The following is a 55,417-nucleotide window of genomic DNA, read 5'->3' as shown; positions in this document are numbered from 1 at the left end:
CAGCGGGATGATCTACGAGACGCTGGAGTTCTTCAACCGGCTCAAACCCGGCGAGGTCACCCCCTGGCTGGCGCTCAAGCACGAGTGGTCCGAGGACGGCAAGTCGCTCACGTTCACTCTGCGGCAGGGCGTCAAGTGGAGCGACGGCAAGCCGTTCACCGCCGAGGACGTCGCCTACACGTTCGAGATCATCAGGAAGCACCCCGAGCTGAACAAGAGCGCGCTGGAGCTGGAGGGCGCCGAGGTGCTGGCGACGGACAAGGTCCGCGTCGACTTCGCCGGCACCTCCTACGCCAAGCTGTTCAACATCGCCGGGAACACGCCCATCGTGCCCAAGCACGTGTTCGAGAAGCAGAACCCGGTCACGTTCACCAACCCCAAGCCCGTCGGGACCGGCCCGTACACGCTGTCGTCGTTCAACGCCCAGCTGTACGAGATGGCGAAGAACCCGGGCTACTGGCAGCCCGGCAAGCCCGAGGTGCCGGTGCTGAAGTTCCCCGCCTACACGGCCAACGGCGTGCAGACGGCGCTGCGGCAGGGCGAGGTCGACTGGGCGGGCGCGTTCGTGCCCGACATCGAGAAGATCTACGTGCAGGGCAAGCCGGAGACGAACAAGTACTTCTTCCCCGCCGAGGGCGTCGTCGCGCTGCTGCCCAACCTGACCCACCCGGTGCTGTCCAAGCCCGAGGTGCGCAAGGCCATCAGCCTGGCCATCGACCGGGAGAAGATCGTCCGGGTGGCCGAGCGCGGCTACACCAAGGTCGCGCACCCGACCGGCATCCCGATGCCCGGCGGCGAGGCGTACCTGCCGCCCGAGCACAAGGACGCCGCGTTCACCGTCGACCTGGCCGAGGCCAAGGAGCTGCTGAAGGGCTTCGACCCGGGCGAGCTGAAGTTCGAGCTGCTGGTGCCGTCGCCGTTCACCGACTGGGTCAACGCCGCCCAGCTCATCCGCGAGGACCTGGCCAAGGTCGGCATCACCGTCGAGACCCGGGGCGTGGCCTTCCAGGACTGGGTGTCGAAGGTCGGCAAGGGCACCTTCGACCTGTCGATCCGCGCCACCCCGGCCGGGGCCGAGCCGTACTTCCAGATGCGCTCGATGCTCTACGGCAAGCTGGCCACGCCCGTCGGCAAGTCGGCCACCGGCAACTACCAGCGATGGAAGGACGCCGAGACCGACCGGCTGATCGACGCCTACGCCGCCACCGAGGACGAGGCCGAGCACCACAAGGCCACCCAGGCGCTCGGCCGGATCATGGTGGAGAAGCTGCCGACGCTGCCGCTGTTCTACAGCCCGAGCTGGGCCCAGTACCGCACCGACAAGTACGTCGGCTGGCCGACCGAGCAGGACCCGTACGCGATGCCGTCGCCCTACACCTCACCCGACGCGGCCGTGGTGCTGCTGCGGCTGAAGCCGGCGGGCACGTGAGGTTTCTCGCCAGGCGGCTCGGGTTCTACCTGCTCACGGCCTGGGCCGCCGTCACGCTCAACTTCCTCATCCCGCGCCTCATGCCGGGCGACCCGGTCGACCTGCTCGTGGCGCGGCTGAAGGGGAACGTGGACCCGGCCGCGATCGACGCGATGAAGCGCGCGTTCGGCATCAGCGACGCCAACCTGTGGCAGCAGTACGTGGACTACCTGGGCAACCTGTCGCGGGGCGAGCTCGGCCGGTCGATCACGTTCTTCCCCACCGAGGTGTCCACGGTGATCGCCGACAGCCTGCCGTGGACGATCGGGGTGGTCGGCGTCGCCACGCTGATCAGCTACGTGGTCGGCACCGCGCTCGGCGTGCTCATGGCGTGGCGGCGCGGCACCTGGCTCGACGGGGTGCTGCCTGCGGCCACGTTCATGCACGCGGTGCCGTACTTCTGGGTCGCGCTGGCGCTGGTGTTCGTCTTCGGGGTGACGCTGGAGTGGTTCCCCGTCAGCCGGGCGTACGCGCTGGACGTGGTGCCGGGGCTGACCGGGGAGTTCGCCGGCAGCGTCGTCTACCACGCGGCGCTGCCCGCGATCACGATCGTGCTCGCCTCGATGGCCGACCGCATCCTCGGCATGCGCAACGTCATGGTGACCACGCTGGGCGAGGACTACGTGGTGATGGCCGAGGCCAAGGGGCTGACGTCGCGCCGGGTCATGTGGGCGTACGCGGCTCGCAACGCGATCCTGCCCAACATCACCAGCTTCGCGCTGTCGCTCGGCTTCGTGGTGGGCGGCTCGGTGCTGACCGAGATCGTCTTCTCCTATCCGGGCATCGGGTCGATGCTGCTCAAGGGCGTGGAGAACGAGGACTTCCCGCTCATGCAGGGCATCTTCCTGGTGATCTCGCTGGCCGTGCTGGTCGCCAACTTCCTGGCCGATCTGGCGTACGTGATCCTTGACCCCAGGACCAGGCAATGAAGATCAAGATCGGGGCGGGCATCCTCGCCTTCTTCGCGCTGGCCGCGATCCTCGGGCCGCTGCTCATCGACGCCGACCCGGCCGCCACCAGCGACGCCGGCCTCCAGGGGCCGTCGGCGGCGCACTGGCTCGGCACCACCCAGACCGGGCAGGACGTGCTCGTCCAGCTCGTCTACGGGGCCCGCGTGTCGCTCGGCGTCGGCGTGCTCTCGGCGGTGATCGCCACCGTGCTCGCCGTCGCCGTCGGGCTCGTCGGCGGCTACTTCGGCGGCGCGGTCGACGAGGTGCTGTCCGTGCTCACCAACATCTTCCTGGTGCTGCCCGCGCTGCCGCTGATCATCGTGCTGGCGGGCTACCTGCCGCAGCGCGGCGTCGCCTCCGTCGCCGTGGTGATCGCCGTCACCGGCTGGGCGTGGGGGGCGCGCGTGCTGCGCGCCCAGACCCTGTCGGTACGCCGCCGCGACTTCGTGGAGGCGGCCAGGGCCGGTGGCGAGGGGGCGTTCCGGGTGGTGTTCTTCGAGATCCTGCCCGTGCTGCTCCCGGTGATCGCCACCAGCTTCCTGGCCACGGTCGTCGCGGCGATCCTGGCCGAGGCCGGGCTGTCGTTCCTCGGCCTGGCCGACCTGTCCACGGTGAGCTGGGGCAGCATGCTCTACTTCGCGCAGAACGGCCAGGCGCTGCTCATCGGCGCGTGGTGGTGGTTCATCCCGCCTGGGCTGTGCATCGCGCTCATCGGCACCGGGCTGGCGCTGGTCAACTTCGGCATCGACGAGATCGCCAACCCGCGCCTGCGCACCATAAAGCCCGCGCGCCGCAGGCCCGCGCGTGAAGGGAAGGTGAAGGCGTGAACGTCCTGGAAGTACGCGGCCTCGGCGTCGACTACCAGTCGGCCACGGGCGCCGTGCACGCGGTCGCCGACGTGACGCTCGACCTGCGGCGCGGCGAGATCCTCGGGCTCGCGGGGGAGAGCGGCAGCGGCAAGTCCACGCTGGCCAACGCCGTCGCCCGGCTGCTGCGCCCGCCCGCCGCGATCACCTCCGGCTCGGTGCTCTACCGGCGGCGCGACGGCACCGAGGCCGACGTGCTCGCGCTCGGGCCGAAACAGTTGCGCGCCTTCCGCTGGAAGGAGCTCGCCGTCGTCTTCCAGAGCGCCATGAACTCCCTCAACCCGGTCGCCACGATCGGCTCCCAGATCGACGACGTGCTGCGCATCCACGCGCCGGACCTGTCGCGCAAGGCCCGCGCCGCCCGGGCCGCCGAGCTGCTCCAGCGCGTCGGCATCAACGCCGACCGGCTGCGCGGCTACCCGCACGAGCTGTCCGGCGGCATGCGCCAGCGGGCCGCGATCGCCATCGCGCTCGCGCTCAACCCCGAGATCATCATCATGGACGAGCCGACGACCGCGCTCGACGTGGTCGTCCAGCGCGACATCCTGCACGAGATCGGCGCGCTGCGCGAGGAGTACGGGTTCGCCGTCGTGTTCATCACCCACGACCTGTCGCTGCTCATGGAGATCTCCGACCGCATCGCCGTCATGTACGCCGGCCGCGTCGTCGAGGTCGGCACCGCCAGGGCGCTGCGCACCGCGCCCCGCCATCCGTACACCGAGGGGCTGCTGCGGTCCTTCCCCCGGCTGCGCGGGCCGCGCGAGGAGCTGCTCGGCATCCCCGGCACCCCGCCCGACCTGCGCTCGCCGCCGCCCGGGTGCGCCTTCCACCCACGCTGCCGCCACGCCTTCGACGGCTGCGCCGACGAGCGCCCGGCGCTGCTGCCGGTGCCGGGCGGCGAGGTGGCCTGCCGCCTCAACGAGGGCGCCGGAGCTGACACTGCCGCACGGGAGGCGTCGTGATCGTCCTGGAAGGGCGCAACCTCACCAAGCACTTCACCGCCGCGCGCGGCCGGTGGGGGCGGCGGCCGCCGGTGCGGGCCGTGGAGGACGTGTCACTGGCGCTGCGGGCCGGGCGGGTGAGCGCGCTGGTCGGCGAGAGCGGCTGCGGCAAGAGCACGGTCGCCCGGCTGCTCGCCCAGGTCTACCCGGCCACCTCCGGCGACGTGCTGCTGCGCGGCGAGGTCGTGCGGGCGCACCGGGGAGCGGCGTTCCGCTCCTACCGGCGGCAGGTGCAGCTCATCTTCCAGGACCCGTTCGCCTCGCTGAACCCCTTCCACCGGGTCCGCTACCACCTGGCCAGGCCGCTGCGCGTGCACGGCCACGCCAAGTCCGACGCGCACGAGCGGGAACTGGTCGCCGAGCTGCTCGAACGCGTCAGCCTGACGCCCGTCGACCAGTTCATGGACAAGCTGCCGCACGAGCTGTCCGGCGGGCAGCGGCAGCGCGTCGCGATCGCCCGCGCGCTGGCGGTGCGGCCCGTGGCGCTGATCGCGGACGAGCCCGTGTCCATGCTCGACGTGTCGATCCGGCTCGGCGTGCTGCGGCTGCTGGAGAAGCTGGCCGACGAGAGCGGGCTGGCACTGCTCTACATCACGCACGACATCGCCAGCGCGCGTTACTTCGCCGAGGACATCACGGTCATGTACGCGGGCCGGCTGGTGGAGAGCGGGCCCGCCGAGGCGCTCACCCAGGCGGCGCGGCACCCGTACACGCGGCTGCTGCTGGAGTCGGCGCCGGACCCGGACCGGGTGACGCCGCGCGAGCGGCAGCGGCACGGCGAGCCGCCCAGCCTCGCCGACCCGCCCGGCGGGTGCCGCTTCCACCCTCGCTGCCCGGTGGCGCTGCCAGTCTGCTCGACCACGGTGCCGGGGCGCACCGAGCTGGGCGACGGCCGCTGGACGCACTGCTGGGAGGCCGCCGGGGACTGATCAGAACGAGCCGCCGCCCCCGCCGCCGCCCTCACCGGGGCTGTGGCTCGGCGTCCCGCCGGGCTGGCCCGCGTGATAGCCGTGGTCGCTGTAGGAACGGCCGGCACGGCCGCGCGCGGGACCGGACCGGCGGCTGAGCGGGCGGCGGGCGCGGCGTTCGACGATCACCAGGACGCCGGTCACCAGCACCGCCATCCCGGCGAACACCCACCAGGTGCCGTCGTAGGTCTCCGTGCCGACCGGGCCGCAGGCGGCGCCGCCGGCCGAGGTCACCGGCTGACGCCCGGCGCGCAGCTCCGCCAGCGTGGCCGAGCCGTCGCCCTCGCCGCGCAGCACCTTGCCGCCGGTGCTCGGCAGGTCGAGCCGGGCGGGCGGGAAGGCCAGGTCGAGCGCGAGCGCCTGGGCGCCGGGCACGGCCCGCGCGCTCGCCCTGGTCACCTGCCCGGCGGGCCCGGCGGCCAGCCTGCTCGCGGGCTGCCCGAACGCCTGGTGCCCGCCGCTCCCGGGCGGTCCGGGCAGGCGGACCGTGACCTCCAGCAGGTCCACGCCGCCCCGCCAGTGGGCGCCGCGCACCGGCAGGTGCAGGAAGGCGTGCCCGCCGAACACGGTGACCGCGTTCTTCAGCGTGTAGCCGAGCCGGAACGTCCGGGTGCTGCCGGGCGTGGCGGCCAGGTGCCACACCACGCGGTGCGGCCCGTCGGTCCCGCACGCCCGCTCGCTGTAGGTCCCGGCGCGTCCCGAGGAGTCCGGCTCCGCCGGGGCCACCTGCTCGTAGGCCGCGGACTCGCGTACCGACACGTCCTCCACCACGACGCCGGGAGCGCGCGGGATGTCCACGTACGCGCCTTTGCCCGGGCTCCGGTACGTCAGCGTGTGCTCCTCGACCACGGCCACCGTGCCGTCGGCGCGGACCGTGGCCGTGATCTCCGCTCTGGGCTGCGTGACGTGAGGCCCGGCGACCGGCTGCGGCAGCAGCCCGGCGGCCAGCACCATCAGCAGCATGCGCAATGTCGCCCCCGAAGCGCTGGTTGATCCTTTTGCGGCATTCTGTCCGGAGGCGCTTGCAGCTCGCTTAACCGGCGCGGTAGAGGCCGACCATCCGCTCGGCGACGGCGAGCAGCCGTTCGCGCAGCTCGGGCGGGCTGATCACCTCGGCGTCCGCGCCCAGCCTGAGGAACTCGCCCGTCGCGTGCTCGACCGACTCGATCGGCACCCTCACCCGGGTCCAGCCGTCCGCCTCCGGCTCGGCGCTCTCCCGCGCCGCCGCCGCCACGCCGGGCGTCATCAGGCCCGGCAGCCGTTCGAGCCCGCCCGGCGACAGCCGCAGCACCGCCTCGCCGCGCCGTAGCCGAGCCTCGAACTCCACCAGGTACGCCTGCCAGTGCGCCGCCAGGTCGAACCCCGCCGGCCTGGCGAACCGGCCCGGCAGCGGATGCAGGTCGAGGATCTGCGACACCCGGTAGGTGCGCACCTGCTCGTCGCAGCGGGCCACCAGATACCAGCTCCCGGCCTTGACGACCAGGCCGTACGGCTCCAGCCGCCGCTCCACCTCCTGCGGGGCGCGCCAGCGGCGGTAGCGGACCCGGACCGGGCGCTCGTTCCACACCGCCTCCGCCACGGCGGGCAGGTGGGCCACCGGCTCCCGGTCGCGGTACCAGCCCGGGGCGTCGAGGTGGAAGCGCTCCCTGATGCGCCCGGCCCGGTCACGCAGCTCCACGGGCAGCGCCGCCATCAGCTTGAGCTGCGCCGCCGTCACCACCGCGCCCAGCCCCAGCTCGGCGGCCGGACCGGGCAGCCCGGCCAGCGGCAGCGACTCGGCCTCCTCCGTCGTCAGCCCGGTCAGCTTGGTCCGGTAGCCGTCGAGCAGCCGGTAGCCGCCCCTCGGCCCGGCGTCGCCGTAGAGCGGGATGCCGGCCGCGTGCAGCGACTCCACGTCGCGGTAGATCGTGCGCACCGACACCTCCAGCCGGTCGGCCAGCTCCCCGGCGGTCATCCGGCCGCGCGTCTGCAGGAGCAGGAGGATCGACATCAGGCGGGAAGCACGCACATCGCTGACACTACCTGTCAGTGACCCGGCCGTACGGTGCCGGGCATGAACGATTTCGACTTCCTCGAAGGCACCTGGAACGTCCACAACAGGCGCCTGGTCAAGCCGCTCACCGGCAGCGACACCTGGGACGAGTTCCCCGGCCGGATCACCGCCACCCGGCACTTCGGCGGCGCCGCCAGCTTCGACGAGATCACCTTCCCCACCAAGGGCTTCAACGGGCTGACCCTGCGGCTGTACAACCCCGAGACGCGGCAGTGGTCGATCTACTGGGCCAACAGCTCCCGGGGCGTGCTCGACCTGCCGCCCATGGTCGGCGGCTTCGACGGCGACCAGGGCCTGTTCTACGCCGACGACCAGCACGAGGGGACGCCGGTGCGGTGCCGGTTCCTCTGGACGCTCCAGGGGCCGGACGCCTGCCGGTGGGAGCAGGCGTTCTCCGTCGACGGGGAGCGGACCTGGGAGACGAACTGGACGATGGACAGCGTCCGGGCGTGACCCGGGGCTACGCGCCGCCGTTCACCCAGAACAGGAAGCCGGCGGTGAGCGCCGCCGCCAGCAGGGCGACCCCGCACACCAGGATCATCCACCACCACCCGGACTTGGCCGCCTTGGCCTCGTACACGGGCACGTCGGGGAGCATGTCCGGGGTGTAGGGCAGGCGGCGGGTGAACGAGCCCGGCGGGTCGTCCTGCCGGTGCGGGGGCACGGGCCCGCCCCCGTACGGCTGCGGACCGGGGTGCGGACCGGGGTTCGGCCTCGGTGGGGGCCCGGCCGGGGGTGCGGGGTACGGGCCGGACGGGGGCGCGGGGTGCGGCCCGGTCGGCTGCTGGGGCCAGCGGCGCCGGATCGTCACGTCGGGGTCGGGCTGGCCGGGCTGCTCTGGATTCATGGTTCCCTCGACGCGCGCGCGGAGCCGGATTTTCCCACCATTGTCACATCTCCTGTGGCTGCCCGAGGACGGCTCAGGCGAGCCCGTCGGCAGGCGGCTGCCACCCCGGCTGCGGCCCCTGCGGCCCCTGCGGCCCGCTCGGCGGCTGCTGCTGCCAACCGGGCTGCGGCCCCTGCGGCTGGCCGTACGGGCCCTGCGGTCCTTGCTGCTGCCAGCCCTGCTGCGGGCCCTGCTGCTGCCAGGGCTGGGGCTGCTGCGGGGCCTGGGGGCCGGGCTGCTGGGGCGGGGTGCGGCGGGCGATCACGCCGGCGATCAGCAACGAGACGCCCGTCACCATGAGCACGAAGGAGACCAGGTTCACCAGCAGGAAGACGACGTCGATGCCGCCCGGGCCGAACGACTCCAACAGGACGCCGATCATCAGCAACTGCGCGAGCCGCACCAGCGAGTCGAGGAACAGCGCGAGGCAGCCGAACATGCCGAGGGTCGCCCCGCGGCCGTGGTTGCGCCGGTTCATGCCCAGCAGCACGGTGCCCGCCAGCAGCAGCACGCTGATCAGGGCGGTGGTGCCGATCCCGACGTAGTTTCCGATGTTGAACATGCGGTTCAGGTCTCCAGCCCGTTGAGGGGACGTCCGCGTAGAGACGTTACGGGGTGGGACGCGCGAGATCCACCGCCTTGCTCAGGGACTCCAGGTCGAAGTCGCCCTGATGGCGCAGGCCGTTGACGAAGAGGGTGGGGGTGCCCCGGACGCCGCTGGCGTGGCCGGACGCCTCGTCGCGGGCGACGCGGGCGGTCTGGGCGGGCACGTCGGGCCACGGTTCGACGCCGAGCCCGGCGGCGTAGCGGGCGAGGTCCTGGTCGGTGAGGTGGCGCTGGTTGCGGAACAGCAGGTCGTGCATCTCCCAGAACCGGCCGCCGAGGGCCGCGCCCTCCGAGGCCAGCGCGGCGGCCACGGCGCGCGGGTGCACGGTGCGCAGCGGGTAGTGCCGGAAGACGATCCGCAGGTCGGGATGGCGGCGGCGCAGTTCCTGGAGCACCGGGTGGAGGCGGCCGCAGTAGGGGCATTCGAAGTCGCCGTATTCGACGATCGTCACCGGCGCGTCCGGGGGGCCGAGCACGTGATCGTCCGGCCCGACGGGCTCGCCGAGCAGCACCGGCAGCTCTTCCTCCGGCTCCGTCTGCGGCGGGGCGCACACGCCGCCCCGGTCCCAGGCCAGCTTGAAAATCACCCAGCCGAGCAGCGCCGACAGCAGCGATCCGGCCAGGATGCCGATCTTCGCCTCGCTGTGCACGAGCGGGTCCTCGAAGGCCAGGTCGACGATGAACAGGGCGACGGTGAACCCGATGCCCGACACCGCCGCCCCGCCGAGGATCTGGCCCCACACCAGGTTGCCCGGCAGCACGCCCCAGTTGAGCCGCAGCGGCAGCCAGGTGCCGAGGGTGATGCCGGTGATCTTGCCGAGGAGCAGGCCGAGCGCGACGCCGAGCGCGATGGGCGAGGTCGCGGCGGCCCGCAGCGTGTCGCCGTCGAGCCGGACCCCGGCGTTGGCCAGGGCGAAGATCGGCACGATGACGTAGCTGCTCCACGGGTGCAGGCGGAGCTGGAGGCGTTCGTTGACCGAGACCGCCCGGCGCACCAGCCGGGTGGCCCGCTCGGCCGCGCGCGGGCTGGGGGAGGTGGTGAACTCCTGCACGGCCTCCCCGGCGCGCAGCAGCTTGTGGTCGCTGGGCGCGTACACGAACACGAGGACGCCGAGCGCGATGCCGACCAGGGTGGGATGCACGCCGCTCTCCAGCGTGGCCACCCACAGCGCGAAGCCGAGCAGGATGTAGGCGGGCGCCCGCCAGATGCGCAGCCAGCGCAGGGTCACGATCGCGGCCAGCAGCAGGATCGCGGTGACCAGCGCGGGGACCACCAGCGTCGCGGTGTAGAAGATCGCGATGATCATGATGGCCAGGATGTCGTCCACGATGGCCAGCGTGAGCAGGAAGGCCCGCAGCGGGTACGGGCACCGGGCCCCCACGACGGCGAGCAGCCCGAGCACGAACGCGGTGTCGGTGGCGATCGGCACGCCCCACCCGGCGGCCCCGGGCCCGCCCGCGTTGAAGACGAGGTAGACGGCCGCGGGCACGATCATGCCGCCGAACGCGGCGATCGCGGGCACGGCGATCAGCCGCCGGTCGGCGAGCTGGCCCAGCCGCGCCTCGTACGAGATCTCGAGGCCGATGACGAAGAAGAAGATCGTCATGAGCCCGTCGTTCACCCAGTGGCGCAGGTCGAGGGAGAACGTGGCGTCGCCGAAGGACAGGCCCATCGGGGTGTGCCAGAACGCCTCGTAGGTGTCGCCCCAGGGCGAGTTCGCCCACAGCAGGGCCAGCACCGTGGCCGCGAGCAGCACGCTGGTGCTGCCCGCCTCGGTCTTCAGAAACGCCCGCAGCATGCCCCGACCCCCTGAGGCCATGATCCCCGGCGGGCCTTCCGGGTTGGGTGAGGCGATGCGAGCCGAAAGGGTAAAGACCTGGAGAGCAGCAAACCAGTGAAATGACCCCCATTTATGGGTCTTCTCAGGAGGCGGCGGGCTCGTTACGTTCCAACAGCGTGCAAGAAATCGGGGGACACCGAAACACTCACCCTCTTCGCGGAGGAGCCATATGCGCTTCCACCTCCCCAAGGGAGTGGCCCGAGCCGGCACCCTGGCCGTGGCCCTCACCCTTCCGCTCGCGCTGGTCACCCCGGCCCAGGCGGACCCGAGCCCCTCGTCGCTCGCCAGGTCCGTCAAGGCGCAACTCGTCACCCGGCACCTGGAGGCGTTCCAGCGGATCGCCGACGCCAACGGCGGCACCCGGGCCTCCGGCACCCCCGGCTACGACGCCTCCCGCGACTACGTGGCCGGGCAGCTGCGCCGTGCCGGTTACCGGGTGACGCTGCAGCCGTTCGAGTTCCCGTTCTTCCAGGAGAACGCCACGGCGGCCATGCAGCGCGTCTCGCCGAACCCGCGCACGTTCACCCCGACGCCGCCGGACGGCAGCTTGGTCGGCGAGTTCGCGACCATGACCTACTCGGGCTCCGGCGACGTCACCGCCACCCTCCAGAACGTCGACCTGCAGCTCCCGCCGCCGCCCACCCCCGGCTCCACCTCCGGCTGCGAGGCCGCCGACTTCGCCGGGTTCACGCCGGGCAACATCGCGCTCGTCCAGCGCGGCTCCTGCGACTTCCGGGTCAAGGCGGAGAACGCCCAGGCGGCAGGCGCCGTCGCCGTGATCATCTTCAACGAGGGCCAGCCCGGCCGCACCGACACCCTCCAGGGCACGCTGGGCGTGCCCGTGACGATCCCGGTCGTCGGTACGAGCTTCGCCGTCGGCCAGGAGCTGGCCGCCACCGCGGGCACCGTGATGCGCGTGGCGACCGACACCGAGAGCGAGATCCGCGTCACCCACAACGTGATCGCCGAGTCGCGCGGCGGCAACCCGGACAACGTCGTCATGCTCGGCGCCCACCTCGACAGCGTGGTGCCCGGCCCCGGCATCAACGACAACGGCACCGGCAGCGCGGGCATCCTGGAGACCGCCCTGCTCATGTCGCGGCTGCCGACGGTCAACAAGATGCGTTTCGCCTGGTGGGGCGCCGAGGAGCTGAACCTGCTCGGCTCGGAGCACTACGTGGCGAACCTGACGCCCGACGAGCTGGCCAGGATCAAGCTGTACCTGAACTTCGACATGATCGGCTCGCCGAACTTCGCGTACAAGATCTACGACGGTGACGACTCCGACGCGACGGGCGCGCCGGCCGGGCCGCCCGGATCCGCCGAGATCGAGCAGACGTTCGCGCGCTACTTCGACACGCTGCGCCTGGGCCACGTCGGCACCGACTTCGACGGCCGCTCCGACTACGGGCCGTTCATCGCGGCGGGCATCCCGGCGGGCGGCCTGTTCACCGGCGCCGAGGGCGTCAAGACGCCGGAGGAGCAGGCGCTGTTCGGCGGCACCGCCGGCGAGCCGTACGACCCGTGCTATCACAAGGCGTGCGACACGATCGCCAACGTCAGCACCAAGGCGCTGCTGGTGAACACCGGCGCGATCGTGCACTCGGCCGTCACCTACGCCTACGACCGGAGCCTGCCGGGAGCGGGCGGCGCGCGCACGACAGCGGCCAAGGCGGGTGCCGCCGCCGTGACCGCGCAGGTGCAGGCCACCCGCTGACCGGGTGAGGGGAGCGGCGCGGGCCGCTCCCCTCCAGGTCACAGCCCGCGCAGGTAGGCCAGCGACGGCATGAAGAAGTACTCGCCGCCCTTCATCGTGACCGTCTGGGGCACCTGCCGGTGCGGCGGCGACTGCTCCGGCTCGCCCCACACCTTCGGGAAGGTGACCTTGACGTCACGCGCCCCCTGGCCGATCACCGGGTCGTGGCCGGTGGCCGGGCGCTCGAAGTCCGGGTTGTCGGCCCAGCTCTGCTGGGTGAACTCGAACTGGTCGAGCAGGCTGCTGTTGAAGGCCATGAACAGCAGGCCCACCTCGCCGCTCGGGCGCGTGTGCGGGGGCGCGTCGTCCCACGGGTCGTCGGCGCGCTCCCCGTAGGTCTGGCCCCGCCTGGCCATGAGCACCTCACGGCCGAACGAGCGCGGGTTCGTCTTCCTGATGTGCCCGCTGAACGGGCACTTCGTGCCGTCCGGGTCGGTGTCGAAGGTGAAGTCGTTGACCACCGGGCCGCCGCCCGCCTTCGGCTTGAGCGTGAGCGGGGTGCCGTCCTTGAACCGGCCGACGAGCATCGCGCCCGCCCGGTCGCGGTCGGCGCCCGTCAGGCCCAGGCTGTCGGCCAGCTCCTGCTCGATCTCCTTGAACGCGCGGACGTTCTGCTCCAGCTTGCGGAAGACGAAGTAGCTGCCGAAGTGGCGCTCCGGGTCCGGCGCCAGCGGGTCCGGCACCAGGACGCCGCTCAGCGGGAACGCCGGGTTCCAGTGCTTCCCGGGCTCCTTGTCCACCTCGTCCTTGAGGAACAGCGGCTGGCTGCGGCCGTCGACGTAGCCGAAGTGCTCGATGCCGTCGCCCGCCGGGTTGCGCATGCCCTGGCCGCTCTCCTCGCCCAGCAGCCGGGCGCTCTCGGGCAGGTCGCGCAGGAACCGCTCGCGCAGCGCCGCCACCGGCTCCGGCTCGGCGTCGCCGATGAGGATGACGGCGTGGATCTCCCGCTGGTAGCAGTTCTCCCACTCCTCCACCGGCGGGTCGTTCACCTCGGCGACGCGCCGCTTCATCCCGTCGCGGAACACCACGTCGCCGAACCTGCGCATGTCCTCGACCGAGTGGCCGAGGTCGCGGTAGCCGGCCTTGCTCAGGCCGACGCCCACGTACGGGGTGCCGTGCCGCCCGTCGCGGGCGTGGTCGCGCACCTCCTTCAGGTGCTCGCGGGCCGACTTCATGCTGGTCACCGCGATCTTCCTCAGGTAACGCCTGCCCTCCGCGACGTCGTTGAAGCGGACGAACAGCACCGTCAGGTGCTCGCGGACGTGCGCGCGCAGGATGTTCGGCTGGAGGTTGTCCAGCATCGCCCTGGTGTCGGCGTCGAGCGTGGCCGAATCCCAGGCCAAGGGCTGTTCGTTGGTCAGGTCGACTGGCATGGCCGAGTCCTCTCCCCGTTGGCGAATCGTGTTCGTGCCCGGGCCCCTGCCTCTAAGGACTCCCGGGAGAGGCAGAAGGTTTCCGCGAAGGGGACTTTCTGATTTCCCGATCCCCGGGCTACCCCGGCGGTCGTATCCGGCGGCCACCCTCAGGGAGGATTCGCCGCCCCCGCGCGGGTGGCAGCGTGGGGGCATGGACGTGTTGCGGACGGCGCTGGGCGCCGCATGCCTGGTGTACGGGGTGGTCTTCGCCGTGGCGGCGCTGCTGCACGCCGGGATCGCGGTGGTGCCGCTGAGCCAGCCGGTGATCGTCCCGGCCGCGATCGTGGAGACGGCCTGCGCGTGCGCGCTCGCCGTGGCAGGCTACGGCGCGCTGGCCCGGCGGCCGTGGGCGTGGGACGGGATCGTCTACGCGCACGCCGCCGCGCTGTCGGGGGTGCTGCTGGGCATCCTGGCCGTCGCGTTCGGCGCGACCGACCCCGACCCGCTGCTCGACTGGTATCACCGCTCGGTCGCCGTGCTGCTCGGGATCGGGCTGGGCGGCGCCTTCTACGTCTCCAGGGTGCGCAGGTAGGCGGCGGCCTCGGTGACCTGCTCCTCGGTGAAGACCCGGATGCCGTGCTCCTCCAGCAGCGCCGTCGTCACGCCCTGTCCGGCGACCCGGCGGCCGGCGAACGTGCCGTCGTAGATCGTCAGCGCGCCGCACGACGGGCTGCCCTCCTTGAGCACGGCCAGCCGCGCCCCGGCGTCACGGGCGGCGGCCAGCGCGGCCCGCGCGCCGGCCACGAACTCGGCGGTGACGTCGGAGCCGTCGGCCGCCAGCACCCGGGCCGTCCCGGCCAGCACCGCCGCGCCGCCCGCGCCGCCCTCGATCTCGGCGGCCGGGCGCGGGATCGCCAGCCCGCCCTCGACCTCCGGGCAGAACGGCACCAGCCGGCCCTCCCGCCACCAGGCGGCCAGCCGCTCGTCGGAGCTGGTCTTGGCGCCGCCGTCGTAGCGCACCCGACGGCCCATCAGGCACGCGCTGACCAGGATGCTTTCCACGCCTTCGATCCTATGAGCGCGATCGGGGCGAGCGGGACGGCGGCCAGCGCCAGCACGCAGCCGAAGACCCACGCGTACGGCCGGTCCGCGCCCGCCCGGGTGAACACCTGGAGCAGCACGGCCGCCAGCGCGACGCCCACCGGGGACGCGACCCGTACGGCGATGGTGCTGAGCGTGGTCGCGGCCGGGAGCGCGGCCCGGTCCAGGGTGCGGAACGCGGCGGCCATCAGCGACGGCGACACCAGCCCGTGCCCGAGCCCCAGCACGAGCACCGGCAGCACCCCGCCCCACGCCGCGTAGCCGGCGATGCCCGCCACCACCAGCGCCACCCCGGCGGTCGCGACGCCGCGCGGGCCCCGGCTGTCGGTGAGCCTGCCCGCGAGGGGCATGGTGAGCGCCGCGCCGACGCCCAGGGGGGCCAGCAGCAGGCCGGCCTCCAGGGCGCTGCCGCCCTGGGCGAGCTGGCTGTGCAGCGGGATGAGCACGGTCACGCCGAACGCCGCCGCCGAGTAGCAGGCCAGCGCCGCCACCGCCGCCGCGAACGCGCGGTCGCCGAACAGCCGCAGGTCCACGAGCGCCGCCGGGGTCCGCAGGCCGCGTGCGACGAAGGCCGCCAGCAGGGCCGCGCCGATCCACAGCGCCGGATGCGCGGGCGAGGCGCCGTCGCCGACCTCCGACAGGCCGAACACCAGCGCGGCCAGCCCGGGGGACAGCAGGGCCAGCCCGGCGACGTCCAGCCCGGCCGCCCCGGCGGGCTCGTCGCGCGGCAGCAGCAGCGCCGCCGCGACCAGCGCGGCGGCGCAGACGGGCAGGTTGACCAGGAACAGCCAGCGCCAGCCCGGCCCGTCGAGGAGCACGCCGCCGAGGACCGGCCCCGCCACGGGCGCCAGCATCGCCGGGACGGAGATCAGCGCCATCGCCCGGCCCATCCGCTCCGGGCCCGCCGCCCGCGCGAGCATCGCCTGCCCGACGGGGAGCAGCAGCCCGCCGCCGAGCCCCTGGACCGCGCGGAAGGCCACCAGCGAGCCCACCGACCAGGCGGCGGCGCACAGGGCCGACCCGGCGCCGAACAGCAGCAGGGAGACCAGCCACACCTTCCGGGCGCCGAACCGGCCGACCGCCCAGCCCGAGAGGGGCACGGTCATCACCAGGGCGAGCAGGTAGCCGGTCGCCACCCACTGCGTGTCGGCCAGGCTCGCGCCGAACCCGCCCGCCAGGGGGCCGAGCGCCACGTTGACGATCGTCGTGTCGAGCATCGTCATGACCACGCCGAGCAGCACGACCGGCCCGGTGGTTCGTACGTTGTCTCGCATGCCGTACAGCGTATCACTTCCGTACACTGTAGCGGCTGGCTTAGGATGGCGGTGTGAGTTCCGTCTGGTCACGCCCCGCGCCGCAGCGGCGCCCCGCGCTGACCCGGGAGGCGATCGTCGCCGTGGCCGTGGCCGTCGCCGACGCCGAAGGGCTGGCCGCGGTCTCCATCCGCCGCGTCGCCGCCGAGCTCGGCGCCCGCGCGATGAGCCTCTACACCTACATCGAGCGCAAGGAGGACCTGCTCGCGCTCATGCTCGACGAGATCAGCGCCGAGCTCGACACCGGCGAGCCGCTGCCCGCCGACTGGCGCGAGGCGCTGGTCCAGCTCGCCAGGGCCGAGCGCGACCTGGTGCGCCGCCACCCCTGGCGGGTCGAGCTGATCTCCCAGCCCGTCGCCGTCGGCCCCAACGGGCTGCGCCACGTCGAGCGCAGGCTGTCCGCGTTCGACGGGCTCGGCCTGGACCGGCTCCAGACCTGGCGCGCGATGGCGGCGGTCGTCGACTACGTGACCGGCTTCGTCGTCCGCGAGGCCGCCGAGCGCGCCCGGCCCCGCGCCGACGGCGTCAACGACGCCGAGCGCGCCGCGCTCGCCGAGCCCTACATCCGCGACCTCGTCGCCACGGGAGAGTTCCCCCGGCTCGCCCCCATGATCGAGCAGGGCGTGCGGGGCGCCGACGACACCTTCGAGCGCGGCCTGCGCTGGGTCCTGGACGGAATCGAGGGCGACCTGCCCGGGCGATAGCCTTGCCCCCGATGAACACCACCGTCGCCACGATCGTCATCGCCGGCTCGCTGCTGCTCGCGCTGGCGAGCCTGATCACCGCCATCCGCGACCGGCCCATGGGCATGGTCCTGCTGGGCGGCTTCGCCGTCCTCGAAGTGGCCGTGCTCGTGCAGCTCGGCATCGTGATCGCGGCGGTGGCCGGCGGCGCCGGGCCGGACGACACCGTCACGCTCTTCGGCTACCTCGGCGGCATGGTGCTCATCCCGCCCGCCGCGGTGTTCCTCGCCCTGGCCGAGCGCAGCCGGTGGGGCCCGGCGATCCTGGTCGTGGCCGGGTTCGCGATCGCGGTGATGACCGGGCGGGTGCTGCAGATCTGGCAGGGCGTCGCATGAGCCACGCCCCCATCGGCGCCGGTCCCGGCCGCGCGCTGATCGCCCTGTACGGGCTGTTCGCGCTGGCCGCCGGCGCGCGGGCCGGCGTGCAGATCGCCACCCGGTTCGGCGAGGCGCCGCTGGCCTACTCGCTGTCGGCGTTCGCCGCGCTCGTCTACGTGCTGCTCACCGTCGCCCTCGTGCGCGGCGCCCGGCGGCTCGCGCTGGCCGCGCTCGGCATCGAGCTGGCCGGGGTCCTCGTCATCGGCACCGCGAGCCTGCTCGACCCGGCCGCCTTCCCCGACGCCACCGTGTGGTCCGGTTACGGCCGCGGCTATCTGTACATTCCGCTGGTGTTGCCGCTGGTGGGCCTCTACTGGCTGCTGCGCAGGCGTTAGCGAGTCGTCTGCGCGGGCAGCAACGTCACCCATGAGTACGATCGAACACTCCGTAGACGTCAATGTTCCCGTCAGGGTCGCGTACGACCAGTGGACCCAGTTCGAGAGCTTCCCCGAGTTCATGGAGGGCGTCGAGTCCATCAAACAGCTCACCGACACGCGCACGCACTGGATCACCGAGATCGCGGGCGTCAAGCGCGAGTTCGAGGCCGAGATCACGGAGCAGCACCCGGACGAGCGCATCGCCTGGCGGTCGATCGACAAGCCGAGCCAGTCCGGCGTGGTCACCTTCCACCGGCTCGACGCCGACACGACCCGGGTCAAGCTCCAGATGGAGTACGACCCCCAGGGGTTCGTGGAGACCGCCGGTGACTGGCTGCAGATCGTCAAGCTCCGCGTCCGCGGCGACATGGAGCGGTTCAAGACGTTCATCGAGTCGCGCGGCGGCGAGACCGGCGCCTGGCGCGGCGACGTGCCCGGCCCGCACCAGACCGGCTCCAGCCTCGGCGGGAGCGACCGGCCGATGCCGCCCGGCACCGTAGGCGGCGGCGACCCGTACTCCGACGGTCCTCCGCTGCCCCCGCCCGGCCCGCTGGGCGGCACCCACGACGACCCCCCGCAGGGACCGCGCCCGGTCCTGTAGGCGCTCAGGAACGGTCCCGCTGGCAACCGAAGGCCCCCGGCTCAGCCGGGGGCTTTGCCATGTCCGCGCCCCGGTTGAGCGGGGAGTTTGTCAGGTTGCGGAATAGATGCGCGTTTTGGTCCTGTTAAGATGGTGATTCATCCCATGATTAGATGAGTGGAGGACCAGACCCGGCATGACTGTGCTCGCCGCCCCCGAGTCCCGAGGAAGAACCAACTCCCTCGCCTGGCTCCTCGTGCTGGGAATCGTCCTCGCGGCCCTCAACCTGCGCACCGCCGTGACCAGCGTCGGCCCCCTGCTCGACCAGCTCGCCGCCGGACTCGGCATGACCAGCGTCGGGACCGGCCTGCTCACCACGCTGCCCGTGCTGGCCTTCGCCACCGTCGGCGCGATCACGCCCACGCTGGCCCACCGCGTCGGGCAGCACCGCCTGCTGCTGCTCGCGCTCGTCACGCTCGGCGCCGGCATGCTCGTCCGGGCGCTCGTCGACTCCGCGCCGGTCTTCCTGCTCAGCAGCGCGGTCGCGCTCTCGGGCGGCGCGGTCGGCAACGTGCTCATCCCGTCGCTGATCAAGCGCCACTTCCCGGCCCGCACCGGGGTCATGACGACCGTCTACACCACCGCCCTGGCCACCGGCACCATGCTCGCCGCCGCGGCCACCGTGCCGATCGAGCGCGCCTCCGGCGACTGGCACGTCGCGCTCGGCGTGTGGGCCGCGTTCGCCGCGATCGCCGCCGTGCCGTGGCTGGCGCTGCTGCGCAGCGAGCCGGAGCGCGCCAAGGCCCGCGCCGGCGCCGGCATGCGCAGCCTGGCCAGGAGCAAGCTGGCCTGGACGGTCGCCGTCTACTTCGGCACCCAGTCGATGATCGCCTACATCATGTTCGGCTGGCTGGCCACGATCCTCACCGACTCCGGCTACACCACCGCGCAGGCCGGGATGGTCCTCGGCGTGTTCACCGCGCTGAACATCCCCGTCTCCATCCTGATCCCGGTCGTCGCCTCGCGCTTCCGCGACCAGCGGCCCATCGTGGTCGGCCTGGTCGTCGCCTACGTCATCGGCTTCTTCGGGCTGTGGTTCGCGCCCGCCTCGACCGCGCCGGTCTGGGTGGTGTTCGTGGCGATCGGCATGGGCTCGTTCCCGCTCGCGCTGACCATGCTGGCACTGCGCACCCGCACGCCCGAGGCCACCGGCGCGCTGTCGGCGTTCGGGCAGAGCGTCGGCTATCTCATCTCCGGCGCCGGTCCGCTCCTCGTCGGGGTGCTGCGCGAGGCCGGCGGCGGCTGGGCGCTGCCGTACACGATGATGCTGGCCGTGATCGTCGTCCAGCTCGTGAGCGGCCTGTACGCGGGGCGCAACCGATACCTGGAGGACGAGCGCTCTGCCAGGATGACGGGGTGAACTCGACAGTCGTCACCTTCCCGCACGGTCATGTCAACGGCCGTTCCACGATCGTCGGGGCCGTGCCGGTGGGGGAGCGGCACGGCCTCGTCACCGCCGAGACGCCCTTCCACCCGCTCGACCACACCTGGCCCGACCAGCCCGCCGACCGGGGGACCATCGGCGGGCTGACCGTCGTGGACTGCGTGACCGGCGCGCTGCCCGGCTCCGGCGGCGAGATCGCGCTCGGCTCCGGCATCCCGGTGCGGCGCGGCTCCGACGGCTGGCGGTGGCTGGTCGTGCACGTGACCGACGAGCCGCTGCCGCTCGGCGCCGAGGTCGACCTGGTGGTCGACGCCGGTCACCGGGCCGCGCTCTCGGCCGGGCACACCGCCTGCCACCTGGCCGCGCTCGCGCTCAACGCCGCGCTGGCCGGGCGCTGGCGCAAGGAGACCGCCGCCGACGGGCTCGGCCACCCCGACTTCGACCAGAGCGCGATCACCTCCTCGCGGATCGTCCCGTACGGGAGCGTGGACGTCTACCGGCTGGGCAAGTCGCTGCGCAAGAAGGGGTTCACCGCCGAGGGGCTGGACCCGGCCCAGGTCGCGGCCGAGGTGAACGAGCGGCTCAAGGGCTGGGTGGCGTCCGGCGCGCCGGTGCGGCTGGACGTGCCGGGGCCGGAGCTCACCGCCCGCCGCACCTGGTCCTGCGCGCTGCCCGAGGGTGAGGCGTCGATCCCGTGCGGCGGCACGCACGTCGGCTCGGCCGCCGAGCTGGGCGAGGTCACGGTGGAGCTGGCCCTGGAGGAGCAGGCGCTCACCATGCGCACGACCGTGACGCCGTGAACCGTCAGCACGCGCTGACAGCCGTAAGCGTGTCAGCACGTGTTGACAAGCGGGTGCTTGTCAGCGCATGCTGACAGCATGAGCGTCACCGAACTCGCCGAAGCGGCGGCCGATCGCGACCCGGGCACCGGCCTGGCCGCCGTCGCCGCGCTCCGGGTCCTGCTGGAGGAGCTGGAGGCCATGCACGTCTCCAACGCCCGCGCCCAGGGCTGGTCCTGGGAGCAGGTGGCCGACGCGCTCGGCGTCAAACGGCAGTCCGCCCACCGCAAGCACGCCCGCCGGATCGGGAGGTAACACGATGCTGACGAGATTCACCGACGGCGCCCGCCGCACGATGATCAGGGCCGGCACGCTCGCCCTCGACGCCGGCCGTCCCGTCCTCGACACCGACCTGCTCCTGCTCGCGCTGGCCGAGATCCGGCCCTTCACGCTCGACGCCTTCACCGCCACCCCCGAGGCCGTGCGCGAGCACGTCGACACCGGCGACGCCCGCGCGCTGCTGGCCACGCTCGGCATCGACCTCGCCGAGGTGCACCGCCGCACCCGTGCCGGGGCCGACCGGCCCCACCTGTGGCGGCTGCGCCGCACGCCGCTGCGCCCGCTGCGCGTCGTGCTGTACGGGCCGCTCGGCGCGATCCCGCTGGCCATGCACGCCCGCAAGGCCGTCGAGGTGGCCCAGTGGAAGCCCGGCCCCGTCACCGGAGAGCGCCTGCTGTGGGGCCTGCTCGCCGACGGCGCCAACGGGGCCGGCCGCATCCTCCACGCGACCGGCGTCGACCTGCCCCGGCTCGTCGACGAGGCCGGCATCCCGCGGGCCGTTCACGCCTGATCGGCGGCCAAGCGGGTCAGCTTGTCCGGGTTGGCGATCAGGTAGATCGTCGCGATCCGCCCGTCCATGACGACGAGGGACGCCACGGTCACCACGCGTCCCGCCGCCCGGATCACCGCCGCCGGGCCGCCGTTCACCTCCGCGACCTCGAACGACAGCTCCGCGTCCGGCGGGGTCCCCACCGACGCCAGGAACCGGGCGATCCCCTCCTCCGAGCCGATCGACACCAGCCAGCGGGAGATCGGGTCCGCGCCCGTCATCACCCGCAGCGGCGCCCTGGCCTTGCCGCCGCTGTCGCTGATCAGCGTGACCTCGTCGGCCAGCAGCTTGATCAGGGCGCCGAGGTCGCCGTTCGCCGAGGCGCCGATGAAGCGCTCGGTGATGCGCCGCCGGGCCGCCCGGTCCGCCTCGTAGCGCGGCCGCTTCTCCCGCACGTGCTCGCGCGCCCGCCTGGCGAGCTGCCGGGTGGCCGCCTCGCCCCGCCCGATCACCTCCGCGATCTCCCCGAACGGCAGGTCGAACGCCTCCCTGAGCACGAACACGGCCCGCTCCAGCGGCGACAGCGTCTCCAGCACCACCAGCAGCGCCAGCTCCACGCTGTCGGCCAGCTCGGCGTGCTCGGCCACGTCCGGCGTCGTGCCCACCGGCTCCGGCAGCCACGGACCCACGTACGACTCCCGCCGCGAGCGCGCCCACCGCAGCCGGTCCAGCGCCAGCCTCGACGTCACCCGCACCAGGAACGCCTTCGGATCGGCGATCTCGTTCTCGTCCACCCCGGACCAGCGCAGCCACGCCTCCTGCACGACGTCCTCGGCGTCGGCCATGCTGCCCACGATCCGGTAGGCCACCCCGATCAGCAGGCGGCGATGTTCTTCGAAGGTAGACATGAATTCATAGACGTATCACGGCCATCCGGGCGTGACACGGGGGTGCCGAGATTCCGATACACTGGCGTCGCATCGCAAGGGGCTATGGCGCAGTTGGTAGCGCGCCTCCATGGCATGGAGGAGGTCTGGGGTTCGAATCCCCATAGCTCCACCCACGATCGGCGAAGGCCCCGGGGACGTCCCCGGGGCCTTCGCCGTGCTGCCCGTCAGTAGCGGTAGTGCCGGTGGTGGCGCCGCTTGCCGAAGGACTTGCTCACGTGGAAGCCGCCGGGCAGGCGCACGGTGACGTGGCGGCGGCCGTCGGGCGTCGTCGACACGTGGAAGCGGCGGTTGCCGAAGCTGTGGCCGACGCCGTGCCGTGAGAGGTTGACCCGGAACGGGCCCACCTTGATCGACTTTCTGTAGTGCCAGCCCACTGCCCCTCCTCCGGAGTACGCGTCGTTCTCCTGGTGAAACGATCGGCGTCCGCGCGAGGTTCCCTGCCCCATTGCACGCATGTCATCGAATGGGCTGATTGCCCAATGAAAGGTTCATTCTGATCTGCGGAAGAATGTCGCGCTCGCTATGCTCCGAACGCATTCGACGCCGATCGACGAGGTGGCTCATGGGCGAGGGAACCCCCAGCTGGACGCATCAGGACCCGGATTACCTGCCGCCTGAGATAGACGCGAGCAAACCCAGCATCGCCCGCGTCTATGACGCTTTCCTGGGCGGCAAGGACAATTTCGCGGTCGACCGCGCGATAGCGCTGGAGGGCATGAAGCATTTCCCCGACGGCGGCGAAGGCGCGCGGCAGAATCGCGCGATGCTTTTCCGCGGCGTGCGCTACATGACCGAGCAGGGCATCGACCAGTTCCTCGACCTCGGCTCCGGGCTGCCGACGATGGACAACACCCACTCGGTCGCCCAGCGGATCAACCCGCGCGCCAAGGTCGTCTACGTCGACAACGACCCGATCGTGCTCGCCCATGCCCGCGCGATCCTGCAGACCAACGACAACACCCGGGTCATCACCGCCGACCTGCGCGAGCCGGAGGCGATCTTCGAGCATCCGAAGGTGGCCGGCTTCCTGGACTTCTCCCGGCCGATCGGCCTGCTGCTGGTGGCCGTCGTGCACCATCTGAGCGACGAGGAGGGCCCGGAGGAGCTGGTCGGCACGTACAAGGCGAAGCTGGCGCCGGGCAGCTTCATGCAGCTCACGCACTTCTGCTCGTGCGCGCCGGAGGTGCGGGCGCTGGAGGGCGTCCTGCTGGCGATGCTGGGCACCGGGCGGGCCCGCGACCTGAAGGAGATCGTGCGCTTCTTCGACGGGCTGGAGCCGGTCGAGCCCGGCGTGGTGCACGTGCCGCTGTGGCGGCCGGAGCAGCCGGTCGAGCTTCCCCTCACGCTGGGCGGCGTCTGCATCGCGGGCGGCGTGGCCCGCAAACCCTGACCGCGCCGCCGGTGACGCGGCCGTAATCGAAACGACGCTTGACGAGACTGGTTGTTAACGTTCACAGTCTTCCCAAGCCCGGAAAGGAGCACGGCTGTGGCATCCATCCAGGGGCGCCGCCCGCCTGTCATGGCCGACGTGGCCAGGGAGGCGGGAGTGTCCCACCAGACGGTCTCCCGCGTGCTGAACGAGCATCCCAACGTGCGCGGCGAGACCCGCACCAGGGTTCTGGAGGCGATCGACAAGCTGGGCTACCGCCGCAACCTCGTCGCCCGCGCGCTGGTCACCAGGCACTCGCGCACGCTCGGCGTGGTCAGCTTCGACACCACCCTGTACGGCCCCGCCAGCACGGTCTACGGCATCGAGCAGGCGGCCCGGGCGGCCGGTTACTTCGTCAGCATCGTCAGCCTCAAGTCCATCGACAGGAGCGGCGTCCGCGACGCCCTCGACTACCTGGCTGACCAGGGCGTCGACGGGATCGTGGTGGTCGCCCCACAGCGGTCGGCCGCCCAGGCGCTGGCCGACCTGCCGCTCGACATCCCGGCCGTCGCGGTCGAGGGCGGCGAGGCCGGCGACGTGCCGGTGGTCTGCGTGGACCAGGTCGAAGGGGGCAGGCTCGCCACCGAGCACCTGCTCTCGCTGGGACACGAGACGGTCTGGCACGTCAGCGGGCCGTCCGACTGGCTGGAGGCCGAGGGCCGGGTCGCCGGGTGGCGGGCCGCGCTGGAGGCGGCCGGCCGGGAGACGCCGGAGCCGCTGGCCGGTGACTGGAGCCCGCGTTCCGGTTACGAGGCCGGTCGCCGCCTGGCGGCCATGCGCGACGTGAGCGCGGTCTTCGTCGCCAACGACCAGATGGCGCTCGGCGTGCTGCGCGCCTTCACCGAGCAGGGGGTGAGGGTGCCCGGTCAGGTGAGCGTCGTCGGCTTCGACGACATCCCCGAGTCGGAGTTCTTCTCGCCGCCGCTCACCACTGTCAGGCAGGACTTCGGCGCGGTCGGCAGGCACAGCATCGGCATGCTGCTGCGCCAGATCGAGGGCGGCGGCGAGCATGAGCGGCTCGTCGTGCCCCCGGCCTTCGTCCGGCGCGCGAGCACCGCTCCGCGCTGACGGGCGGAGCGGCCGGACGTGAACGCCGTCCACAGAATGTTAACGCTCACAAATTTCAGAAAGGACACCCCCCACGTGTTGAAGAAGATCTCTGTGCTGGTGGCGGCCGTCGTCGCCCTGGCCGGATGCGGTTCGAACAGCGGCTCGACCGGCAGTGACCCGGCGGGCGGCGCGGGCGACTCGATCACCATGGGCTTCTCCCAGGTCGGCGCCGAGAGCGGCTGGCGCACCGCGAACACCAAGTCCGTGCAGGAGTCGGCCAAGAGCGCCGGCATCGAGCTGAAGTTCTCCGACGCCCAGCAGAAGCAGGAGAACCAGATCAAGGCGCTCCGCTCGTTCATCCAGCAGAAGGTGGACGTGATCGCGTTCTCGCCGGTGGTGGAGTCGGGCTGGGACACCGTGCTCAAGGAGGCGCAGAACGCCAAGATCCCGGTCATCCTGACCGACCGCGCCGTCGACTCCAAGGACACCTCGCTCTACAAGACCTTCCTCGGCTCCGACTTCGTCGAGGAGGGCAAGAAGGCCGGCCAGTGGCTGGTGGAGGAGTACAAGGACGAGTCCGGCCCGGTCAACATCGTCGAGCTGCAGGGCACCACCGGCTCGGCCCCGGCCAACGACCGCAAGGCCGGTTTCGCCGAGGTCATCGGGGCCGACCCCAAGTTCAAGATCATCGCCTCGCAGACCGGCGACTTCACCCGGGCCAAGGGCAAGGAGGTCATGGAGGCGTTCCTGAAGTCCAACCCGGACATCGACGTGCTGTACGCGCACAACGACGACATGGGTCTGGGCGCGATCGAGGCCATCGAGGGCGCGGGCAAGACGCCCGGCGCCGACATCAAGATCATCACGGTGGACGCCGTCAAGGACGGCATGCAGGCCCTGGCCGACGGGAAGATCAACTACATCGTCGAGTGCTCCCCGCTGCTCGGCCCGCAGCTCATGGACCTGGCCAAGAAGGTCGTCGCGGGCGAGCAGGTGCCGCCCCGCGTGGTGACCGAGGAGACCACGTTCACCCAGGAGCAGGCCAAGCAGGCCCTGCCCAGCCGCCAGTACTGATCCCAAGGGGCCGGGCCGCGGCCCGGCCCCGCCACCGGAAGGGGATGGCGATGGCCACACCCGCGCCGGTCCTGCGGATGAGCGGGATCGGCAAACAGTTCCCTGGCGTGCGCGCGCTGGACGGCGTGGACCTGAGGCTGCTGCCCGGCGAGGTGCACGCGCTCATGGGCGAGAACGGCGCCGGGAAGTCCACCCTGATCAAGGTGCTGACCGGCGTCCACCAGGCCGACGAGGGCGCGATCGAGCTGGCCGGCCGGTCTGTCGCGTTCGGCAGCCCGCTGGAGGCCCGCCAGGCCGGCATCAGCACCGTCTACCAGGAGGTCAACCTCTGCACCAACCTGTCGGTCGCGGAGAACATCCTCATCGGCCGCGAGCCCCGCAGGTGGGGCCGCATCGACTGGAAGCGGATGCGGGCCCGCGCCCGCGAGCTGCTCGCCCGGCTGGAGCTGGACCTGGACGTGTCGGCGCCGCTGTCGGCCTACTCGCTGGCGATCCAGCAGATGGTGGCGATCGCCCGCGCCCTCGACGTCGAGGCCCGGGTGCTCATCCTGGACGAGCCCACCTCCAGCCTGGACGCCGACGAGGTGGGCCAGCTCTTCCGGGTGATGCGCAGGCTCAAGGACGACGGCATCGCGATCCTGTTCGTGTCGCACTTCCTGGACCAGGTGTACGAGATCTCCGACCGGATGACGATCCTGCGCAACGGCCGGCTCGTCGGCGAGTACCCGACGCGCGAGCTCAGCCAGGTCGACCTCGTCGCCAAGATGATCGGCCAGGAGCTGGCCGCGCTCGACCGGCTGCACGGCGAGGCCGCGGCCTTCGACCGGCCCCTGGTGGAGGCCCGCGAGCTGGGCCGCGCCGGGGCGATCGAGCCGTTCACGCTCACGATCCACGAAGGCGAGGTCGTCGGGCTCGCCGGGCTGCTCGGCTCGGGCCGCACGGAGGTGGCCCGGCTGCTGTTCGGCGCCGACCACGCGGGCGGCGGCCGGGTGGCGGTCGGCGGCGCGCCCGCGTCGCTGCGCACCCCGCGCGCCGCGATGGGCCACGGGATCGCGTTCTGCTCGGAGAACCGCAAGGCCGACGGCCTCATCCCGGACCTGACCGTCCGCGAGAACATCATCCTCGCGCTCCAGGCGACGCGGGGCTGGACCAGGCCGGTGCCGCGCGAGCAGCAGGACGAGCTGGTCGAGCGCTACGTCAAGGCGCTGCGCATCAGCCCGCCCAACCCCGAGCACCTGGTACGCGACCTGAGCGGCGGCAACCAGCAGAAGGTGCTGCTGGCCCGCTGGCTGATCCTGGAGCCGCGGCTGCTCATCCTTGACGAGCCCACCCGTGGCATCGACGTGGGCGCCAAGACCGAGATCCAGCGCCTGGTCGCCGAGCTGTCCGGCGGCGGCATGGCGGTGCTGTTCATCTCCGCCGAGCTGGAGGAGGTGCTGCGGCTCAGCCACAAGGTCGCCGTGCTGCGCGACCGGCGGCTGGTCGCCGAGCTGCCCAACGGGCCAGAGCTCACCACGGACGTGCTGATGGAGACGATCGCGAGCGGAGGCCGTACGTGATGGCGGCGATGCGGCGGCTGATCTGGCCGCTCCTGATCCTGGCCGCGCTGTTGCTGGTCAACGTGGCCTTCATCCCCGGCTTCCTGTCGGTGGAGGTGCGTGAGGGGCACCTGTACGGGAGCCTGATCGACATCCTGCGCTTCGGCGCGCCGCTCATCCTGGTCTCGCTCGGCATGACGCTCGTCATCGCGACCGGCGGCATCGACCTGTCGGTGGGCTCGGTGGTGGCGATCTCCGGCGCGCTGGCGTGCCTGCAGCTCAGCCAGGACCAGGGCGTGTTCACCGCGATCGTGCTGGCGCTCGGGCTGAGCACGCTGCTGGGCGCCTGGAACGGGTTCCTGGTGGCCGGGATCGGCATCCAGCCGATCATCGCGACGCTGATCCTCATGGTCGCCGGGCGCGGCCTGGCCCAGCTCATCACCGACGGGCAGATCATCACCGTCAACGACCCGGCCTACAAGCTGATCGGCGGCGGCTACTGGCTGACCGTGCCGTTCGGCGTCCTCGTGGTGCTGGCGGTGCTGGCGATCACCGCGTTCCTGACGCGGCGGCTGGCGCTGGGCCTGCTCATCGAGTCGGTCGGCGGCAACGCCGAGGCCAGCCGCCTGGCCGGCATCCGCGCGCGCGGGATCATCGTCATGGTGTACGCGTTCGCGGCCCTGTGCGCGGGCGTCGCCGGGCTCATGATCAGCTCGAACGTGTCGAGCGCCGACGGCAACAACGCCGGGCTCTGGATCGAGCTGGACGCCATCCTGGCCGTGGTCATCGGCGGCACGTCGCTGGCCGGCGGCCGGTTCTCGCTCGGCGGGACCGTGCTCGGCGCGCTCATCATCCAGACGCTGACCACGACGATCTACTCCGTCGGCGTGCCGCCCGAGACCACGCTGCTGTTCAAGGCGCTCGTGGTGGCGGCGGTCTGCCTCGTGCAGTCGCCGGCGTTCCGCGAGAAGGTGTTCCACCGCCGGCGGCGGCCGTCCTCCGCCCGTCCGGCCGAGGAGAAGGTGCGGGTGACGGCATGACGACGCTCTCCCTGGGCGGCGGGCGGGCCGTCCCCGCCAGGTATGTCCCGGTCCTGGTGACGGGGTGCCTGTTCGTGGCCATGTTCGTGGTGGGCGGGATCCGCTACGAGGGGTTCGCCAGCGGGCAGGTGGTGCTCAACGTCTTCATCGACAACGCGTTCCTGCTGGTCGTGGCCGTCGGGATGACGTTCGTGATCCTGACGGGCGGCATCGACCTGTCGGTGGGCTCGGTGGTGGCGCTGTCGACGATGATCTCGGCGAGCCTGATGGCCGGGCCGGGCTGGCCGCCGTACGTGGTGGTGCCGCTGGTGCTGCTCGTGGGGTCGGGCCTGGGCCTGCTCATGGGCTGGCTGGTGCACGCCTTCGACATCCAGCCGTTCATCGTCACGCTGGCCGGGATGTTCCTGGCCAGGGGGCTGTGCTACACGATCGGCACGGAGTCGATCCCGATCGAGGACGCCACGTTCACGGCGTTCGCGCAGACCAGGATCGACCTGTTCGCCGATCTGTGGATCTCGCCGAGCGTGGTGATCGCGGCCGTGGTGGTGCTGGCGGCGGCGTACGTGCTGCACTACACGCGGCTGGGCCGGGCCGTCTACGCCACCGGGGGCAGCGAGCAGTCGGCGCTGCTCATGGGGCTGCCGGTGGGCCGGACGAAGGTCGCCGTCTACACGATCTCCGGCTTCTGCTCGGCGCTCGGCGGGGTCCTGCTGTCGTTCTACATGCTCTCCGGGTACGGCCTGCACGCGGTGGGCATGGAGCTGGACGCCATCGCGGCGGTCGTCATCGGCGGCACGCTGCTGACCGGGGGCACCGGGTTCCTGTTCGGCACCGTGCTGGGCGTGCTCGTGCTGGGGCTGATCCAGACGATCCTCAGCTTCGAGGGGACGCTCAGCTCGTGGTGGACGAAGATCTTCATCGGCCTCCTGCTGTTCGCCTTCATCCTGCTGCAGCGGCTGTTCTCGGCCCGGAGACGCCCCTGACCTGGCCACCTGTGGTTACCGGACCGTTTCCGGGAGGTTACCGTCGTCCATTGACACCAGCGTTGTTAGCGATAACAATCAGCCCAGACGTAATGCGAACTTTGTTCCGGTTTATCACGGTTTAGCACCGCAACCCCCATACGAGGAGAGTCAAGGATGAGGTTGGGACGAATCGGGGGCGTGGTGTCCGCCATCGCGCTCGCCGCGACCATGACGGCCTGCGGCTCCGCCCAGAAGACCATCGACGCCGAGGCGTCCGAGGCCGCCGCGGGCGGCAACGCCGGCGCCCTCGTCGGCGTCACCATGCCGACCAAGTCGTCCGAGCGGTGGATCCACGACGGCGACAACGTCAAGAAGCAGCTCGAAGCCCTCGGCTACAAGGTCGACCTGCAGTACGCCGAGAACGACATCCCCACCCAGGCCAACCAGATCGAGAACCAGATCACCAAGGGCGCCAAGCTCCTGATCGTCGCCTCGATCGACGGCACCGCGCTGACCTCCCAGCTCCAGCAGGCGGCCGACAACAAGATCCCGGTCATCGCCTACGACCGGCTCATCCGCAACAGCCCCAACGTCGACTACTACGCCACCTTCGACAACTTCAAGGTCGGCGTCCAGCAGGCGACCTCGCTGCTGCAGGGCCTCGGCGTCGACAAGGGCGAGAAGGGCCCGTTCAACGTCGAGCTGTTCGGCGGTTCGCCCGACGACAACAACGCCACGTTCTTCTGGAACGGCGCCATGTCGGTGCTCCAGCCGAAGATCGACGACGGCACGCTGAAGGTCAAGAGCGGCCAGACCGACTTCAAGACCGCCGCCATCCTCCGCTGGGACCCGGCCACCGCGCAGAAGCGCATGGAGGACATCCTCACCAAGACCTACACCGGCGGCGCCGAGGTCGACGGGGTTCTGTCGCCCTACGACGGCCTGTCCATCGGCATCCTGTCGGCGCTCAAGAGCAGCGGCTACGGCACCAGCGGCCAGCCCTACCCGGTCGTGACCGGCCAGGACGCCGAGCTCGCCTCGGTCAAGTCGATCGTCGCCGGCGAGCAGTACTCCACCATCTTCAAGGACACCCGCAAGCTCGCGGAGGTCACGGTCAAGATGGCCGACGCCGTGCTCAAGGGCGGCAAGCCCGAGGTGAACAACACCAAGGACTACGACAACGGCACCAAGGTCGTCCCCTCGTACCTGCTCGACCCGGTGATCGTGGACGAGAGCAACTACAAGGACGTCATCATCGGCGGCGACTACTACACCGAGGACCAGCTCAAGTAGGAGCGCGCTCCGGGGGCGGCACGCCCCCGGGGCCCTCCCGGGCGAGGGGCTTGAGACATGACCGACCACATCTTGCGGATGAGCGGGATCACCAAGACGTTCCCCGGCGTGAAGGCGCTGCAGGACGTCACCCTGTCGGTGCGACGGGGCGAGATCCACGCCATCTGCGGCGAGAACGGCGCCGGGAAGTCGACGCTGATGAAGGTGCTGTCCGGCGTCTATCCGCACGGCACGTACGAGGGCGAGATCCACTTCGACGGCGAGCGTGGCGAGTTCGGCGGCATCCGCGACAGCGAGCGCGCCGGCATCGTCATCATCCACCAGGAGCTCGCGCTCAGCCCGCAGCTCTCGATCGCCGAGAACATCTTCCTCGGCAACGAGCGGGCCAGGCGCGGCTTCATCGACTGGAACCGCACCAACTACGAGGCCGCCCAGCTCATGGCGCGCGTCGGCCTGCGCGAGAACCCGACAACCGTCGTCTCCGACATCGGCGTCGGCAAGCAGCAGCTCGTCGAGATCGCCAAGGCGCTGTCGAAGGAGGTGAAGCTGCTCATCCTCGACGAGCCGACCGCCGCGCTCAACGACGACGACTCGGCCCACCTGCTCGACCTGCTGCGCGGCCTGCGTGACGAGGGCATCACCTGCGTGATCATCTCGCACAAGCTCAACGAGGTCACCGCGATCGCCGACTCCGTCACGATCATCCGCGACGGCCGCACGATCGAGACCCTCGACATGGCCACCGACGCGGTGACCGAGGACCGGATCATCTCCGGCATGGTCGGCCGCGCCCTCGACAACCGCTACCCGCCGCACGAGCCGACCATCGGCGCGGAGGTGCTGCGCATCGAGGACTGGACCGTGCACAGCCCCAGCCAGCCGGGCCGCAAGGTCGTCGACGGGGCGGCGCTCACGCTGCGCCGCGGCGAGATCGTCGGCCTGGCCGGGCTCATGGGCGCGGGCCGCACCGAGCTGGCGATGAGCCTGTTCGGCAGGACGTACGGGGTGAACATCTCCGGCAGGGTCTTCAAGGACGGAAAGCCGATCGAGATCCGCACCGTGCAGGACGCCATCCGGCACGGCATCGCGTACGCCACCGAGGACCGCAAGCGCTACGGCCTCAACCTCATCGAGGACATCAAGCGCAACGTCTCGGCCGCCGCGCTGTCCGGGCTGTCGCGCCGGGGCTGGGTCGACGAGCACGAGGAGTACGCGGTCGCCCAGCGCTTCCACAAGAGCATGAACATCAAGGCGCCGAGCGTGTCGAGCGTCGTCGGCAAGCTGAGCGGCGGCAACCAGCAGAAGGTCGTGCTGTCCAAGTGGATCCTGACCGAGCCCGACGTGCTCATCCTCGACGAGCCCACCCGGGGCATCGACGTCGGCGCCAAGTACGAGATCTACACGATCATCAACAGGCTCGCCGACGAGGGCCGGGCCGTGCTGGTGATCTCGTCGGAACTGCCCGAGCTGCTCGGGCTGTGCGACCGCATCTACACCCTCTCCGAGGGCCGCATCACCGGTGAGGTGCCGCGCCGGGAAGCGACGCAGGAACGCCTCATGCATCTCATGACCAAGGGACAGGAGTAGCTCCAATGAGCAGCATCACGCCCGCCGGCGTCCAGGCCGGCACTCAGGGCGGCGGGGGAGGGGAGCCGCGGCGGCCCGGCCGGGTGTCACTCGGCGGCCTGTCGCTCAACCTGCGGGCCAGCGGCATCTACATCGCCTTCGCGCTCATCGTCGTGTTGTTCTCGGTGCTCACCGACGGGGCCCTGCTCACGCCGCAGAACATCTCCAACATCATCGTCCAGAACTCCTACGTGCTGATCCTGGCGATCGGCATGATCCTGGTCATCATCGCCGGGCACATCGACCTGTCGGTGGGCTCGGTGGTCGCGGTGACCGGGGCGCTGGCCGCGGTGCTCATGGTCAACATGGGCCTGCCGTGGCCGCTCGCGCTGGCGCTCACCGTGCTGGCCGGCGGGCTCATCGGCGCCTGGCAGGGCTACTGGATCGCCTACTTCGGCATCCCGGCGTTCATCGTGACGCTGGCGGGCATGCTGCTGTTCAGGGCGCTGACGCTGACCGTGCTCGGCAACCGCGGCATCGGCCCGTTCCCCGACCAGGTCCGCACCCTGGCCAACGGCTTCACCAGCGGCTACCTGGGCAACGTGGGCCTCGGCGCGCTCGGCGGCGCCGACCTGTTCAGCCTGCTCATCGGCGTCGTCGCCATCGCCGGCATGGTCACCGCCCAGTGGCGCTCGCGCGTCGCCCGGGCCGGCTACGGCCAGAGCGTCGAGCCGATGGCGCTGTTCGCGCTCAAGATGGCCGCGGGCGCCGCCGTCATCCTCTTCCTGGTCGTGCAGCTCGCCCGCTTCCACAACCTGCCCTGGGTGCTGGTGCTGCTGGCGATCCTGGTGCTGGCGTACTCGCTGATGGCCAACCGCACGGTCTTCGGCCGGCAGATCTACGCGATCGGCGGCAACCTCCAGGCGGCGGTCATGTCCGGCGTCAAGGTCAAGAAGGTCGTCTTCTGGATCTTCGTCAACATGGGCGTGCTCTCGGCGATCGCCGGCATCATCTTCGCCGGGCGCCTCAACCAGGCGGGCCCGACGGCGGGCAACAGCTTCGAGCTCGACGCGATCGCGGCGGCCTTCATCGGCGGCGCGGCCGTGCAGGGCGGCGTGGGCAAGGTCGTCGGCGCGATCACCGGCGGCCTCATCATGGCCGTGATCAACAACGGCATGTCCCTGATCGGCTCCCCGAGCGAGCGGGTCATGCTCGTCAAGGGCGCCGTCCTGCTGGCCGCCGTCGCCTTCGACGTGTGGACCAAGCGCAGGGCCGGCGCCGCGGGCTGACGGCCGCGCACTACGATCTGCTAGCCGACGGAAGGAGAGAGCGTGGGAGCGATCCCCAGGCGACGCCTGCCTGTCATGGCCGACGTGGCCAGGGAGGCGGGCGTGTCGCACCAGACGGTCTCCCGCGTGCTCAACGACCATCCGAACGTCAGGGCCGACACCCGCGCCCGCGTCGAGGCGGCCATCACCCGGCTCGGCTACCGGCGCAACCTGACCGCCCGCGCGCTGGTCACCCGGCGCTCGCGCACGCTCGGCGTGATCAGCTTCGACACCACCCTGTACGGGCCGGCCAGCACGATCTACGGCATCGAGCAGGCGGCCAGGACGGCGGGCTACTTCGTCAGCATCGTCAGCCTGAAGTCGATCGACGCCGACAGCGTGCGCGACGCCATCGCCTATCTGACCGACCAGGGCGTCGACGGGATCGTGGTGGTCGCGCCGCAGCACTCGGCCAGCCAGGCGCTGGAGAGCCTGCCGATCGGCACGCCGGCCGTCGCGGTCGAGGCCACCCACCGGGCCGACATCCCGGTGGTCCGCATCGACCAGGCGGAGGGCGCCGGGATGGCCACCCGCCACCTGCTCGACCTGGGCCACGAGACGGTCTGGCACGTCAGCGGCCCGGCCGGCTGGCTGGAGACCGAGGGGCGGCTGCGGGGCTGGCGCGAGGCGCTGGAGGAGGCGGGGCGGCCGGTGCCGGAGCCGCTGACCGGCGACTGGAGCCCGCGCGCCGGCTACGAGGCTGGCCGGCGGCTGGCCGCGACGGCCGGGGTCACGGCCGTCTTCGCCGCCAACGACCAGATGGCGCTCGGCGTGCTGCGCGCGCTCTCCGAGGAAGGAGTGAAGGTGCCCGGCCGGATCAGCGTCGTGGGCTTCGACGACATCCCCGAGTCGGCGTTCTTCTCGCCGCCGCTCACCACCGTCAGGCAGGACTTCGACGTCGTGGGCCGCCACTGCATCGAGATGCTGCTGCGGCAGCTCGACGCCGGGCCCGGCCCGTACGAGAGGCTGGTCGTGCCGCCCGGCTTCGTCGTCAGGTCCAGCACCGCACCGCCGGCCGCCGCCGCAGGGTAGGAACCACGTGGCAGCCGTCCCCATCGAACCCCCATGGAGTCACATGTGAACGCTAACAAGTTCGTGGTCGGCGTGGACTTCGGCACGCTCTCCGGACGCGCCGTGGTGGTCCGCGTGTCCGACGGCGCCGAGCTGGGCAGCGCCGTCCACGAGTACGCCCACGGCGTCATCGAGCGCGAGCTGCCCGGCTCGGACGTCCGGCTCGGGCCCGACTGGGCGCTGCAGTCGCCGCAGGACTGGATCGACGTGCTGCGCGTCGCCGTCCCCTCGGCCGTCGCGGCGGCCGGGGTGTCACCCGCCGACGTGATCGGCATCGGCACCGACTTCACCGCCTGCACCGTGCTGCCCGCCACGGCCGACGGCACGCCGCTCTGCTTCGAGACCCCCGAGCTGCCGCACGCCTGGCCCAAGCTGTGGAAGCACCACGCCGCCCAGCCGCACGCCGACCGCATCAACGCGCTGGCCGCCCGGCGCGGCGAGAGCTGGCTGCCCCGCTACGGCGGCAAGATCTCCTCCGAGTGGGAGTTCGCCAAGGCCCTCCAGGTCCTGGAGGAGGACCCCGGCACGTACGAGCGCGCCGAGCGGTGGATCGAGGCCGCCGACTGGATCGTCTGGCAGCTCACCGGCGTCGAGAGCCGCAACATCTGCACCGCCGGCTACAAGGGGATCTTCCAGGACGGCGGCTACCCGTCCGAGGACTTCCTCGCCGAGCTGAACCCCGCGTTCGCCGGCTTCACCGGCAAGCTCGCCACCGGCCAGGTCGGCGAGGACGCCGGCAAGGGCGTCCGGCTGGCCGCGCTCGGCGCGCCCGCCGGCACCCTGTCCGCGCGCGCCGCCGCCTGGACCGGGCTGCCCGAAGGCGTCGCCGTCGCCGTCGGCAACGTGGACGCGCACGTCACCGCCGCCGCCGCGGACGCCGTCGCCCCAGGCCGGATGGTCGCCATCATGGGCACCTCCACCTGCCACATCATGCCCAGCGACCGGCTCGCCGAGGTGCCCGGCATGTGCGGCGTCGTCCGCGACGGCATCGTGCCCGGCCTGTGGGGCTACGAGGCCGGGCAGTCGGCCGTGGGCGACATCTTCGCCTGGTTCGTCGACGCGTTCGTGCCCGCCGCCTACACCCGGCGGGCCGCCGAGCAGGGCGTCAGCGTGCACGCCCACCTGACCGCGCTGGCCGCCGAGCAGGCCGTCGGCCAGCACGGCCTGGTCGCCCTCGACTGGTTCGGCGGCAACCGGTCCGTCCTGGTGGACCACAACCTGTCCGGCGTCGTCCTCGGCCAGACCCTCGCCACCAGGCCCGAGGACGTCTACCGGGCCCTCATCGAGGCCACCGCCTACGGCGCGCGGACCATCGTGGAGACGTTCGAGAAGTCCGGCGTCCCCGTCGAGGAGTTCGTCGTCGCCGGCGGCCTGCTAAAGAACCCCTTCCTCATGCAGGTCTACGCCGACGTGCTGCGCCGCCCGCTGTCGGTGATCGGCTCCGACCAGGGCCCCGCCCTCGGCTCGGCCATCCACGCCGCCGTCGCGGCGGGCGCCTACGACGACATCCAGGCCGCCGCCGCGGCCATGGGCAAGCGCACCGAGGCCGCGTACGTGCCGGACGAGGCCAGGGCCGACGCCTACGACCGGCTCTACGCCGAGTACCGGGACCTGCACGAGCACTTCGGCGACGGAAAGGCGCTGCACCGGCTGCGCGCGATCAGGAACGAGGCCAGAGCATGAGGAAGACCGTCAGCGACCTGCACGCCGAGCTGGTCCGCTACAACCTGGTGGCCTGGACGGCGGGCAACGTCTCCGGCCGCGTCCCCGGCGAGGACCTGTTCGTCATCAAGCCCTCCGGCGTCTCCTACGACGAGCTGTCGCCGGAGAACATGGTGGTCTGCGACCTCGACGGCAACCTCGTCGAGGGCGCGCACGCGCCGTCCAGCGACACCGCCGCGCACGCCTACGTCTACCGCAACCTGCCCGAGGTCGGCGGCGTGGTGCACACCCACTCCACCTACGCCTCGGCGTGGGCGGCGCGCGGCGAGGCCATCCCGTGCGTGCTGACCGCGATGGCCGACGAGTTCGGCGGCGAGATCCCCGTCGGGCCGTTCGCGCTGATCGGCGACGACTCCATCGGCCAGGGCATCGTCGAGACGCTCAAGGGCCACCGCTCGCCCGCCGTGCTCATGCGCAACCACGGCGTGTTCACCATCGGCAAGACGCCCGAGGCCGCCGTCAAGGCCGCCGTGATGTGCGAGGACGTGGCCCGTACCGTGCACGTCGCCCGCCAGCTCGGCGAGCCGCTGCCGATCGCCCGCGACGACGTCGACCGCCTGTACGACCGCTATCAGAACGTCTACGGACAGAGGAGCCCGCGTTGAACATCTGGTTTCTGACCGGCAGCCAGGGGCTGTACGGCGAGGACACGCTGCGGCAGGTCGCCGAGCAGTCGCGGCGCATCGCCGAGGCCCTGCCGGTGGCCGTCGAGTGGAAGCCCGTGCTCACCGACGCGGCCGCCATCCGGCGCGTCATGCTGGAGGCCAACGCCGACGACTCCTGCGCCGGCGTCATCGCCTGGATGCACACCTTCTCCCCGGCCAAGATGTGGATCGCCGGGCTCGACGCGCTGCGCAAGCCGCTGCTCCACCTGCACACGCAGGCCAACGTGGAGCTGCCGTGGAGCTCCATCGACATGGACTTCATGAACCTCAACCAGGCCGCGCACGGCGACCGCGAGTTCGGCCACATCCAGACGCGGCTCGGCGTGCCCCGCAAGACCGTCGCCGGGCACGTCAGCGACCCGGCCGTGGGCGAGCGCATCCTGGCCTGGGAGCGCGCCGCCAAGGGCGTGGCCGAGGTGCGCACGCTGCGGCTGGCCCGGTTCGGCGACAACATGCGCGACGTGGCCGTCACCGAGGGGGACAAGGTCGAGGCACAGCTCCGCTTCGGCGTCTCCGTCAACACCTACGGCGTCAACGACCTGGTCGAAGCCGTGGACTCCGCCTCCGACGCGGACGTGTCGGCGCTGGTCAAGGAGTACGCCGAGCTGTACACCGTGGCCCCCGAGCTGCTCGGCGAGCGCAACGAGTCGCTGCGCTACGCGGCCAGGATCGAGCTGGGCCTGCGCCGCTTCCTGGAGGACGGCGGGTTCCGGGCGTTCACCACGAACTTCGAGGACCTCGGCGGCCTGCGCCAGCTCCCCGGCCTGGCCGTGCAGCGGCTCATGGCCGACGGCTACGGCTTCGGCGGCGAGGGCGACTGGAAGACCTCGGTGCTCCTGCGCACGCTCAAGGCGATGTCTGACAAGGAGCGGCCCGGCGGCACGTCCTTCATGGAGGACTACACCTACGACCTGACGCCCGGCGGCGCGCTCATCCTGGGCGCGCACATGCTGGAGGTGTGCCCGTCGATCGCGGCCGGCACCCCGTCGTGCGAGATCCACCCGCTCGGCATCGGCGGCCGGGAGGACCCGGTCAGGCTCGTGTTCGACGCCGAGCCCGGCCCCGGCATCGTCGTCGGCCTGGCCGACATGGGCGACCGGTTCCGCCTGGTCGCCAACGAGATCGACGTGGTGACGCCGCCCCAGCCGCTGCCCAAGCTGCCGGTGGCCCGCGCCGTGTGGCGCCCGCGCCCCAACCTGCGCACCTCCACCGAGTCGTGGCTCACCGCCGGGGCGCCGCACCACACGGTCCTGTCCACGGCCGTCGGCCGCGAGGAGCTGACCGACCTGGCCGAGATGCTGGGCGTCGAACTCGTGATCATCGACGCGGAGACCACGACCGAGCGGTTCACCAAGGAACTGCGCTGGAACCAGGCCTACTACCGCCTGGCCCAGGGGTTCTGACCGTGTGGGAAGGTGGGGCCGTGACGCTGACGAACTGGGCTGGAAACACCACGTTCCGGGCAAGCCATCTGCACCGTCCCACCTCCCTCGACGAGCTCCGGCGTGCCGTCACCGGCGCGCCCCGGGTGCGGGCGCTGGGCAGCGGCCACTCGTTCAACGACGTCGCCGACACCCCCGGCGAGCTGGTGTCCCTCGACCGGATGCCGTACCTGGTGGAGATCGACGAGGCCGCGCGCCGGGTGCGGACCGGGGCGAGCACCACCTACGCCGCGCTCGCGCCCGAGCTGCACGCGCGCGGGCTGGCGCTGGCCAACCTGGCCTCGCTGCCGCACATCTCCGTCGCCGGCTCGGTCGCCACCGGCACCCACGGCTCCGGCGTCGCCAACGCGAGCCTGTCGGCGGCCGTGTCGGAGCTGGAGCTGGTCACGGCCGACGGATCGCTCGTCACGCTGCGGCGCGGCGACGACGGCTTCCCCGGCGCGGTCGTGGCCCTCGGCGCGCTCGGCGTCGTCACCGCGCTCACCCTCGACCTGGTGCCCGCCTTCGAGCTGCGGCAGTACGTACGCGAAGGCGTGCCCGCCGACGCGCCGCTCGGCGAGCTCATGGCCGACGGCTACAGCGTCAGCCTGTTCACCGACTGGCGCGACACCCGCGCGTGGGTCAAGCGTGACGCCGAACTCAGCGGCGACTGGTTCGGCACCACCGCCGCCGGCGGGCCCCGCCACCCGGTGCCCGGCATGCCGCCCGGGAGCTGCACCGGGCAGCTCGGCGTCCCCGGGCCGTGGCACGAGCGGCTGCCGCACTTCCGGGCCGACGCGCCGCCGAGCAGCGCGGGCGACGAGCTGCAGTCGGAATGGCTGATGCCGCGCGAGCACGCCGCCGACGCGCTGCGCGAGCTGCGCGCCGTGGGCGGGCGGATCCGGCCGGTGCTCCAGATCGCCGAGGTGCGCACGGTCGCCGCCGACGACCTCTGGCTCAGCCCCTCCTACGGGCGCGACAGCGTCGCCGTGCACTTCACCTGGGTCAAGGACCCCGCCGCCGTGCTGCCCGTGATCGAGCTGGTGGAGGACGTGCTGGCGCCGTTCGACCCGCGGCCCCACTGGGGCAAGCTGTTCACCCGCCTGCCGGCGTGTCCCGAGCGGTTCGGCGAGCTGGTGCGCCGCTACGACCCGCACGGCCGCTTCGCCAACGACTTCACCCGCCGGCTGCTGGGGGAGTAACGTCCCGGCTACTGCCGGGGGAGTAGCGTGCGCGGCCGGGCTTGCGTCCGGCGGCGTACGGCGGGACCGGTCCGGCGGACGATGCGCCGGGGCGGCCGGCGGGCGATCGTATAGGGCATGATCCCCCATGCCTTCCGGTTCGGCGTCGTCGCCGGCCGCTCGCCCGACTGGGCCGGCCTCGCCCGGCGCGCCGAAAGCCTCGGCTACTCGACGCTGCTGGTCCCCGACACGCTGGCGCCGTTCGCCGCCTGCGCCGCCGCGGCGACCGCCACCACCACGCTGCGCGTCGGCACGTACGTGCTCTGCGCCCCGCTGCGCCACCCGCAGGCCGTCGCCTGGGAGGCGGCCACGCTGCGCGAGCTCAGCGGCGGCCGCTTCGAGCTCGGCCTGGGCGCCGGCCGGGCGCACGCCGAGGCCGACGCCGCCCGGCTCGGCCTCTCCTTCGGCACCCCCGGGCAGCGGATCGAGCAGGTCGCCGCCACCGCCGACGCCGTCGAGGACGTGCCGGTCCTCATCGCCGCCGCCGGCTCCCGGCTGCTGCGCATCGCCGCGGCGCGGGCGGCCACGGTCGCGGTCGCGCTGCCGCCCAACGGCACCGAGGCGCAGCTCGCCGCCCGCCTCGACGAGCTGTACGAGCTGGCCGGCGACCGCTTCGACGACCTGGAGCTGAACGTCAACGTCGCCGCCGTCGGCGAGGAGCTGCCCGCCTGGCTGACCGCCCGGTTCGGCCCGCCCGGCGACGACGCCGTCGGCGTGCTGCCCGGCGGCCCTGACCAGATCGTCGAGACGCTGACCAGGCGCAGGGACAAGCTCGGCGTGTCGTACGTGACCGTCCCGGCCGACCGCATCGACGCCTTCGCGCCCGTCGTGGAACGCCTCGCCGGTACCTGACCGGACCTGACAGGTATGACCGGCATGCTGGGCGCATGATCGCACAAGGACCCTTCGACACCGCCGGCTGGAACGCCGAGCCGCCCTTCGACGACCGCGACGGCGTCTCGCTCGGGCGCGTCTCGATGAGCAAGACCTTCCACGGCGACCTGACCGCCACCAGCGTCGTCCACCTCACGGTGGTGTCCACGCCGGTGGCGGAGTCGAAGGCGTACGTGGCCGTCGAACGCGTCGACGGAGTCCTGCACGGCCGCAAGGGCTCCTTCGTCGTCCAGCACAGCGCCGCCGACGACCGGGGCGCCCAGTCGCTGCGGGTCAGCGTCGTCCCCGACTCCGGCACCGGCGAGCTGGCCGGGCTGCGCGGCGAGATGACGATCGGCATCGCGCCCGACGGCGCCCACTCCTACACCTTCGACTACACGCTGGCAGGCTGAGCCGCCCCCGCCGTCAGAGCCCTTCGGGGACCGTGGTCAGGCGATTGAGCAGGGGGACGAGCTGCTCCTCCTCGTAGTCGAGGTGCGCCTCCAGCTCGGTGGCCAGCCGGTCCAGCTCCTCCCGGACGCGGTCACCGGCGCCGCTGAGGGCGCGGACGCGGGCGAGCAGCCCGGCCACCACGTGATGTTCCGCCCGCAGCCGCGCCAGCACCTCCGCCAGCTCGGGGTGCTCGCCGTCCAGGTGCGGGAACAGCACCGAGTCCTCGCCCTCGTGGTGCGCGTGCAGCGCGTCGCAGAACGCCAGGCAGTGCTCCCGCAGCTCCGGCGCCCCCTGAGTCCCTTGGCGCAGGGCGGCGAGCTGCCGCCGGAACCCGTCGTGCAGCTTCACCAGCTCGTCACCCAGCGCGACCATCCGCTCCGTCATACTACCCCTTCCGTCTATTTTTTATACGCGTATAGAAAGTAGCATCCGGGAGAACCGCTCGCCACGCCCCCTCCGGCGTGAAACGGCCGAGACCTGATGATTCGGTGGACAGAAGCAGGACGACAATGCGAAGCGGCCTGGCGATCGGCCGCCGGAGCGCGACCACCCGCCCGCATGGCGCCGGCCTGCGACCGGACGAACGCCGCCACCGCCTACCGGCTGGCCTGCGAAGGCACCGCCCTGCTCTGGCGGGGCGACTTCCACAACGCCCGCCAGCTCCTCGGCGCGCTCGGCCGCCGCTGCGCACCCGCCCCCGCCGGAGCCGGCTTCCACCGCTACCGCCCAGCCCGGTCACAGCGGGCGCACCCTCGGCATGCTCCTCGTCCCGCTCGACGCCGGCCACACCATCCCGCTGCGCCGCGCCCCCGACGTCCGCGAGGCCTGCGAGCAGGTGTACGGACCCGCGACCGGCCCCGCCGTCACCCCGCACCGCGAACTCCTCGGCGCCCACGAATGGCTCCGCAAGGGCGTCGACGTCCCCGCCCTCGGCGACCGCATCCACCCCTCCACGGTGTCTTCTCCCCGGTACGCGGCGAGTACGTGAACCTGGTCGCCGAGGCGCCCCTGCCGTCCGGACGCGCCGCCTTCGACATCGGCACCGGCACCGGAGTGCTGGCGGCCCTCCTGGCCCGTCGCGGCGCTCGACCACGCCGTCCACGACCCGGGCGGCCGCATGCTCACCGGCTTCCTCGACGGCCTCGGCGACCACCTGGAGCCGGGCGGCGAAGGCCGGCTGGTGCTGTCCGACCTCGCCGAACGCCTCGGCCTCCGAGAGCCCGGCGACCTCGGGGCGGCGGTCTCGGCGGCGGGGCTGCGCATCAAGGACCGCCTCGACACCCGCCCCGTGCACCCCCGCGCCTCCGACCCCACGGACCCCCTCATGGCCGCCCGTTCACAAGAGACCATCATCCTCTGGCGCCACACCCACGGCTGACCTCCAGCGGAAAGGCTCTTTCGCCGCCCCCGAAGCAACACCTGCTTTCCGCAGGGGATTCGCAGGCGTCGAATTCTGCTGAGAGCGCGGGAGTCATCGCTTTAACCGTGGAAGACGCAATCGGACAACCCTGATCCTGGGGTTGCAGCCCATCGCAGGAGCAGCGCCGCCCTTTGTCCGGGCGTTCAGTTCGTGCCCCAGAGTTCCCAGCCCGCCGTCTGTGCTCGCGGTAAACGGTCAATCGCCGGAGGCCGGATCACTTCCCGACGAGGGCATCGCGCAAGAATCGGACATAGGAGATCTGGCGGTAAGCGGTCACCTCGCGGATCACAGATTGTTCCTCCTGAACCCTCGCCTGCTGTTCAGCGCGCGTTGCCGAGAGCCGCTGGTTAGCGTCTTGGAGAGCCTGCGCGGCACTTTGTACGTCGGCGCTGTGCTGGTCAGTCAACTTTCGCAGCGCCTCCACTTGCCGACGAGCGAGATCGGCGCGGGCCTTGCCGCGCTCCTGTTGGAGGCGGGAACGTTTGTCCAGGACCGAGGCTTCCTCGGCGGCGAAGCGCGCTTCGATGGCGTTGCGCTGGACGGTGGGCAGTACCCTCGGAATGGACGGCTGCCGCATGGCCTCCCTCAGGTGCGTCTCGCGCCACTCGAGCAGCGCCGCCGCGCGTGCCTGCCCGACGCCTGGCACGCGGACTGCATCGCCATTCTGCAGGGTCAGGCGGATCTCTGGGTTTTGATGTCCAGTGGCAACGTGGGCACCAACGAAATCGGCCGGAGTTGATATTCCGCAAACCGCCAGTTTGGCCACAGTTGTCTCGCCGATGCCGGATATAGATCCCGCACGCAGTTTGATGCGTCTCAAATAGAGGGTCACTTGTTGCCCTTGGAGGACCTCCAGAGCATGCCGGAGTTCGTCCGACTTCCTGCTGGTCAGAATCTGTAGCTGGCCGTCGAAGGGATTGAGTTGCTGCGCTGTCGCCCGGTCGAATGTTCCAAGCTCTCTCTTTTGTCTCTCCTGGAGCACTTGAAGTTCTTTCGCGTTGGCCTCAGCGCGCTTGACATTCCTGGCCTGGACCCTGTCACGTGCCTTCTCGGCGTTAGCCGCCATCTTGAGGGTCTTTCTCGCTTGCCGGCGTGATCGAGCCAGTCGAGAGGCGATGGCCTTCCGTGCTCTGGGCTCAGGGCGTGTGGCGTAGACAGCCCTTATGGCGAGCAGGCCGAGGAACGGCCCCACTAACGCGGCGGCAAGAGGGAGACCGGCCAGCCACACCACGAGCGCCATGGCTACGCAGAACCCTAGGAGGGCAAGCCGGGCAACACGCAGGGCGCCGCGGTGGTTCTGGAATGTAACGAGAGGTGGAGGAGGAGGCGACTCCATATGCCCGCTCATCCAGGTCGGAAGCCCCGCGGGAACCGATCCGGGTGTCTGCCCGCCGGTCTGGATCAAGCTGACCGGAGAAACGGTGACGGTCTGCAGGGGAGTCAGGGGAGGAAGAACGGACAGCGGCCGTGACGCGAGGTCCCCAACAAAGGTGGCCAGACGGTTGATGTCATCCATCTGATGCCCGACCAGAGCAGCCATCCGGGTCGAGGCCCTCGTGTCAGCAAAGTCCTCATCGGTCAGCAGCAGGTGCTCACCGCCCCGGTCATGCAGGATCTGCCACAGCGTGGGATCGAGCGCGACTGCGATCAGCGACAGGTAGATCAGCCAGATGGAGAACCGGTCCAGCTCCGGGCCGAAGTCCGTGCCCGTTCGGTTCGGAGACTGGTAGTGACGATGACCTCGTTCCGTTGCGGCGAAGCCATTGAGAGCTGGGACGTACATGCCGTCATAGTCGACAAGCTTCAGAGTGCCGTCGGCCGCCACAAGCAGGTTTCCGTGCTGAAGATCCCCGTGGGCGACCCCCGCCTCATGCAGATCGGTGGCCAAGTCGGCGAAACGTCCGGCCAAGCCGAACAGCGCGGCCTGGTCGTTGAGGTGGTCTTCGATCCAGCGGATCAGACTGATCGCTTCGATCCACTCCATACGGAGGATCGGATATCTCTGCCCGAGCACCATGATGCCGGAGGGCAGGTAGTCGAACCCCATCTTCCAGCGGTTCGGGAGCGGCCTGAGATGATCGCTCACCGCTCGGTAACGCCTCTCCTGGTCAGGAACGTCCCTGGTGAAGCACTTGACCGCATATCGCTTGCCGGCCGATGTCTGGACGGAGAAGACGCTGGCGAAATTTCCAGAAATGGGCTTGGGTCGCCCCAGCTTGTCGGTTTGCAGGGTCGCTGACCGTAGCGTTGTGTCCAGGAAGCAAAGGCCTGGATTCTGCAGTGCCTCGACATAGTCGCTGCCGCTGGGAAAACGCCTTACTGCCATGCGTCACCACACATCCACGTGGATCAGAGTGACGTCGTCGTTACGCATATGCCCGCTGGCCCGTTTCTCCCCGATGAACTCTGAGAAGTCCTGCCCGTCCGCGGTCCCGAGATCCCGCAGAATCTCCCAGGGGCGGCTTCCCTTCTCGGTCTCACGCAGGAACCAGGCGGCGATGGCGTCAGTGCACAGGTAAATGTCGTCCTGCTGGCGCACGCCTCCCGTTCTGATGGCAACTCGATCCGCGATGAGGTGGACGTCCCGGTTCCGACTGTTCAACAGATCGGGGTTCACGCCGAAATCCACACTGCCGGTCAGCGGGAACGCTGTGATGAGCGAGTCGTCGCGAACCTGAAACAGGCAACAATCACCGATCACGGCGGCGAACCACTGGCCCTCGTCCTCGGGCTCCGAGCCGTCTCCCCCGCTGGACGCGCGGAATCCTACGGCGAGCAAGGTGGCATAGGCGCCACGATTCAGCTTCGGCTCCTCGTACCACTGAATCGGGCGACCGGCTGCCTCCCGCCGGGCAACGTAGCCACTGAGTATCGCGTCCCACGAAGTCGCTGCCGCGACCGCCTCTCTACCGAAGCTCTCTGGGGAAACCAGAGCCTCTAGGGCGACGCTCGCAAAATGATCTACCAGTGAGCGGGCCCAGAGGCCCGCGAGAACGCTTTCGGATGCGCCGTCCGAGAGCGCGACTCTGAGATCGACGAGATCTGTCTGATCATCCGCGACGGGAGGAAGGACGTTGTACGCGTCCTCGTACTCGTCCGCCTCGCCGCCGCCCTTGTGCAGGTGGTAGGAGGCGACGCTGCCCGGCATCTGGCTACCGCAGGTCTGTCGCACGGGTGCCGATGTCGAGGAACTGCACCACCGATGTGATGTCAGCGTTGTAGACGAAGCCACGGGTCCCATCGCTGGTGGCGAACCCTTCCTGCGCCGCATAGGACCGCATGTGCGGCGGCAGAACGCTGGACATGCCGAACAGCGTGCGCGCGTAGCTGTCGGGGAGGCCGGCGTCGGTGTCAGGGAAGGTGATCGGAGAGCCTCCCGCGTCGGAGACGTGCAGGTTGAACAGAAGTACGGCCCCGTCTGCGCTCGCAAGGGAACGGATGCCGGCGGCGGGAACCGTCGGGTCGCCGTCGTTCGCCTCACCATCAGTCAAGTTGAGGACGATAGGCGGGAAGCAGGAGGGATGTTCGCCGAGCCACCTGTCTACCAGCCGATGCGCGTGTTCAAGGGCCTGTCGCATGGGCGTTCCACCGTTGGACACCGGGTCCATCCACACCGGGAATCGCACGGTGCTCTCCACGAGGCCGCCGGCCCCGTCAGGAACCTTCTTGACTCGTTCCTCAAGGCGCGCGGGGTTGTCGGCGATCTGGCTGAGAGGTACGAGGTCGCGGCCTGCGAGCATGCCTCCGAACGCCGAGCCCACGTTGTTGTGGCCATATCCGACCACGGCCACGTGAAAGTAGTCTCGAACGCCTTCCTCTTTGGCGCACTTCACCGAAAGCTCAGTGAGGAGCCGGTTGATGGCGTCGGATACGACCGACGCCTTGCTCGTTGGAACTTCGCCGCCGATGGCGTCGCTCATCGAAGCGGATTGATCGACCAGAAAGACCAAACAAGTCGGGTTTGATCGGCTGATCTCCGCCGTGTAAGGCATAGGCCCAGTCCTTTCGCGAAACGCAGGGCGGTCCGCATCGGCCAGCAGGGGGCCATACGGGGGAGGGGATGCGTAGAGATTGGAACGATCTATGTCCAGCATAGGGCCCTGGGCCTGCATAATTCTTCGTGGAGCGAGATCACGTATATTTCGATCTAGTTACGTGGCTTCGTCCTCAGCCAGGATCCCGGCCGGTCTTGCCGGCAGCAACGAGCACGTGCCCAGAAGCCAGTCCGCCAGCCGGTCGCGTTCCACCAGGATCAGTGGCTCCCGTGCGCCCAAGGCCTCAAGCCTTGCTTGTTTGGTGAGTCGGCCGGAGGTGACCAGGACGCCGGTGTGACCGGCGAAGGTATTGGCCAGCGCGCCGAGGAAATTACGCACTTCCGGTGCGCCGACCGACTTGCTGTAGCGCTTGCACTGGACGGCGTACCGGCCATGCCCCGGAGCGACGGCCGTGATGTCCACCCCGCCATCTCCGGCACGGCCGCGCTCCCTGACCTGACGGAACCCGTCCGCGATCATCCGCTCCGCGACGAGATGCTCGAACGCGGTGCCCGTCATCCGGTCGACCTTCTCCAGCTCGACGTTGGCGGCCAGGAACCGCTGTCTTTCCGCCTGGATCATGCGATGCCGAAGGATGAGGGCGCCTATGAACATCAGGGCGAGCAGACAGGTGATTCCCGCTGCCCAGCCCGGATACTTGCTGGCGAACCAGACGACGGCGACGCCCGGGATGCACGCCGCCAGCATCACCCGCTGCCTCCTGTGTGATCTCTTTCTGCTGTTTCCTCTCCTGGAGCCCCTCGCCATGGTTCCTCCTCGATGGGTGGTGTCGACGTCGAGTGTGAGCGGGAGGACCGACAGAACGCATGGGCATCTCAGTCCGAGCAAGGCATCTGTAACCTCCTGACACGAAAGTTGTGTCCGGGGGCGGTGGCTCGCGCCTGCCGTGAGGCCCCCGCGAAAGTGGCCGGCCGTGCATGTGGCTGGACTTATCCGCCGATTCGCCCGCTGATATGCCGACGATATGGAGCGTCTTGCGGGCGGACCCGTCAAGAAGGCGGGGTGCCGGTGCGGGGGGTGGTGAAGGTGCGGCGGTAGGTGGAGGGGGTGGTGTGCATGGCCCGGGTGAAGTGGTGGCGGAAGGTGACCGGGCTTTCGAAGCCTACGGCGGCGCCGACCTCCTCGACCGGGGCGGCCGTGGACTCCAGGAGGGGGAGGCTGGCGGCGATGCGCTGGGCGATGACCCAGCGGAGCGGGCTGGTGCCGGTCTGACGCTTGAAGTGCCGGATGAAGGAGCGTTCCGAGAGGCTTGCCGCTCTGGCCAGGTCGGCGACGGTGATGGGGTGGGCCAGGTGGGCGAGGGCCCAGGACATGGCGCGGGACACGGCGTCGTCGCCGCCGACCGGCGTCACCGCCGCCTCCACGTACTGGGCCTGCCCGCCTTCCCGGTGTGGGGGGATGACGAGGCGGCGGGCGACGGCGTTGGCGACGCCGGGGCCGTGGTCGGCGCGGATGAGGTGGAGGAGCAGGTCGAGGCCGGCGGCGCTGCCGGCGCTGGTCAGCACGTCGCCGCCGTCCACGTACAGGACCGAGGGGTTGACCTGGACGGTGGGGAAGCGTTCGCGGAGGAGGGGCGCGTACTTCCAGTGGGTGGTGGCCTCGCGCCCGTCGAGGAGGCCGGCGGCGGCGAGGGCGAACGCGCCGGAGCAGATCGACACCATGCGCGCGCCGCGCTCGTGGGCCTGGCGCAGGGCGGCGACGAGGGGCGCGGAGACGGGGCCGCGGACGTCGGCGACGCCGGGCACGATGACGGTGTCGGCCGAGGCGAGCGTGTCGAGGCCGTGTTCGGCGTGGAGGGTGAAGCCGCCGACGGCGCGCAGCGGCCCGGCGGTCTCGGCGCAGACCTTGAGGTCGTACCAGGGGACGCCGAGCTCGGGCCGGGGCAGGCCGAAGATCTCCACCACGCAGCCGAGCTCGAACGGCGACATCCTGTCGAAGGCGAGGACGGCGACCGTGGGAGGCGGAGCGGGCGGGGGCATGTCCGGATGTTAGCCCGCGCCTCTCAGCGGCAGAGAACTGGTCATGTACATACAGGGCGTGCAGACCGTTCTGCCGGACCACCGCTACGAGCAGGAGGAGATCACCGAGGCGTTCTCCCAGCTCACGGCGGCGGACGGGGAGCTGCTCAAGCGCTTCCACAGCGCCACCGGCGTCACCGGGAGGAACCTGGCGCTGCCGCTCGAGGACTATCCGAAACTCGACTCGTTCGAGCGGGCCAACGAGATGTACGTCGAGATCGCCCTGGATCTGGGGGAGCGGGCGATCGCGGGGGCGCTGGAGAGGGCGGGGCTGCCGCCGGAGAAGGTCGACCATCTGGTGTTCTGCTCCACGACGGGGCTGGCGACGCCGTCGCTGGACGCGCGGCTGGCCAAGCGGGCGGGATTGCGCGCGGATGTGAAGCGGGTGCCGGTGTTCGGGCTGGGCTGCGCGGCGGGGGCGTCCGGGCTGTCGCGGTTGCACGACTATCTGCGTGGCTGGCCGGAGCAGACGGCGTTGCTGGTGTGCGTGGAGCTGTGCTCGCTGACGATCCAGCGGGACGACACCTCGATCGCGAACCTGGTCGCGAGCGGGCTGTTCGGCGACGGGGCGGGGGCGGTGGTCGCGACGGGACACGGCGAGGGCCGGGAGGTCGTGGCGACGCGCAGCAAGCTCTATCCGGACACCGAGCACCTGATGGGCTGGGAGGTGGGCGGTCACGGCTTCCGCATCGTGCTGGACGCCGGGCTGCCCGCGTTCGTGGAGTCGGTGCTGGCCGGGGACATCAGGACGTTCCTCGCCGATTACGGGCTGACGCCGGACCAGGTGGGGACCTGGATCTGCCATCCGGGCGGCCCCAAGGTGATCGACAAGATCGTGGCGAACCTGGCGCTGCCGCCGGAGGCGCTGGAGGTGACCTGGCGGTCGCTGCGCGAGCACGGCAACCTGTCGTCGGTGTCGGTGCTGCACGTGCTGCAGGAGACGCGCGGCCGCACAGGGGAGCCGGCCGTGCTGCTCGCCCTGGGACCGGGGTTCTCCGCCGAGCTGCTCCTGCTGCACTGGTGAGCGCGTACCTGGTCCTGATCGGGCTGGTCGTCGTGGAACGGCTGGCCGAGCTGGTGGTGGCCCGCCGCAACCTGGCGTGGGCGCGCTCGCGGGGCGGGGTCGAGCACGGCGGGCGGCACTATCCGTGGATCGTCGCGGCGCACGTGGGCCTGCTGGTGGCGGCGCCGGCGGAGGTGTGGCTGCTGGGGCGGCCGTTCCTGCCGGCGCTGGGCTGGCCGATGCTCGCGCTCGTGCTGCTCGCCCAGGCGTTGCGCTGGTGGTGCATCGCCAGCCTGGGCAGGCGCTGGAACACGCGGGTGGTCGTGCTGCCGGGCGTGCCGCTCGTCACGTCGGGGCCGTACCGGTGGCTGCGCCATCCCAACTACGTCGCGGTGGTCGTGGAGGGGATCGCGCTGCCGCTGGTGCACACCGCGTGGCTGACCGCGCTCGCCTTCACCGTGGCGAACGCGGCCCTGCTCACGGTGCGGATCAGGGTGGAGGAGCGGGCGCTGGCCTGATCAGGGCTTGGAGACGGGGATCCGTTCCAGGCCCTCGGGCTCCTTGCCGGGGTACGTGCCGGTCAGGAGGGCGCTGACCGTGTAGAGGTGCCAGGCGGTGGCGGGCTTCTTGACCACCGGGTCGGCGAACAGGGCGCGCACCTCGTCCGGGTTCACCACGGGGGTGAGCGCGTCGAGGTGGCCGAGCACCTGCTGCCGCAGCACGTCGGTGAGGTCGGGGCCGGGGCTGGTGCGCCAGCTCCAGCCGCCGCCGGTCTTGGTCGTCGGCATGTGGGGCGGTGGCACGTGGGTCCGTTCCCACCAGCGGGGCGGCTTCATCCCTTCGACGAACCGCCACGGCTTCCCTTCGATGGGGACATCCCTCAGCTCGGGGGCGAATCTCAAAATAAGCGAATAAATCACCTCTTCCGAGAGTCGCCAGCCCTGGTCCAGCGCCAGCGCGGCCCGTACCACCCGGTTGTCCAGGAACGGCCGGACCGGGTCGCCCCGCCGCAGCGACCCCGCGCGGGCGCTGGCCTGCCAGCGGCCGACCTTGTACCAGATGTAGATGTGGTCCAGCGCCTCCAGCCGGTTCTTGCGCGCCTGCCACGGCTTGGCGAGGGCGCGGGCGTGCTCGTTCGCCTCGGCGGTGAACAGCTTCTCGTCCTTGTAGAACGTGTTGTTGATCCGGCGCAGCAGGGCCTTGTCGCTCAGGTCGGTCTGGAGCAGGTTCAGGCTGCCCGCGCGCAGGGTCTCACCGCTCTGCCCGGACATGGTGGGCTTGCCGGAGTAGGGGAGGTAGCTCACGATCGTCTCGTACGCCGACGTCATGCCCTCGCAGGTGCGCAGCGTCTCCCACGCCCGGCTCAGCGGGTGCTCCACCAGCACGGCGTCCCGCTCGGCGGTCTGCTGCGGGGCGATCACCGTGTGCTCGACCTTGAGCTGGGTGGCGATCTGCCGGGCCAGGATCACGTCCGGATGCGTGTCGAGCCCGTTCGTGGTCACCCGGAACGGCACCCGCGCGGCGTGCAGCAGCGCGGCCAGGATGCGGGTGTCGCGCCCGCCGGTCAGCGCCAGGTTGACCGGCTCGCCCAGGTCGCGCAGCGGCGCGACGGTCGCCAGCAGCGCGTCGGCCAGCTCGCCGATCGCCGCCCGCTTGCGCCGCGCCGTGTCCGGCGCGCCCGCCGCCTCCGGCAGCGGCGTCTCGGTGATCGTCCGCTTCCCGTCGCGCACGTCGATTCGCGAGCTCGGGCGCAGCGCCGTCACTCCCCGGTACGGCGTCTCGTCCGACAGGAAGAAGCCCTGGCGGATCATCGTCTGGAGGGCGAGCACGTCATGGTCGATCCGGTCGGCCTGCTGCGCCGCCAGGTGCACGAGCAGCGCCCGGCTGCCCACCACGTGCAGCTCGGGCGTCTCGGCGTAGAAGACCGGGCAGACGCGGTTGATCGCGGTCGCGGCCGACAGCTCGCCGTCGCGCGCCACCCAGGCGGAGAAGCAGCCGCCCACGTCGCCGGCCGACGGGTCGCCGAGCAGCCGGTTGGCGTCGGCCGGGTCGGCCAGGTGGCCGTTCAGCCCGAGGACCCGCCCGCCGCTCTCGGTGAGCAGCGGGGGCTGCCGGGAGTCGTCGGGCTCGTTCGACCAGCCGAACAGCGACACCCCCCGGCCGTGCCACTCGCCGCCCCGGATCACCTCGGGAGGCACCGGGAAGGCGGTCTCGATAACGGATCGGACCTTGTCCAGGACACGGGCGGGGATCTCGTGGCCCTTCGCGGCCAGCCCCAAATAGACGCGCACGACGACCATGCCTACCGGATATCACCGGTTCACCACAATCGATCACGTGTGGATCGCGGTTTGCCGTCGCTTGCGTCACCGGCCCGGCCACACCGGGGATCGGAGCCGTCATACGGCCTGGAGGTGGCAAAAGCGATGAAATTTCGTCCGTTAATGGCAACTGTCGGAATTGCCGGGCTGCTCGCGCTCGCCGCATGCGGCGGCCCCGGAGGTCAGCCCAGCGCCGGCGAGCGAGCGGCCCCCCAGGAAGCCCCCCGGGCCACGGCCCAGGCCGAGGACCAGACAGGGCAGGACCGGACCGGGCAGGACAAGGACGACCGGAAGAACGAGGAACAGGACACGGCCCAGGCGCAGATCTCCACGTTCGCCCTGGACGTGGACACCGCCTCGTACGCCTACACGCGCCGCGTCCTCCAGGAGGGCCGCTGGCCCGAGCCCGCCCGGATCCGGCCAGAGGAGTTCGTCAACTCCTTCAAGCAGGACTACGCCGAACCCCCGGACGACGGCTTCACCGTTCACACCGACGGCGCCCGCCTCGACACGCCGGGGCAGGCCGTCCTGCGCGTCGGCCTGCAGACCCGCCGCTCCTCCGCCGAGGCCCGGCGCCCCGCCAACCTCACCTTCGTCATCGACGTCTCCGGCTCCATGGCCGAGACCGGCCGCCTGGATCTGGTCAAGCAGGCCCTGCACACGCTGCTCGACCAGCTCGCCCCCGGTGACCAGGTCTCCGTCGTGGCCTTCAGCGACCAGGCCAGGGTGCTGGCCGCGATGACCCCGCTCACCGCCAGGGACGACCTGCACCGGGCCGTCGACCAGCTCACCACCGAAGGCGGCACCAACCTGGAGGCGGGCCTCGTCCTCGGCTACCGGGAGGCCGCCGCCGCGCACCGCCCCGCCGCCACGAACCGCGTCATCCTGCTCTCCGACGGCCTGGCCAACCAGGGCAGCACCGCCTGGCAGGCCATCCTCGACCGGGTCAAGGAGCACGCCGGGCGGCGGATCACGCTCCTGACCGTCGGCGTCGGCCGCGAGTACGGCGACGAGCTGATGGAGCAGCTCGCCGACAACGGCGACGGCGCGGCCGTCTACGTCTCCACCCAGGAGGAGGCCGACAAGATCTTCGCCGCCCAGCTGCCCGCCAGCATCGAGCTGCGCGCCCGCGACGCCAAGGCGCAGGTCGTCTTCAACCCGTCGGTGGTGGAGAGCTACCGGCTGCTCGGCTACGAGAACCGCGCCCTGGCCACCGAGGAGTTCCGTGACGACTCGCGTGACGGCGGCGAGATCGGCCCCGGCCACGCGGTCACCGCGCTGTACTCCGTACGCCTCAAGGCCGGAGCCGAAGGCCAGCTCGCCACCGCCACCGTGCGCTGGCAGGACCCCGACACCCGCGCCCCCAGCGAGGCCACCGGGGCGGTGACCGTCGCCGACCTGGCGGAGACCCTGTGGCAGGGCGCGCCGCTGCGGCTGCAGGTCGACGTGCTGGCCGCCGCGTTCGCCCTCCACATGCGCGACGGGGAGGCGTTCGGGCTCGGCCTGCCCGCGCTCGGCGAGCACGCCAGGCGGCTGGCGGGCGCGGCCGAGGACCCGATGGTGGGCGAGCTGGCCGATCTCATCGCCAAGGCGGGCGCCGTGACCTCCTGAAACGCCGTCCGGCGGCGCGCGGGCCGGGCGCGCCGCCGGATAAAGGCGTACAGAGGGGTGGCTGGAGTCCGTTAGACTGATGCACGCATCGCAAGGGGCTATGGCGCAGTTGGTAGCGCGCCTCCATGGCATGGAGGAGGTCTGGGGTTCGAATCCCCATAGCTCCACCCCTCATCGCGGCCCTCTCGGGGCCGCCGTCCGTCACAGGCCCAGAGAGGCGAGTTCCGCCCTGGTCGTGACGCCCAGCTTGGGATACGCCTTGTAGAGATGGTGCCCGACGGTGCGCGGGCTCACGAACAGCCGCTCGGCGATCTCCCTGTTGCTCAGCCCGGTCGCCGCCAGCCGCACGCTCTGCAGCTCCTGCGGGGTGAGCCGGTCGGCCAGCCCCGCCGCGTGGTCGCGCGCCGCACGGGTCTCCCCGGTGGCGCGCAGCTCGGCCCGCGCCCGCTCCGCCCAGGGACGCGCGCCCAGCCGCTCGAACGTCTCGGCCGCGCCCCGCAGGTGCGCGCGGGCGTCGGCGGTGCGCCGGTCACGCCGCAGCCGCTCGCCGTAGAGCAGCGCGGTCCGTGCCTGCTCGAACGGGTAGGTCCGCATCCGTACGGCCTGCTCGAACAGGCCGGCGTCGTCGGCGATCAGCGCCCGGCAGCGCAGCGCCACGGCCTCGGCCCACGGCTGCGCGACCCGGCCGGCCCAGGACGCGAACAGCCGGGTCGCGGCCTCGGCGGGCCCCCTGCGCCCGAGCCGCACCGCCGCCTCGACCAGGATCGGCAGGTGCCCCATCACCCCCATCGGCCGCGAACCGGACACCACCGACTCCATCCGGTCCAGCGCCGCCTCGTGCCGCCCCAGGCCCAGGTCGAGCAGGCTCAGCGCGACCACCGCGTGCACCGCGCTCGGCGCGAGGTCACGCTCGATCGCCTCGGCCGCCAGCTCCCGGCAGCGCTCCTCGTCGCCCTCGACGGCGGCCAGCTCCGCCAGGGTCACCGACAGCTCGATGCGCGGCATGCGCTGGCAGGTGTCGGCGGCGATCTGCAGCCCGTCGGCCAGCGTGGCACGCGCGTCGGCGTGGCGGCCGGTGAACAGCAGGGTCCGCGCCAGCACGGCCTGCACGGCGGGCAGCACGCCGAGCGCCCCCCGCGCCCGGCACTCCCGCTCCAGCGCGGAAGCCAGGCGTATCGCGCCCTCCATGTCGCCGATGACCAGGTGCAGCCGGGCGAACAGCAGCCGGTCCTGGAGGTCGTCGTGCGGCGGCCCGGCCAGCAGCTCCCTCAGCGTCTCGATGCCGCCGTCGTCGAGCCGGTTGGTGGCCAGCGCCGCCGTGGCCAGCCGGTGCACGTCGGAGTCAGGCGGCACGCAGGCGGCGATCCGGTCGAGCGCCGCGAAGTCGTTGGCCCGCCAGGCCGCCCGCGCGGCGCCGCGCAGCAGGGCGGGCAGCTCCGCCGGGGTGACCTGCCCGGCCGACTCGAACAGCAGGGCGTGCGCCTCCTCCGTCCGGCCCAGCCCGTCGGCGATCACCGCCTTGAGCGCGGCGGCCTCCGCCGAGGCGCCGACCTGGCCGGTCAGGCGGTCGGCCCGCTCGAACTGGCCCGCGTCGGCGGCGGCGCGGGCCGCGGCCAGCAGCCTGCGCTCACGCGTGACCGGGTCGGGGGTGAGGGCGGCGGCGCGTTCGTAGGCGGCGGCGACGGCCGCGTGGCCGCGCCGCTCCCCGGCCCGCAGCGCCGTGCTCTCCAGAGCGGCGGCCACCCGCTCGTCGGGGCCCGTCGCCGCCGCCGCGAGATGCCAGGCCCGCCGGTCGCCGTCCAGGACCTCCGCCAGCGCGCGGTGCGCCTCGGCCCGCCGGCTGGCCGTCGCCCCCTGGTAGGCGGCGCTCCTCATCAGCGGATGGCCGAAGACGAGCCGGTCGCCGTCGATCCGCAGCAGCCCGGCCGCCTCCGCCGGGTCGAGGTCGGGCAGGCCCGCGCCCAGCCGCCCGGCGGCCCGCAGGACGGCGGCCGGCTCGCCGGTGTCGTCGGCCGCC

General features: G+C 71.6%; 55 protein-coding genes and 2 tRNA genes (1 of these 57 cut by a window edge). 39 read left to right on the top strand and 18 right to left on the bottom strand.

The window, feature by feature from the left end; translation table 11 throughout:
* The 5 genes in view from KME80_RS18500 to KME80_RS18480 are tightly spaced (each overlapping or abutting the next) and all read left to right on the top strand, a layout consistent with a single transcriptional unit that may run on beyond the window.
* On the top strand, nt 1-1,429 hold the 3' portion of the coding sequence (locus KME80_RS18500) for an ABC transporter substrate-binding protein (RefSeq protein WP_219506851.1). 182 nt of this gene lie to the left of the window's left edge; the window shows 1,429 of its 1,611 coding nt (coding positions 183-1,611); its start codon lies off the left edge, out of view; the stop codon is at nt 1,427-1,429.
* A complete protein-coding gene (locus KME80_RS18495) occupies nt 1,426-2,397 on the top strand; it encodes an ABC transporter permease (protein ID WP_308125820.1) in 972 nt (323 codons plus the stop codon). The genes KME80_RS18500 and KME80_RS18495 overlap by 4 nt, the downstream gene beginning before the upstream one ends.
* Nucleotides 2,394-3,245 (top strand): ABC transporter permease, encoded by an 852-nt coding sequence (locus tag KME80_RS18490; RefSeq protein ID WP_219506850.1) that lies wholly within the window; start codon nt 2,394-2,396, stop codon nt 3,243-3,245. The genes KME80_RS18495 and KME80_RS18490 overlap by 4 nt, the downstream gene beginning before the upstream one ends.
* On the top strand, nt 3,242-4,246 hold the full coding sequence (locus KME80_RS18485) for an ABC transporter ATP-binding protein (protein ID WP_219506849.1): 1,005 nt from the start codon (nt 3,242-3,244) through the stop codon (nt 4,244-4,246). Before KME80_RS18490 ends, KME80_RS18485 begins: the two co-directional genes overlap by 4 nt.
* Nucleotides 4,243-5,214: an ABC transporter ATP-binding protein gene (locus tag KME80_RS18480; protein ID WP_308125819.1), complete on the top strand. Its 972-nt coding sequence runs from the start codon at nt 4,243-4,245 to the stop codon at nt 5,212-5,214. Before KME80_RS18485 ends, KME80_RS18480 begins: the two co-directional genes overlap by 4 nt.
* Here KME80_RS18480 and KME80_RS18475 read toward each other — a convergent pair whose 3' ends face one another.
* The gene (locus tag KME80_RS18475) at nt 5,215-6,216 is read right to left on the bottom strand and encodes a DUF2207 domain-containing protein (RefSeq protein WP_219506848.1); all 1,002 of its coding nucleotides are present in this window, start codon (nt 6,214-6,216) and stop codon (nt 5,215-5,217) included. It abuts the gene before it with no gap.
* Between the two features lie 70 nt (nt 6,217-6,286).
* The gene (locus tag KME80_RS18470) at nt 6,287-7,261 is read right to left on the bottom strand and encodes a helix-turn-helix transcriptional regulator (RefSeq protein WP_219506847.1); all 975 of its coding nucleotides are present in this window, start codon (nt 7,259-7,261) and stop codon (nt 6,287-6,289) included.
* 45 nt (nt 7,262-7,306) lie between these two features.
* On the opposite strand from KME80_RS18470, the gene KME80_RS18465 reads away from it, so the two are divergent.
* Nucleotides 7,307-7,759 carry a hypothetical protein gene (locus KME80_RS18465; protein ID WP_219506846.1) on the top strand — a complete coding sequence of 151 codons (453 nt, stop codon included), beginning with the start codon at nt 7,307-7,309 and terminating at the stop codon, nt 7,757-7,759.
* Nucleotides 7,760-7,766: 7 nt separating this feature from the next.
* Here KME80_RS18465 and KME80_RS18460 read toward each other — a convergent pair whose 3' ends face one another.
* From KME80_RS18460 to nhaA, 3 genes are all read right to left on the bottom strand, one after another.
* A complete protein-coding gene (locus KME80_RS18460; RefSeq protein WP_219506845.1) occupies nt 7,767-8,153 on the bottom strand; it encodes a hypothetical protein in 387 nt (128 codons plus the stop codon).
* A 73-nt stretch (nt 8,154-8,226) separates the two neighbouring features.
* Entirely contained in the window at nt 8,227-8,754 is a 528-nt protein-coding gene (locus KME80_RS18455; protein ID WP_219506844.1) for a hypothetical protein, read from the bottom strand.
* A 46-nt stretch (nt 8,755-8,800) separates the two neighbouring features.
* Nucleotides 8,801-10,597: a Na+/H+ antiporter NhaA gene (gene nhaA / locus KME80_RS18450; RefSeq protein WP_219506842.1), complete on the bottom strand. Its 1,797-nt coding sequence runs from the start codon at nt 10,595-10,597 to the stop codon at nt 8,801-8,803.
* 211 nt (nt 10,598-10,808) lie between these two features.
* Between nhaA and KME80_RS18445 the strand changes: the two genes are divergently transcribed.
* Nucleotides 10,809-12,356, top strand: coding sequence for a M28 family metallopeptidase (locus KME80_RS18445; RefSeq protein WP_219506840.1), 1,548 nt, complete (start codon nt 10,809-10,811; stop codon nt 12,354-12,356).
* A 38-nt stretch (nt 12,357-12,394) separates the two neighbouring features.
* On the opposite strand, the gene KME80_RS18440 is transcribed toward KME80_RS18445, so the two are convergent.
* Nucleotides 12,395-13,768 (bottom strand): Dyp-type peroxidase, encoded by a 1,374-nt coding sequence (locus tag KME80_RS18440; RefSeq protein ID WP_219506838.1) that lies wholly within the window; start codon nt 13,766-13,768, stop codon nt 12,395-12,397.
* A 193-nt stretch (nt 13,769-13,961) separates the two neighbouring features.
* Between KME80_RS18440 and KME80_RS18435 the strand changes: the two genes are divergently transcribed.
* Nucleotides 13,962-14,342 carry a hypothetical protein gene (locus KME80_RS18435; protein WP_219506836.1) on the top strand — a complete coding sequence of 127 codons (381 nt, stop codon included), beginning with the start codon at nt 13,962-13,964 and terminating at the stop codon, nt 14,340-14,342.
* Here KME80_RS18435 and KME80_RS18430 read toward each other — a convergent pair.
* Together KME80_RS18430 and KME80_RS18425 are read right to left on the bottom strand one after the other, a co-directional pair.
* The gene (locus KME80_RS18430; RefSeq protein WP_219506834.1) at nt 14,318-14,812 is read right to left on the bottom strand and encodes a 2-thiouracil desulfurase family protein; all 495 of its coding nucleotides are present in this window, start codon (nt 14,810-14,812) and stop codon (nt 14,318-14,320) included. The two genes, KME80_RS18435 and KME80_RS18430, sit on opposite strands and share 25 nt — an antisense overlap.
* Complete coding sequence (locus KME80_RS18425; RefSeq protein WP_219506832.1) at nt 14,782-16,125, bottom strand: DHA2 family efflux MFS transporter permease subunit; 1,344 nt, start codon at nt 16,123-16,125, stop codon at nt 14,782-14,784. Before KME80_RS18425 ends, KME80_RS18430 begins: the two co-directional genes overlap by 31 nt.
* Nucleotides 16,126-16,178: 53 nt before the next feature.
* Here KME80_RS18425 and KME80_RS18420 point away from each other — a divergent pair, with 53 nt between their 5' ends.
* The 8 genes from KME80_RS18420 to KME80_RS18385 all read left to right on the top strand — a co-directional run bounded on the left by KME80_RS18420 (nt 16,179) and on the right by KME80_RS18385 (nt 21,314).
* The gene (locus KME80_RS18420; protein WP_219506830.1) at nt 16,179-16,868 is read left to right on the top strand and encodes a TetR/AcrR family transcriptional regulator; all 690 of its coding nucleotides are present in this window, start codon (nt 16,179-16,181) and stop codon (nt 16,866-16,868) included.
* 11 nt (nt 16,869-16,879) lie between these two features.
* Nucleotides 16,880-17,242 carry a hypothetical protein gene (locus KME80_RS18415; protein ID WP_219506828.1) on the top strand — a complete coding sequence of 121 codons (363 nt, stop codon included), beginning with the start codon at nt 16,880-16,882 and terminating at the stop codon, nt 17,240-17,242.
* Nucleotides 17,239-17,619: a hypothetical protein gene (locus tag KME80_RS18410; RefSeq protein ID WP_219506825.1), complete on the top strand. Its 381-nt coding sequence runs from the start codon at nt 17,239-17,241 to the stop codon at nt 17,617-17,619. Before KME80_RS18415 ends, KME80_RS18410 begins: the two co-directional genes overlap by 4 nt.
* A gap of 31 nt (nt 17,620-17,650) precedes the next feature.
* The gene (locus tag KME80_RS18405; RefSeq protein ID WP_219506823.1) at nt 17,651-18,262 is read left to right on the top strand and encodes an SRPBCC family protein; all 612 of its coding nucleotides are present in this window, start codon (nt 17,651-17,653) and stop codon (nt 18,260-18,262) included.
* A 175-nt stretch (nt 18,263-18,437) separates the two neighbouring features.
* Nucleotides 18,438-19,661: a CynX/NimT family MFS transporter gene (locus KME80_RS18400; RefSeq protein ID WP_219506821.1), complete on the top strand. Its 1,224-nt coding sequence runs from the start codon at nt 18,438-18,440 to the stop codon at nt 19,659-19,661.
* A complete protein-coding gene (locus KME80_RS18395) occupies nt 19,658-20,485 on the top strand; it encodes an alanyl-tRNA editing protein (RefSeq protein ID WP_219506819.1) in 828 nt (275 codons plus the stop codon). Before KME80_RS18400 ends, KME80_RS18395 begins: the two co-directional genes overlap by 4 nt.
* Before the next feature lie 78 nt (nt 20,486-20,563).
* Complete coding sequence (locus KME80_RS18390) at nt 20,564-20,779, top strand: helix-turn-helix domain-containing protein (protein WP_219506817.1); 216 nt, start codon at nt 20,564-20,566, stop codon at nt 20,777-20,779.
* 4 nt (nt 20,780-20,783) lie between these two features.
* Complete coding sequence (locus KME80_RS18385) at nt 20,784-21,314, top strand: Clp protease N-terminal domain-containing protein (protein ID WP_219506815.1); 531 nt, start codon at nt 20,784-20,786, stop codon at nt 21,312-21,314.
* Here the strand turns inward: KME80_RS18385 and sigJ are convergent.
* Complete coding sequence (sigJ, locus tag KME80_RS18380) at nt 21,305-22,201, bottom strand: RNA polymerase sigma factor SigJ (protein ID WP_219506812.1); 897 nt, start codon at nt 22,199-22,201, stop codon at nt 21,305-21,307. The two genes, KME80_RS18385 and sigJ, sit on opposite strands and share 10 nt — an antisense overlap.
* A 78-nt stretch (nt 22,202-22,279) precedes the next feature.
* Here sigJ and KME80_RS18375 point away from each other — a divergent pair.
* Nucleotides 22,280-22,352 (top strand) — tRNA-Ala (locus KME80_RS18375).
* 55 nt (nt 22,353-22,407) lie between these two features.
* Here the strand turns inward: KME80_RS18375 and KME80_RS18370 are convergent.
* Nucleotides 22,408-22,617: a DUF4236 domain-containing protein gene (locus tag KME80_RS18370; RefSeq protein WP_219506809.1), complete on the bottom strand. Its 210-nt coding sequence runs from the start codon at nt 22,615-22,617 to the stop codon at nt 22,408-22,410.
* Nucleotides 22,618-22,805: 188 nt separating this feature from the next.
* Here KME80_RS18370 and KME80_RS18365 point away from each other — a divergent pair, with 188 nt between their 5' ends.
* From KME80_RS18365 to KME80_RS18290, 16 genes are all read left to right on the top strand, one after another.
* Complete coding sequence (locus tag KME80_RS18365) at nt 22,806-23,633, top strand: SAM-dependent methyltransferase (protein WP_219506807.1); 828 nt, start codon at nt 22,806-22,808, stop codon at nt 23,631-23,633.
* Nucleotides 23,634-23,762: 129 nt separating this feature from the next.
* On the top strand, nt 23,763-24,740 hold the full coding sequence (locus KME80_RS18360; RefSeq protein ID WP_219506896.1) for a LacI family DNA-binding transcriptional regulator: 978 nt from the start codon (nt 23,763-23,765) through the stop codon (nt 24,738-24,740).
* A gap of 75 nt (nt 24,741-24,815) precedes the next feature.
* The gene (locus KME80_RS18355; protein ID WP_219506805.1) at nt 24,816-25,796 is read left to right on the top strand and encodes an ABC transporter substrate-binding protein; all 981 of its coding nucleotides are present in this window, start codon (nt 24,816-24,818) and stop codon (nt 25,794-25,796) included.
* Between the two features lie 50 nt (nt 25,797-25,846).
* The gene (locus KME80_RS18350; RefSeq protein WP_219506803.1) at nt 25,847-27,355 is read left to right on the top strand and encodes a sugar ABC transporter ATP-binding protein; all 1,509 of its coding nucleotides are present in this window, start codon (nt 25,847-25,849) and stop codon (nt 27,353-27,355) included.
* An 8-nt stretch (nt 27,356-27,363) separates the two neighbouring features.
* Nucleotides 27,364-28,374, top strand: coding sequence for an ABC transporter permease (locus KME80_RS18345; RefSeq protein ID WP_219506802.1), 1,011 nt, complete (start codon nt 27,364-27,366; stop codon nt 28,372-28,374).
* A complete protein-coding gene (yjfF, locus tag KME80_RS18340) occupies nt 28,371-29,357 on the top strand; it encodes a galactofuranose ABC transporter, permease protein YjfF (RefSeq protein WP_219506800.1) in 987 nt (328 codons plus the stop codon). Before KME80_RS18345 ends, yjfF begins: the two co-directional genes overlap by 4 nt.
* 156 nt (nt 29,358-29,513) lie before the next feature.
* Nucleotides 29,514-30,632 (top strand): multiple monosaccharide ABC transporter substrate-binding protein, encoded by a 1,119-nt coding sequence (gene chvE / locus KME80_RS18335; RefSeq protein WP_246645166.1) that lies wholly within the window; start codon nt 29,514-29,516, stop codon nt 30,630-30,632.
* A 57-nt stretch (nt 30,633-30,689) separates the two neighbouring features.
* On the top strand, nt 30,690-32,219 hold the full coding sequence (mmsA, locus tag KME80_RS18330) for a multiple monosaccharide ABC transporter ATP-binding protein (RefSeq protein WP_219506799.1): 1,530 nt from the start codon (nt 30,690-30,692) through the stop codon (nt 32,217-32,219).
* A gap of 5 nt (nt 32,220-32,224) precedes the next feature.
* Nucleotides 32,225-33,487, top strand: a complete 1,263-nt coding sequence (mmsB, locus tag KME80_RS18325) for a multiple monosaccharide ABC transporter permease (protein WP_219506798.1) — start codon at nt 32,225-32,227, stop codon at nt 33,485-33,487.
* 75 nt (nt 33,488-33,562) lie between these two features.
* Nucleotides 33,563-34,558, top strand: a complete 996-nt coding sequence (locus tag KME80_RS18320; RefSeq protein ID WP_219506894.1) for a LacI family DNA-binding transcriptional regulator — start codon at nt 33,563-33,565, stop codon at nt 34,556-34,558.
* A gap of 33 nt (nt 34,559-34,591) precedes the next feature.
* Nucleotides 34,592-36,280: a ribulokinase gene (araB, locus tag KME80_RS18315; RefSeq protein WP_219506797.1), complete on the top strand. Its 1,689-nt coding sequence runs from the start codon at nt 34,592-34,594 to the stop codon at nt 36,278-36,280.
* Nucleotides 36,277-36,924: an L-ribulose-5-phosphate 4-epimerase gene (locus KME80_RS18310; protein WP_219506795.1), complete on the top strand. Its 648-nt coding sequence runs from the start codon at nt 36,277-36,279 to the stop codon at nt 36,922-36,924. The genes araB and KME80_RS18310 overlap by 4 nt, the downstream gene beginning before the upstream one ends.
* Nucleotides 36,921-38,387, top strand: a complete 1,467-nt coding sequence (araA, locus tag KME80_RS18305; RefSeq protein WP_219506794.1) for an L-arabinose isomerase — start codon at nt 36,921-36,923, stop codon at nt 38,385-38,387. Before KME80_RS18310 ends, araA begins: the two co-directional genes overlap by 4 nt.
* Nucleotides 38,388-38,407: 20 nt before the next feature.
* A complete protein-coding gene (locus KME80_RS18300; protein ID WP_219506793.1) occupies nt 38,408-39,607 on the top strand; it encodes an FAD-binding protein in 1,200 nt (399 codons plus the stop codon).
* Between the two features lie 117 nt (nt 39,608-39,724).
* On the top strand, nt 39,725-40,498 hold the full coding sequence (locus KME80_RS18295) for an LLM class flavin-dependent oxidoreductase (protein ID WP_219506792.1): 774 nt from the start codon (nt 39,725-39,727) through the stop codon (nt 40,496-40,498).
* A 35-nt stretch (nt 40,499-40,533) separates the two neighbouring features.
* Nucleotides 40,534-40,932, top strand: a complete 399-nt coding sequence (locus KME80_RS18290; protein ID WP_219506791.1) for a DUF3224 domain-containing protein — start codon at nt 40,534-40,536, stop codon at nt 40,930-40,932.
* Between the two features lie 13 nt (nt 40,933-40,945).
* On the opposite strand, the gene KME80_RS18285 is transcribed toward KME80_RS18290, so the two are convergent.
* Complete coding sequence (locus KME80_RS18285) at nt 40,946-41,356, bottom strand: hemerythrin domain-containing protein (RefSeq protein ID WP_219506790.1); 411 nt, start codon at nt 41,354-41,356, stop codon at nt 40,946-40,948.
* Nucleotides 41,357-41,729: 373 nt separating this feature from the next.
* Here KME80_RS18285 and KME80_RS50385 point away from each other — a divergent pair, with 373 nt between their 5' ends.
* The gene (locus tag KME80_RS50385; RefSeq protein ID WP_246645165.1) at nt 41,730-41,960 is read left to right on the top strand and encodes a hypothetical protein; all 231 of its coding nucleotides are present in this window, start codon (nt 41,730-41,732) and stop codon (nt 41,958-41,960) included.
* Between the two features lie 129 nt (nt 41,961-42,089).
* Complete coding sequence (locus tag KME80_RS50380) at nt 42,090-42,350, top strand: hypothetical protein (protein ID WP_246645164.1); 261 nt, start codon at nt 42,090-42,092, stop codon at nt 42,348-42,350.
* Between the two features lie 256 nt (nt 42,351-42,606).
* Here the strand turns inward: KME80_RS50380 and KME80_RS18275 are convergent, their stop codons facing one another.
* The 5 genes from KME80_RS18275 to KME80_RS18255 all read right to left on the bottom strand — a co-directional run bounded on the left by KME80_RS18275 (nt 42,607) and on the right by KME80_RS18255 (nt 48,426).
* Complete coding sequence (locus KME80_RS18275; protein ID WP_219506789.1) at nt 42,607-44,718, bottom strand: hypothetical protein; 2,112 nt, start codon at nt 44,716-44,718, stop codon at nt 42,607-42,609.
* A gap of 3 nt (nt 44,719-44,721) precedes the next feature.
* Entirely contained in the window at nt 44,722-45,540 is an 819-nt protein-coding gene (locus KME80_RS18270; RefSeq protein WP_219506788.1) for a hypothetical protein, read from the bottom strand.
* 4 nt (nt 45,541-45,544) lie between these two features.
* Entirely contained in the window at nt 45,545-46,384 is an 840-nt protein-coding gene (locus tag KME80_RS18265) for a vWA domain-containing protein (protein ID WP_219506786.1), read from the bottom strand.
* Nucleotides 46,385-46,543: 159 nt separating this feature from the next.
* Nucleotides 46,544-47,134, bottom strand: coding sequence for a restriction endonuclease (locus KME80_RS18260; protein ID WP_246645171.1), 591 nt, complete (start codon nt 47,132-47,134; stop codon nt 46,544-46,546).
* 302 nt (nt 47,135-47,436) lie between these two features.
* Nucleotides 47,437-48,426, bottom strand: coding sequence for a helix-turn-helix domain-containing protein (locus KME80_RS18255; protein ID WP_219506782.1), 990 nt, complete (start codon nt 48,424-48,426; stop codon nt 47,437-47,439).
* Nucleotides 48,427-48,484: 58 nt separating this feature from the next.
* On the opposite strand from KME80_RS18255, the gene KME80_RS18250 reads away from it, so the two are divergent.
* Nucleotides 48,485-49,489 (top strand): type III polyketide synthase, encoded by a 1,005-nt coding sequence (locus KME80_RS18250; RefSeq protein ID WP_308125818.1) that lies wholly within the window; start codon nt 48,485-48,487, stop codon nt 49,487-49,489.
* Complete coding sequence (locus KME80_RS18245) at nt 49,486-49,986, top strand: isoprenylcysteine carboxyl methyltransferase family protein (protein WP_219506778.1); 501 nt, start codon at nt 49,486-49,488, stop codon at nt 49,984-49,986. Before KME80_RS18250 ends, KME80_RS18245 begins: the two co-directional genes overlap by 4 nt.
* Here the strand turns inward: KME80_RS18245 and KME80_RS18240 are convergent, their stop codons facing one another.
* Complete coding sequence (locus KME80_RS18240; protein ID WP_219506776.1) at nt 49,987-51,768, bottom strand: asparagine synthase-related protein; 1,782 nt, start codon at nt 51,766-51,768, stop codon at nt 49,987-49,989. It lies immediately after the preceding gene.
* 144 nt (nt 51,769-51,912) lie between these two features.
* Between KME80_RS18240 and KME80_RS18235 the strand changes: the two genes are divergently transcribed.
* On the top strand, nt 51,913-53,400 hold the full coding sequence (locus tag KME80_RS18235; protein ID WP_219506775.1) for a vWA domain-containing protein: 1,488 nt from the start codon (nt 51,913-51,915) through the stop codon (nt 53,398-53,400).
* A 94-nt stretch (nt 53,401-53,494) separates the two neighbouring features.
* A tRNA-Ala gene (locus KME80_RS18230) sits at nt 53,495-53,567 on the top strand.
* Between the two features lie 34 nt (nt 53,568-53,601).
* Here the strand turns inward: KME80_RS18230 and KME80_RS18225 are convergent.
* The coding region (locus KME80_RS18225; RefSeq protein WP_219506774.1) for a helix-turn-helix transcriptional regulator at nt 53,602-55,417 on the bottom strand (1,816 nt) is incomplete at its 5' end.

The sequence above is a fragment of the Nonomuraea ceibae genome, from assembly GCF_019396325.1.
GTDB lineage: Bacteria > Actinomycetota > Actinomycetes > Streptosporangiales > Streptosporangiaceae > Nonomuraea > Nonomuraea ceibae.
The sequence above is the reverse complement of the archived record's forward strand: the minus strand, read 5'-3'. Positions and strand labels throughout refer to the sequence as shown.

What these genes read in the sequence shown, in the direction of transcription:
- sigJ (WP_219506812.1), bottom strand. Translation starts at nt 22,201, where the DNA reads ATGTCTACCTTCGAAGAACATCGCCGCCTGCTGATCGGGGTGGCCTAC.
- KME80_RS18415 (WP_219506828.1), top strand. Translation starts at nt 16,880, where the DNA reads ATGAACACCACCGTCGCCACGATCGTCATCGCCGGCTCGCTGCTGCTC.
- KME80_RS18275 (WP_219506789.1), bottom strand. Translation starts at nt 44,718, where the DNA reads ATGGCAGTAAGGCGTTTTCCCAGCGGCAGCGACTATGTCGAGGCACTG.
- KME80_RS18320 (WP_219506894.1), top strand. Translation starts at nt 33,563, where the DNA reads ATGGCCGACGTGGCCAGGGAGGCGGGCGTGTCGCACCAGACGGTCTCC.
- chvE (WP_246645166.1), top strand. Translation starts at nt 29,514, where the DNA reads ATGAGGTTGGGACGAATCGGGGGCGTGGTGTCCGCCATCGCGCTCGCC.
- KME80_RS50385 (WP_246645165.1), top strand. Translation starts at nt 41,730, where the DNA reads ATGCTCCTCGTCCCGCTCGACGCCGGCCACACCATCCCGCTGCGCCGC.
- KME80_RS18400 (WP_219506821.1), top strand. Translation starts at nt 18,438, where the DNA reads ATGACTGTGCTCGCCGCCCCCGAGTCCCGAGGAAGAACCAACTCCCTC.
- KME80_RS18265 (WP_219506786.1), bottom strand. Translation starts at nt 46,384, where the DNA reads ATGCCTTACACGGCGGAGATCAGCCGATCAAACCCGACTTGTTTGGTC.
- KME80_RS18310 (WP_219506795.1), top strand. Translation starts at nt 36,277, where the DNA reads ATGAGGAAGACCGTCAGCGACCTGCACGCCGAGCTGGTCCGCTACAAC.
- KME80_RS18410 (WP_219506825.1), top strand. Translation starts at nt 17,239, where the DNA reads ATGAGCCACGCCCCCATCGGCGCCGGTCCCGGCCGCGCGCTGATCGCC.
- yjfF (WP_219506800.1), top strand. Translation starts at nt 28,371, where the DNA reads ATGACGACGCTCTCCCTGGGCGGCGGGCGGGCCGTCCCCGCCAGGTAT.
- KME80_RS18490 (WP_219506850.1), top strand. Translation starts at nt 2,394, where the DNA reads ATGAAGATCAAGATCGGGGCGGGCATCCTCGCCTTCTTCGCGCTGGCC.
- mmsA (WP_219506799.1), top strand. Translation starts at nt 30,690, where the DNA reads ATGACCGACCACATCTTGCGGATGAGCGGGATCACCAAGACGTTCCCC.
- KME80_RS18475 (WP_219506848.1), bottom strand. Translation starts at nt 6,216, where the DNA reads ATGCTGCTGATGGTGCTGGCCGCCGGGCTGCTGCCGCAGCCGGTCGCC.
- KME80_RS18365 (WP_219506807.1), top strand. Translation starts at nt 22,806, where the DNA reads ATGGGCGAGGGAACCCCCAGCTGGACGCATCAGGACCCGGATTACCTG.
- KME80_RS18295 (WP_219506792.1), top strand. Translation starts at nt 39,725, where the DNA reads ATGATCCCCCATGCCTTCCGGTTCGGCGTCGTCGCCGGCCGCTCGCCC.
- KME80_RS18290 (WP_219506791.1), top strand. Translation starts at nt 40,534, where the DNA reads ATGATCGCACAAGGACCCTTCGACACCGCCGGCTGGAACGCCGAGCCG.
- KME80_RS18455 (WP_219506844.1), bottom strand. Translation starts at nt 8,754, where the DNA reads ATGTTCAACATCGGAAACTACGTCGGGATCGGCACCACCGCCCTGATC.
- KME80_RS18240 (WP_219506776.1), bottom strand. Translation starts at nt 51,768, where the DNA reads ATGGTCGTCGTGCGCGTCTATTTGGGGCTGGCCGCGAAGGGCCACGAG.
- KME80_RS18285 (WP_219506790.1), bottom strand. Translation starts at nt 41,356, where the DNA reads ATGACGGAGCGGATGGTCGCGCTGGGTGACGAGCTGGTGAAGCTGCAC.
- KME80_RS18350 (WP_219506803.1), top strand. Translation starts at nt 25,847, where the DNA reads ATGGCCACACCCGCGCCGGTCCTGCGGATGAGCGGGATCGGCAAACAG.
- KME80_RS18405 (WP_219506823.1), top strand. Translation starts at nt 17,651, where the DNA reads ATGAGTACGATCGAACACTCCGTAGACGTCAATGTTCCCGTCAGGGTC.
- KME80_RS18445 (WP_219506840.1), top strand. Translation starts at nt 10,809, where the DNA reads ATGCGCTTCCACCTCCCCAAGGGAGTGGCCCGAGCCGGCACCCTGGCC.
- KME80_RS18465 (WP_219506846.1), top strand. Translation starts at nt 7,307, where the DNA reads ATGAACGATTTCGACTTCCTCGAAGGCACCTGGAACGTCCACAACAGG.
- KME80_RS18385 (WP_219506815.1), top strand. Translation starts at nt 20,784, where the DNA reads ATGCTGACGAGATTCACCGACGGCGCCCGCCGCACGATGATCAGGGCC.
- KME80_RS18360 (WP_219506896.1), top strand. Translation starts at nt 23,763, where the DNA reads ATGGCCGACGTGGCCAGGGAGGCGGGAGTGTCCCACCAGACGGTCTCC.
- KME80_RS18390 (WP_219506817.1), top strand. Translation starts at nt 20,564, where the DNA reads ATGAGCGTCACCGAACTCGCCGAAGCGGCGGCCGATCGCGACCCGGGC.
- KME80_RS18255 (WP_219506782.1), bottom strand. Translation starts at nt 48,426, where the DNA reads ATGCCCCCGCCCGCTCCGCCTCCCACGGTCGCCGTCCTCGCCTTCGAC.
- KME80_RS18460 (WP_219506845.1), bottom strand. Translation starts at nt 8,153, where the DNA reads ATGAATCCAGAGCAGCCCGGCCAGCCCGACCCCGACGTGACGATCCGG.
- KME80_RS18440 (WP_219506838.1), bottom strand. Translation starts at nt 13,768, where the DNA reads ATGCCAGTCGACCTGACCAACGAACAGCCCTTGGCCTGGGATTCGGCC.
- KME80_RS18270 (WP_219506788.1), bottom strand. Translation starts at nt 45,540, where the DNA reads ATGCCGGGCAGCGTCGCCTCCTACCACCTGCACAAGGGCGGCGGCGAG.
- mmsB (WP_219506798.1), top strand. Translation starts at nt 32,225, where the DNA reads ATGAGCAGCATCACGCCCGCCGGCGTCCAGGCCGGCACTCAGGGCGGC.
- KME80_RS18425 (WP_219506832.1), bottom strand. Translation starts at nt 16,125, where the DNA reads ATGCGAGACAACGTACGAACCACCGGGCCGGTCGTGCTGCTCGGCGTG.
- KME80_RS18260 (WP_246645171.1), bottom strand. Translation starts at nt 47,134, where the DNA reads ATGCTGGCGGCGTGCATCCCGGGCGTCGCCGTCGTCTGGTTCGCCAGC.
- araB (WP_219506797.1), top strand. Translation starts at nt 34,592, where the DNA reads ATGGAGTCACATGTGAACGCTAACAAGTTCGTGGTCGGCGTGGACTTC.
- nhaA (WP_219506842.1), bottom strand. Translation starts at nt 10,597, where the DNA reads ATGCTGCGGGCGTTTCTGAAGACCGAGGCGGGCAGCACCAGCGTGCTG.
- KME80_RS50380 (WP_246645164.1), top strand. Translation starts at nt 42,090, where the DNA reads ATGCTCACCGGCTTCCTCGACGGCCTCGGCGACCACCTGGAGCCGGGC.
- KME80_RS18235 (WP_219506775.1), top strand. Translation starts at nt 51,913, where the DNA reads ATGGCAACTGTCGGAATTGCCGGGCTGCTCGCGCTCGCCGCATGCGGC.
- KME80_RS18345 (WP_219506802.1), top strand. Translation starts at nt 27,364, where the DNA reads ATGCGGCGGCTGATCTGGCCGCTCCTGATCCTGGCCGCGCTGTTGCTG.
- KME80_RS18435 (WP_219506836.1), top strand. Translation starts at nt 13,962, where the DNA reads ATGGACGTGTTGCGGACGGCGCTGGGCGCCGCATGCCTGGTGTACGGG.